Annotated in this window: 48 protein-coding genes (2 of these 48 cut by a window edge); 17 read left to right on the top strand and 31 right to left on the bottom strand. The window is 60.3% G+C overall.

The features are described from left to right. Positions 1-190: the end of a hypothetical protein gene (locus SIB72_RS03540; RefSeq protein ID WP_413744618.1), read on the top strand. 572 nt of this gene lie to the left of the window's left edge; only the last 190 of its 762 coding nucleotides appear in the window; its start codon lies off the left edge, out of view; its stop codon occupies positions 188-190. 33 nt (positions 191-223) lie between these two features. Here SIB72_RS03540 and SIB72_RS03535 read toward each other — a convergent pair whose 3' ends face one another. Further along, entirely contained in the window at positions 224-1,072 is an 849-nt protein-coding gene (locus SIB72_RS03535; RefSeq protein WP_413745031.1) for an acyl-CoA desaturase, read from the bottom strand. Positions 1,073-1,263: 191 nt separating this feature from the next. On the opposite strand from SIB72_RS03535, the gene SIB72_RS03530 reads away from it, so the two are divergent. The 4 genes from SIB72_RS03530 to SIB72_RS03515 all read left to right on the top strand — a co-directional run bounded on the left by SIB72_RS03530 (position 1,264) and on the right by SIB72_RS03515 (position 6,305). Further along, complete coding sequence (locus SIB72_RS03530; protein WP_413744617.1) at positions 1,264-2,568, top strand: aminotransferase class I/II-fold pyridoxal phosphate-dependent enzyme; 1,305 nt, start codon at positions 1,264-1,266, stop codon at positions 2,566-2,568. A gap of 23 nt (positions 2,569-2,591) precedes the next feature. Beyond that, complete coding sequence (gcvH, locus tag SIB72_RS03525) at positions 2,592-2,981, top strand: glycine cleavage system protein GcvH (RefSeq protein WP_115120179.1); 390 nt, start codon at positions 2,592-2,594, stop codon at positions 2,979-2,981. 46 nt (positions 2,982-3,027) lie between these two features. Continuing rightward, the gene (gene gcvP, locus SIB72_RS03520) at positions 3,028-5,991 is read left to right on the top strand and encodes an aminomethyl-transferring glycine dehydrogenase (RefSeq protein ID WP_413744616.1); all 2,964 of its coding nucleotides are present in this window, start codon (positions 3,028-3,030) and stop codon (positions 5,989-5,991) included. Between the two features lie 95 nt (positions 5,992-6,086). After that, the gene (locus tag SIB72_RS03515; RefSeq protein ID WP_115019798.1) at positions 6,087-6,305 is read left to right on the top strand and encodes a hypothetical protein; all 219 of its coding nucleotides are present in this window, start codon (positions 6,087-6,089) and stop codon (positions 6,303-6,305) included. A 27-nt stretch (positions 6,306-6,332) separates the two neighbouring features. Here SIB72_RS03515 and SIB72_RS03510 read toward each other — a convergent pair whose 3' ends face one another. The 15 genes from SIB72_RS03510 to SIB72_RS03440 all read right to left on the bottom strand — a co-directional run bounded on the left by SIB72_RS03510 (position 6,333) and on the right by SIB72_RS03440 (position 22,056). Next, positions 6,333-6,536: a hypothetical protein gene (locus SIB72_RS03510; RefSeq protein ID WP_115019799.1), complete on the bottom strand. Its 204-nt coding sequence runs from the start codon at positions 6,534-6,536 to the stop codon at positions 6,333-6,335. A 247-nt stretch (positions 6,537-6,783) separates the two neighbouring features. Then, positions 6,784-7,557: a pirin family protein gene (locus SIB72_RS03505; protein WP_413744615.1), complete on the bottom strand. Its 774-nt coding sequence runs from the start codon at positions 7,555-7,557 to the stop codon at positions 6,784-6,786. Between the two features lie 37 nt (positions 7,558-7,594). Then, entirely contained in the window at positions 7,595-8,119 is a 525-nt protein-coding gene (locus SIB72_RS03500; RefSeq protein WP_115120173.1) for an NADPH-dependent FMN reductase, read from the bottom strand. A 51-nt stretch (positions 8,120-8,170) separates the two neighbouring features. Next, positions 8,171-8,884: a rubrerythrin family protein gene (locus SIB72_RS03495; RefSeq protein ID WP_413744614.1), complete on the bottom strand. Its 714-nt coding sequence runs from the start codon at positions 8,882-8,884 to the stop codon at positions 8,171-8,173. Between the two features lie 100 nt (positions 8,885-8,984). Beyond that, positions 8,985-10,826, bottom strand: coding sequence for a diflavin flavoprotein (locus tag SIB72_RS03490; RefSeq protein WP_413744613.1), 1,842 nt, complete (start codon positions 10,824-10,826; stop codon positions 8,985-8,987). 3 nt (positions 10,827-10,829) lie between these two features. After that, positions 10,830-11,267: a hypothetical protein gene (locus SIB72_RS03485; RefSeq protein ID WP_115120169.1), complete on the bottom strand. Its 438-nt coding sequence runs from the start codon at positions 11,265-11,267 to the stop codon at positions 10,830-10,832. 66 nt (positions 11,268-11,333) lie between these two features. Beyond that, on the bottom strand, positions 11,334-13,106 hold the full coding sequence (locus SIB72_RS03480) for a diflavin flavoprotein (RefSeq protein ID WP_413744612.1): 1,773 nt from the start codon (positions 13,104-13,106) through the stop codon (positions 11,334-11,336). A gap of 37 nt (positions 13,107-13,143) precedes the next feature. Beyond that, positions 13,144-14,535, bottom strand: a complete 1,392-nt coding sequence (locus SIB72_RS03475; RefSeq protein ID WP_413744611.1) for a TRAP transporter large permease — start codon at positions 14,533-14,535, stop codon at positions 13,144-13,146. Beyond that, positions 14,532-15,104 carry a TRAP transporter small permease subunit gene (locus SIB72_RS03470; RefSeq protein ID WP_413744610.1) on the bottom strand — a complete coding sequence of 191 codons (573 nt, stop codon included), beginning with the start codon at positions 15,102-15,104 and terminating at the stop codon, positions 14,532-14,534. Before SIB72_RS03470 ends, SIB72_RS03475 begins: the two co-directional genes overlap by 4 nt. After that, on the bottom strand, positions 15,101-16,225 hold the full coding sequence (locus SIB72_RS03465; protein WP_413744609.1) for a TRAP transporter substrate-binding protein: 1,125 nt from the start codon (positions 16,223-16,225) through the stop codon (positions 15,101-15,103). Before SIB72_RS03465 ends, SIB72_RS03470 begins: the two co-directional genes overlap by 4 nt. 174 nt (positions 16,226-16,399) lie before the next feature. Next, positions 16,400-16,801, bottom strand: a complete 402-nt coding sequence (locus tag SIB72_RS03460) for an Hsp20/alpha crystallin family protein (RefSeq protein ID WP_413744608.1) — start codon at positions 16,799-16,801, stop codon at positions 16,400-16,402. A gap of 233 nt (positions 16,802-17,034) precedes the next feature. After that, positions 17,035-17,520, bottom strand: coding sequence for an MEKHLA domain-containing protein (locus SIB72_RS03455; protein WP_115120157.1), 486 nt, complete (start codon positions 17,518-17,520; stop codon positions 17,035-17,037). Continuing rightward, positions 17,513-18,427 carry an SWIM zinc finger family protein gene (locus SIB72_RS03450; RefSeq protein ID WP_115120155.1) on the bottom strand — a complete coding sequence of 305 codons (915 nt, stop codon included), beginning with the start codon at positions 18,425-18,427 and terminating at the stop codon, positions 17,513-17,515. The genes SIB72_RS03455 and SIB72_RS03450 overlap by 8 nt, the downstream gene beginning before the upstream one ends. Before the next feature lie 3 nt (positions 18,428-18,430). Then, on the bottom strand, positions 18,431-21,616 hold the full coding sequence (locus tag SIB72_RS03445) for an SNF2-related protein (RefSeq protein ID WP_413744607.1): 3,186 nt from the start codon (positions 21,614-21,616) through the stop codon (positions 18,431-18,433). Beyond that, on the bottom strand, positions 21,613-22,056 hold the full coding sequence (locus SIB72_RS03440) for a hypothetical protein (RefSeq protein WP_115019813.1): 444 nt from the start codon (positions 22,054-22,056) through the stop codon (positions 21,613-21,615). The genes SIB72_RS03445 and SIB72_RS03440 overlap by 4 nt, the downstream gene beginning before the upstream one ends. A 35-nt stretch (positions 22,057-22,091) precedes the next feature. Here SIB72_RS03440 and alaS point away from each other — a divergent pair, with 35 nt between their 5' ends. Continuing rightward, positions 22,092-24,770, top strand: a complete 2,679-nt coding sequence (gene alaS / locus SIB72_RS03435) for an alanine--tRNA ligase (protein WP_413744606.1) — start codon at positions 22,092-22,094, stop codon at positions 24,768-24,770. A gap of 68 nt (positions 24,771-24,838) precedes the next feature. Here alaS and SIB72_RS03430 read toward each other — a convergent pair whose 3' ends face one another. Continuing rightward, positions 24,839-25,417, bottom strand: a complete 579-nt coding sequence (locus tag SIB72_RS03430) for a cyclic nucleotide-binding domain-containing protein (RefSeq protein ID WP_115120146.1) — start codon at positions 25,415-25,417, stop codon at positions 24,839-24,841. Positions 25,418-25,517: 100 nt separating this feature from the next. Between SIB72_RS03430 and SIB72_RS03425 the strand changes: the two genes are divergently transcribed. Both SIB72_RS03425 and SIB72_RS03420 read left to right on the top strand, forming a co-directional pair. Continuing rightward, on the top strand, positions 25,518-25,847 hold the full coding sequence (locus SIB72_RS03425; RefSeq protein WP_115120144.1) for a DUF3307 domain-containing protein: 330 nt from the start codon (positions 25,518-25,520) through the stop codon (positions 25,845-25,847). A 5-nt stretch (positions 25,848-25,852) separates the two neighbouring features. Beyond that, a complete protein-coding gene (locus SIB72_RS03420) occupies positions 25,853-26,533 on the top strand; it encodes a Crp/Fnr family transcriptional regulator (RefSeq protein ID WP_413745030.1) in 681 nt (226 codons plus the stop codon). 7 nt (positions 26,534-26,540) lie between these two features. On the opposite strand, the gene SIB72_RS03415 is transcribed toward SIB72_RS03420, so the two are convergent. Next, positions 26,541-28,241: a ShlB/FhaC/HecB family hemolysin secretion/activation protein gene (locus SIB72_RS03415; RefSeq protein ID WP_413744605.1), complete on the bottom strand. Its 1,701-nt coding sequence runs from the start codon at positions 28,239-28,241 to the stop codon at positions 26,541-26,543. A gap of 110 nt (positions 28,242-28,351) precedes the next feature. On the opposite strand from SIB72_RS03415, the gene SIB72_RS03410 reads away from it, so the two are divergent. Both SIB72_RS03410 and SIB72_RS03405 read left to right on the top strand, forming a co-directional pair. Continuing rightward, positions 28,352-32,329 (top strand): CHAT domain-containing protein, encoded by a 3,978-nt coding sequence (locus tag SIB72_RS03410; RefSeq protein ID WP_413744604.1) that lies wholly within the window; start codon positions 28,352-28,354, stop codon positions 32,327-32,329. Positions 32,330-32,455: 126 nt separating this feature from the next. Next, positions 32,456-33,100: a hypothetical protein gene (locus SIB72_RS03405; RefSeq protein WP_413744603.1), complete on the top strand. Its 645-nt coding sequence runs from the start codon at positions 32,456-32,458 to the stop codon at positions 33,098-33,100. On the opposite strand, the gene SIB72_RS03400 is transcribed toward SIB72_RS03405, so the two are convergent. From SIB72_RS03400 to speA, 3 genes are read right to left on the bottom strand one after another with little or no spacing between them, the layout of a single operon-like run. Beyond that, positions 33,081-34,871: a CHASE2 domain-containing protein gene (locus tag SIB72_RS03400; RefSeq protein WP_413744602.1), complete on the bottom strand. Its 1,791-nt coding sequence runs from the start codon at positions 34,869-34,871 to the stop codon at positions 33,081-33,083. The two genes, SIB72_RS03405 and SIB72_RS03400, sit on opposite strands and share 20 nt — an antisense overlap. A 56-nt stretch (positions 34,872-34,927) precedes the next feature. Beyond that, positions 34,928-36,421, bottom strand: a complete 1,494-nt coding sequence (locus tag SIB72_RS03395) for a cyclic nucleotide-binding domain-containing protein (RefSeq protein WP_413744601.1) — start codon at positions 36,419-36,421, stop codon at positions 34,928-34,930. Between the two features lie 6 nt (positions 36,422-36,427). Continuing rightward, positions 36,428-38,350 carry a biosynthetic arginine decarboxylase gene (gene speA, locus SIB72_RS03390; protein WP_413745029.1) on the bottom strand — a complete coding sequence of 641 codons (1,923 nt, stop codon included), beginning with the start codon at positions 38,348-38,350 and terminating at the stop codon, positions 36,428-36,430. 197 nt (positions 38,351-38,547) lie between these two features. Here speA and ndk point away from each other — a divergent pair, with 197 nt between their 5' ends. After that, positions 38,548-39,006, top strand: a complete 459-nt coding sequence (ndk, locus tag SIB72_RS03385) for a nucleoside-diphosphate kinase (protein WP_413744600.1) — start codon at positions 38,548-38,550, stop codon at positions 39,004-39,006. Between the two features lie 60 nt (positions 39,007-39,066). Then, positions 39,067-40,500 carry a cyclic nucleotide-binding domain-containing protein gene (locus tag SIB72_RS03380; protein WP_413744599.1) on the top strand — a complete coding sequence of 478 codons (1,434 nt, stop codon included), beginning with the start codon at positions 39,067-39,069 and terminating at the stop codon, positions 40,498-40,500. A 62-nt stretch (positions 40,501-40,562) separates the two neighbouring features. On the opposite strand, the gene SIB72_RS03375 is transcribed toward SIB72_RS03380, so the two are convergent. From SIB72_RS03375 to thiO, 6 genes are read right to left on the bottom strand one after another with little or no spacing between them, the layout of a single operon-like run. Next, positions 40,563-42,710 (bottom strand): NHLP family bacteriocin export ABC transporter peptidase/permease/ATPase subunit, encoded by a 2,148-nt coding sequence (locus SIB72_RS03375; RefSeq protein WP_413744598.1) that lies wholly within the window; start codon positions 42,708-42,710, stop codon positions 40,563-40,565. Further along, the gene (locus SIB72_RS03370) at positions 42,710-43,831 is read right to left on the bottom strand and encodes an HlyD family efflux transporter periplasmic adaptor subunit (protein ID WP_413744597.1); all 1,122 of its coding nucleotides are present in this window, start codon (positions 43,829-43,831) and stop codon (positions 42,710-42,712) included. The genes SIB72_RS03375 and SIB72_RS03370 overlap by 1 nt, the downstream gene beginning before the upstream one ends. Further along, positions 43,828-46,581 carry an ATP-binding cassette domain-containing protein gene (locus SIB72_RS03365; protein ID WP_413744596.1) on the bottom strand — a complete coding sequence of 918 codons (2,754 nt, stop codon included), beginning with the start codon at positions 46,579-46,581 and terminating at the stop codon, positions 43,828-43,830. Before SIB72_RS03365 ends, SIB72_RS03370 begins: the two co-directional genes overlap by 4 nt. Continuing rightward, positions 46,578-46,913 (bottom strand): hypothetical protein, encoded by a 336-nt coding sequence (locus SIB72_RS03360; RefSeq protein ID WP_413744595.1) that lies wholly within the window; start codon positions 46,911-46,913, stop codon positions 46,578-46,580. The genes SIB72_RS03365 and SIB72_RS03360 overlap by 4 nt, the downstream gene beginning before the upstream one ends. After that, the gene (locus tag SIB72_RS03355) at positions 46,910-47,245 is read right to left on the bottom strand and encodes a hypothetical protein (protein WP_413744594.1); all 336 of its coding nucleotides are present in this window, start codon (positions 47,243-47,245) and stop codon (positions 46,910-46,912) included. Before SIB72_RS03355 ends, SIB72_RS03360 begins: the two co-directional genes overlap by 4 nt. A gap of 44 nt (positions 47,246-47,289) precedes the next feature. Continuing rightward, a complete protein-coding gene (gene thiO, locus SIB72_RS03350) occupies positions 47,290-48,414 on the bottom strand; it encodes a glycine oxidase ThiO (RefSeq protein WP_413744593.1) in 1,125 nt (374 codons plus the stop codon). Positions 48,415-48,513: 99 nt separating this feature from the next. Here thiO and gatB point away from each other — a divergent pair, with 99 nt between their 5' ends. Continuing rightward, complete coding sequence (gene gatB / locus SIB72_RS03345) at positions 48,514-49,998, top strand: Asp-tRNA(Asn)/Glu-tRNA(Gln) amidotransferase subunit GatB (protein ID WP_413744592.1); 1,485 nt, start codon at positions 48,514-48,516, stop codon at positions 49,996-49,998. Between the two features lie 27 nt (positions 49,999-50,025). On the opposite strand, the gene SIB72_RS03340 is transcribed toward gatB, so the two are convergent. From SIB72_RS03340 to coaE, 3 genes are all read right to left on the bottom strand, one after another. Next, positions 50,026-50,781, bottom strand: a complete 756-nt coding sequence (locus SIB72_RS03340; RefSeq protein WP_413744591.1) for a hypothetical protein — start codon at positions 50,779-50,781, stop codon at positions 50,026-50,028. A gap of 182 nt (positions 50,782-50,963) precedes the next feature. Continuing rightward, positions 50,964-51,596, bottom strand: a complete 633-nt coding sequence (locus SIB72_RS03335) for a hypothetical protein (protein ID WP_413744590.1) — start codon at positions 51,594-51,596, stop codon at positions 50,964-50,966. A 76-nt stretch (positions 51,597-51,672) separates the two neighbouring features. After that, positions 51,673-52,320, bottom strand: coding sequence for a dephospho-CoA kinase (coaE, locus tag SIB72_RS03330; RefSeq protein ID WP_413744589.1), 648 nt, complete (start codon positions 52,318-52,320; stop codon positions 51,673-51,675). A 107-nt stretch (positions 52,321-52,427) separates the two neighbouring features. Between coaE and argJ the strand changes: the two genes are divergently transcribed. The 4 genes from argJ to SIB72_RS03310 all read left to right on the top strand — a co-directional run bounded on the left by argJ (position 52,428) and on the right by SIB72_RS03310 (position 56,481). Continuing rightward, positions 52,428-53,663 carry a bifunctional glutamate N-acetyltransferase/amino-acid acetyltransferase ArgJ gene (argJ, locus tag SIB72_RS03325; protein ID WP_413744588.1) on the top strand — a complete coding sequence of 412 codons (1,236 nt, stop codon included), beginning with the start codon at positions 52,428-52,430 and terminating at the stop codon, positions 53,661-53,663. 136 nt (positions 53,664-53,799) lie between these two features. Continuing rightward, positions 53,800-54,423: a hypothetical protein gene (locus SIB72_RS03320; RefSeq protein ID WP_413744587.1), complete on the top strand. Its 624-nt coding sequence runs from the start codon at positions 53,800-53,802 to the stop codon at positions 54,421-54,423. Positions 54,424-54,493: 70 nt separating this feature from the next. Then, positions 54,494-54,802, top strand: a complete 309-nt coding sequence (locus tag SIB72_RS03315; protein ID WP_115121153.1) for a hypothetical protein — start codon at positions 54,494-54,496, stop codon at positions 54,800-54,802. After that, positions 54,802-56,481 (top strand): ABC1 kinase family protein, encoded by a 1,680-nt coding sequence (locus tag SIB72_RS03310; RefSeq protein ID WP_413744586.1) that lies wholly within the window; start codon positions 54,802-54,804, stop codon positions 56,479-56,481. Before SIB72_RS03315 ends, SIB72_RS03310 begins: the two co-directional genes overlap by 1 nt. Here the strand turns inward: SIB72_RS03310 and SIB72_RS03305 are convergent. Then, positions 56,470-56,931, bottom strand: partial view of a hypothetical protein gene (locus SIB72_RS03305; RefSeq protein WP_413744585.1) — the 3' portion only. 309 nt of this gene lie beyond the right edge of the window; the window shows 462 of its 771 coding nt (coding positions 310-771); the start codon falls outside the window, past its right edge; its stop codon occupies positions 56,470-56,472. The two genes, SIB72_RS03310 and SIB72_RS03305, sit on opposite strands and share 12 nt — an antisense overlap.

The raw sequence follows: 56,931 nt of genomic DNA, 5'->3' as shown, positions 1-56,931 counted from the left end.
TGCGGCAGTAATGGCTGGTATGCGGGATTACAGCTCCGATGAGCTCGATGGCGAATTACTGGATCTCTATGCCACTTATCAGGAGCTTGGCGGATCTGGCCGTCACGGCGCGGAGGGGTTTCTGGCCCAGCTGCGTTCGCGCGCCAAGCAGCTTGAACCAGAAAGTCAGGCTGCTGTTTCGAAGGATTGAAGTTGCGCTAAGGAGACGTCTTCGAGTTCTCCCTCAGGGGGCGTAGCGGGCCTGGCGTACTCGGCGGGTGAGGCCGAGGCGGCGCAATAGGCGAATGTGCATCCAGGTGATGTCAAATTCGAACCAGCGCAGGCCATGGCGCGCACTCGCCGGGTGGGCGTGATGGTTGTTATGCCATCCCTCACCGAAGGAGAGAATCGCCACCCACCAGCAGTTGCGTGACAGATCGGGGCAGTCGAAATTGCGGTAACCGAAGGCGTGGGTGGCCGAATTCACCAACCAGGTGACGTGGTATACGACCACGAGGCGCAAGGGAATCGCCCACAGCACCAGGCCAAGGCCACCGCCATGCACCTGGGCTGCTTCTCCGTACCAATAAAGGGCCAAACCCAGCGGTATCTGGGGCAGAAGGAACCAGCGATCGAGCCAGAAGTAAAAGGGATCGCTGAGCAGATCGCCAGCAAAGCGTTCCTTGTGTTCCAGGGCAGGAATCTCATGCAGCATCCACTCGCTGTGGCTCCACCAAAGCCCCCGACCGGCGTCGTGATGGTCGTTGGGCTGATCGGAAAATTTATGGTGATGGCGGTGCAAGGCCACCCAGTCGATCGGTCCGCTCTGGCAGGCCAAGGTGCCCATCAGCACAAGCACGCGTTCAAGCCAATGCGGCACCTCGAAGCTGCGATGCGCCACCAGACGGTGCAGCCCCAAGGTCACCCCTAACACCGTGGTCCAGTACAGAACTGCAAAGGCCACCAGGGCTTGCCAGCTCCAGAACCGTGGCAACAGCGCCACTGTGGCCAGCACGTGCATTACCAGCATGAAGGAGGTGGTGCCGCTCTTGAGCTTGCGCTGCTTGCGCGGCAGCGGTTCTCGGGGGGCCATCAGTGCCGCGCGAATGCGCAGCTCGCGTTCGGAGGGGGTAGACGCCGGAGAGGTTGTGACCAAGGAGATCTCCACGAACCGAATCCGTCTGTTGCTGCGGTAACCCGGAGCTCCAAGGCGGTCGGTAGGAGAAATGAATGTAGGAGAGCGCTGCATGATGTAACGACCAGCACGGATCCCAGGCGCTGTTCATGGTTTCTCAGCAGCTCGATCCCCAGGCGGTGCAGCAACGGGCCAGGGCTCTGGTGGCAGCGGCGAGGGAGCGCTTGGTGGCCCAGTCGGCACAGCGCACAGCCGCGGTGCTGCCCCGCTTGGAGCGGGTGCTTGCGGCCTTTGCTGCCGAACGCGTCGGCACCCAGCATTTCGCTTCGCTCACGGGCTATGGCCATGGTGATCAGGGCAGGCAGGTGCTGGATCGGGTGTTCGCTCGGGTGCTCGGTGCAGAGACCGCGGCTGTGCGACTGCAGTTTGTGAGCGGCACCCATGCCATCGCCGCTGCTCTGTTCGGTGTGCTTCGCCCCGGTGACCGGATGCTGGCAATTACCGGTCGGCCTTACGACACGCTGGAAGAGGTGATCGGCCTGCGTGGGTCCGGCCAGGGGTCACTGGCGGAATTTGGGGTGGCTTATGACCAGCTTGAGCTCACCTCTGCACCAGAGGCCGCTGGAGAGGTGGATGAACAGGCTCTGGATCGAGCGCTTGAGATCCCCCGGCGCTTGATCCTGATCCAACGCAGCTGCGGCTACAGCTGGCGCCCTTCGCTGTCGGTGGAGACGATCGGCCGCCTGTGCGAACGGATTCATCGCCGTCAGCCTGATTGCGTTTGTTTCGTCGACAACTGTTATGGCGAGCTGGTTGAAGATCAGGAGCCCCCAGCTGTGGGGGCGGATCTGGTGGCCGGTTCGCTGATTAAGAATCTGGGCGGCACCATCGCCCCAGGCGGTGGCTATGTAGCCGGCCGGGCCGATCTGGTTGAGCAGGCTTGTTGCCGTCTGACCGCTCCCGGGATCGGCAGTGAGGGTGGCACGGGCTTTGATCTACATCGTTTAATCCTGCAGGGACTGTTTCTTGCTCCGCAGATGGTGGCGGAGGCGCTCATCGGTGCCGATCTGGTGGCCGAGACCTTTTCTGAGCTTGGCTATGCGGTGCAACCCCAGGCCGGTGCTGCCCGCAGCGATCTCATCCAGGCCGTGCAGCTGGGTGATCCCGAGGCCCTGAAGGTGGTGTGCAGGGCCTTTCAAGCCTGTTCGCCGATCGGTTCGTATCTCGATCCTGTGCCGGCGGCGATGCCTGGCTACGCCAGTGATTTGGTGATGGCCGGTGGCACGTTCATCGATGGCAGTACCAGTGAGTTCTCCGCTGATGCTCCGCTGCGCGATCCTTTCAACCTTTACGTGCAAGGTGGTACCCATCGCACCCATGTGGAACTGGCCCTGGTGCGGGCGCTCACGGCCCTGCATACGGCAGGACTCGTCGATCTGTTCCACACTGGGTGAGGTTTTTGCCCGCTCCCGGCCCCATGGCCTTTGATTTTCCTGAGCAGTTTCGCTACGCCGATAGCCACGAATACGCCCATGCCGATGGCGATCTGGTGCGTATCGGGCTGAGTGCTTTCGCTGTGGATCAGTTGGGGGACATCGTCTTTGTGGATCTGCCCGAGGTGGGGTCCAGTCTCAGCCGCGGTAGCAGTTTTGGCACCGTGGAATCGGTGAAGGCGGTTGAGGAGATGTATGCCCCTGTCAGTGGTGAGGTTGTGGAGCGCAACGAATCAGTGCTCGCGAGCCCAGAAGAACTGCAGAACAACCCTCATGGCCAGGGCTGGTTGCTGGCGGTGCGTCCCTCAGATCTGGCCCAGCTGCAGGAGCTGATGGATTCGGTCACATATGCGTCCAAAGTGGCCGCTGCCTGAGCCGCTTTTTTTTAAAGTCGATCGTTCACGAATCGGCGAGAGCGATTTGACGCAGCTTGAACAGCGCCCGTCTTCTGCCGCAGAAACGGTTTCCTCGCTCTCGCCATTTGTGCAACGGCATGTCGGCCCGAGTGAGGCGGACCAGCAAACGATGCTCGAGTCGCTTGGCTTTGCCGATCTCGACGCCTTTGTTAGCGCAGTCGTTCCTGGGGCGATTCTTGATGCCGCTCCGCCTGTGGAGAGCATGCCGCTGGGCTGTGGTGAGGCCGAAGCCTTGGCTGAATTGCGGGTGATTGGATCCCGCAATCGGGTGCGGCGCTCATTGATTGGTCTTGGCTACCACGACACAGCCACGCCAGCACTGATCAAGCGCCATGTGCTGGAGAACCCCGCTTGGTACACCGCTTACACCCCTTATCAGGCGGAGATTGCTCAGGGACGGTTGGAGGCCCTGCTCAATTTTCAGACGCTGATCAGCGAACTGACCGGACTGCCGATTGCCAATGCTTCGCTGCTAGACGAGGCCACCGCATGCGCTGAGGCGATGGGCCTCAGCCTCGCTGTGTGCACAAGGCCTGAGGCCAAGCGATTCCTGGTGGATGCTGCCGTGCTCCCCCAAACCTTGGCGGTGTTGCAGACCCGGGCAGAACCGCTTGGGGTGGTGATCGACGTGGCGGAGCCCGAGGCCTTCCGCTGGGATCAAGATGTGTTCGGCATGTTGCTGCAGCTTCCCGGTCGTTGCGGCCGGCTGTGGGATCCAACCGCAGTCATCGCCCAGGCCCATGCCCATCAGGCTCTGGCGACGGTTGCGGTCGATCCCTTTGCCCAGGTGCTGCTGGCTCCGGTGGGTCAGCTGGGGGCCGACATCGCCGTGGGCAGTGCCCAGCGTTTCGGTGTTCCCATGGGGGGCGGTGGTCCCCATGCTGCTTTTTTCGCAACCCGTGAAGCCTTCAAGCGTCAGGTGCCGGGACGGATCGTCGGTCAGTCCCGCGATGCGGAAGGGCGGCCAGCGTTGCGGCTCGCCCTTCAGACCCGTGAGCAGCACATCCGACGGGACAAGGCCACGAGCAACATTTGCACCGCCCAGGTGTTGTTGGCGGTGATGGCGTCCTTCTATGCGGTTCACCATGGACCGGATGGCTTGGAGGCGATCGCTCGACAGCTTGTCGATCTCCGCCTCCGATTGGAAGCAGGGCTGCGCCAATTGGGTTATCCCTTGGCCGCGGGCTGTCGTTTTGACAGTGTGGATGTGCGGTGTGTGCAGGCTCCTGCCGTGCATCGTCTGGCGACGGAACAGGGATACAACCTGCGGGTCCTCCCCGATGGTGCTGCTCCAGATCAAGCCGAGGGCTTCGGGATCAGCCTGGATGAATGCAGCGATGCTGCCGAGGTTGATGCCCTGCTGGTGATTCTGGCCCAGGCGGCCGGCGCTGCCCCGCTGCCGCCGGCTGGCGATGCGCTGCCGGTGTTGCTTGGAGATGCGGCGCTTCAAGCGGCTCTCCCCGGTGTTCCCCTGCGCGAGGACACCTGGCTTCAGCAACCGGTTTTTCATCACCATCGCAGCGAAACGGAGCTGCTTCGCTACATCCAGAAGCTGGTGAGCAGGGATCTGTCGCTGGTGCACAGCATGATTCCCCTGGGCAGCTGCACGATGAAGCTCAATGCTGCTGCTGAGCTCGCTCCAGTTAGTTGGCATGGATTCGCTGCCCTGCATCCATTTGCTCCGCCGGAACAGCTGGCTGGTCTGAGCCAGATGGTGGCCGATCTGGAAACCTGGTTGGCTGCTCTTACTGGTTTTGCAGGAGTGTCGCTGCAGCCCAATGCCGGTTCTCAGGGGGAATACGCCGGCTTGTTGGTGATCCGAGCCTGGCATCTCTCCCGCGGTGACGTGGGCAGGGATGTTTGTTTGATTCCCACCAGCGCCCACGGCACCAACCCGGCCAGTGCCGTGATGGCAGGTTTGCGGGTGGTTCCGGTCGCTTGCGACCAGCACGGCAATATTGATCTCGTCGATCTGCAGGCCAAGGCCGAGCAGCACGGCGAGCGCCTGGCGGCCTTGATGGTCACCTACCCCTCCACCCACGGTGTATTCGAACCGGGGATCCGCGAGATCTGTGCCTGTGTGCATGCCCACGGTGGTCAGGTGTATCTCGACGGCGCCAATCTCAATGCCCAGGTGGGCTTGTGCCGGCCCGGAGCCTATGGAGCCGATGTCTGTCATCTGAACTTGCATAAGACCTTCTGCATTCCCCACGGCGGCGGCGGGCCCGGTGTTGGACCGATTGGTGTGGCGGAGCATCTGCTCCCCTTCCTGCCTGGTCACCCCCTGGCTGCATGTGGTGGCAACGAGGCGATCAGTGCGGTGTCGGCCGCGCCCTGGGGCAGTGCCGGCATCCTGCCGATTAGTTGGATGTACCTGCGTCTGATGGGTCCGCATGGCCTGCGCAAGGCCACCGCGATCGCTCTTCTTGCCGCGAATTACATGGCCCGGCGGCTTGATCCGCATTTCCCGGTGCTCTTCCGTGGTGAAGGCGGCTTAGTGGCGCATGAATGCATCCTTGATCTGCGCGAGCTCAAGCGCACAGCAGGCCTTGAGGTGGATGACATCGCCAAGCGCCTGATGGACTACGGCTTCCATGCCCCAACCGTGAGCTGGCCTGTGGCCGGCACCGTGATGGTGGAGCCGACTGAAAGTGAAAGCCTGCCTGAACTGGATCGGTTCTGTGAAGCGATGATCGCGATCCGGGCCGAAGCGGCGGCGATCGAAACCGGCGCCAGTGATCCAACCGATAACCCGCTGAAGCGGGCTCCCCATACTCTTGCGGCCGTGACTGCTGAGAGCTGGGATCGGCCTTACAGCCGAGCCCAGGCCGCCTTCCCCTTGGGGGATCAGCGTGAGTACAAATTCTGGCCCCATGTTGCCCGCATCGATAACGCTTACGGGGATCGCAACCTTGTCTGCACCTGTCCTTCAGTGGCAGATCTGGCGGATCAGCAGCTGTCAGGTTAAATTTTCATCGAAATCGAAAAAATACCTTTCGGTTTTCTCTGTAGAACGAAAAGTGTTTGCACACTGTTCGGCATCTGCTTCATCGCAGGGGGACCATGACCATCAAATCCACCACACCGGCGTTGCCTGATTGTTTGGAGTCGGCTCTTGAGCGGGGTCACACCCTGCAAATGGAAGGCACCAACGTCGTGCGCGTTCCTTTCGGCGTGCGTCAAGCGCGTCGTCAGCGTCCTGAACGGCCTGAGCGCTGGGCCACCCTGGTGCTTCCATTCCAGCTGCAGGATTCGCCAACCCCGCCTCCTCAGGCTGCCTGAACTGTTTGAAGGAGGAGCTGCAGGGTGTCAGGCGACCCCGATCAGCTGCTCCTCCTGAGACAGTTTCCAGTCGATGAGTGCTTTCACATCCTCCAGCGAGCAGGTGGGTGTCCGAAAAGGAAGAACAGTCATCGGGCTGCGTTCCGGCCTCACTTGCCATGAGTGGTTGGCCTGCTCCACCAGCACGAAGCCGCTGTACCGAATCGTTTTGAGAGCGATGTCAGATCTCATCGAGGTCCGCGGGGCTTGAGCACCTTGCTATTTCAGGGCACAAGATGTGGTGTGCAAGAGAATTTTTCAATCTCTTTGGGATCAACTGATTGATTGCAATCAGGCTGCAGCGAAAAGTCTGCTTTCCTGTTCGGGAGAGGGTATCTGGCTAGGAAATGTTGTTACTTACGCTACCTATGTCATCAACGTTGATGCTGGTCGGCTTGTTGCTGGGCGCTAGGGATGGTGTGTGCCCCTGTCGGCCCCATCAGCTCAGGAGAAACAGCAGGGCATCGCAACGATCATTGGTGCTGCCACTGCCACTGCCACTGCTGCTGCCACTGGTGCTGCGCAGGCTGCAGTGGGTGGTGCTTTTGAGCAGGCCGATGCCGTCGCCCCGCCCCAGCGGGATGGGTGCGTTTGCTGCTTCGCCTGTGAGCTCGGCGTTGCCGTCGATCATTTGGATCCAGGCGCTCTCGTCACCAAACGCAGGCAGTGCAAGCTCTGCGCCGACTGGGGGCTGGGCGCGCCAGATCTGCACGGGTCTGGCGATCGCCATCACCTCTGGCTGGTCCGGAGCGATCAGCGGTGTCCAGTCGGTGCCGATGGCGATTTGGCGTTGTTCGTAGCTCGGCGAGAGGCCAAGTTCGTGTGGTTCGATCCAAATCTGCAGCAGCCTGCAGGGCACGTCTCCTTCGTTCACTTCGCTGTGCACGATGCCCGTGCCGGCGCTCATGCGCTGCACATCGCCAGCGTGAATCACCCCGCTGTGACCCAGCGAGTCGCGATGGTTGAGTTGGCCTTCCACCATCACGGTGATGATTTCCATGTCGCGGTGGGGATGCATGCCAAAGCCCTGGCCTGCTGCGATCACGTCGTCGTTGATCACCCGCAGCGGCCCGAAGCCCATCCAATCGGGATGGTGATGACCTGCAAAGGAAAAGCTGTGCCATGAGTTGAGCCAGCCTCGCTCGCTGTGGAAGCGTTCTCCGGCAGGGCGGAGCATCAGGGCAGAATCACTGATCGATGCTGGTTCGGTCATGGCTTCGCCGGTGGGGAGGTGATGCCGCGTGATCGGCTCAGAGTTGGAGAGGTGTCATTTGCAGAAGACGCTGCAGCAGGTCGGCGATGCTGTCGTCTTTCGGCGGTTTGGCATGGTTGCTGAGCAACTGGCGGCCCACCACTTGGGCGCCGAGGTGGGTGAGCTGGATGCGCAGCGACAGCAGCAGTTCCATGCCGCCACCGCCGGAGAAGGTCGCCATCGCGATTGGCCGGCCATTGAATAGGGCCCTGAAGTCGTCCCCTTGCACCGATAACCAGGCGATCGCGTTGGTTAGGCAGGGCGGAATCGAGCCGTTGTATTCCGGAGCGCAGATCACCCATCGTGGTGCTGCCAACAGTTGTGCCTGGAGAGCTGCGATGGCGGCCGGTGTTTCTCCTTGTTGGGCCCGGGGGGTGAAGAGGGGAAGGTCGATCGTGGTGAGATCAAGCAGGTCTGCGGTGGTGTCGAGCTTTTGGGTGGCTTCAACGAATCGCTGTGCCAGCTTGAGGTTCTCACCGTTGCTGGCAGCGATCACCAGTAGGCCTGGGGCAGAAGAGAGCATCACTTCAAGGCAGGGCGCGCAGGTCTGAAGTCTGAACGCCCTAGCCCTTGTTCAGTTTGTTTTCAGCTCTGCTTCCCGGTAGGGCACAAAGCTGGCTTTGCGGGCGCCGCAGATCGGGCACTGCCAGTCGTCAGGAATGGCCTCGAAGGGAGTACCAGCTGCGATGCCGGAATCTGGGTCGCCTACGGCGGGGTCGTAAATCATCGAGCACAGCTTGCAGATCCATTGGCCTGGCACGGGCTCGGAGGCTTCGCCTGCAGTTCCTTTGCCCTGAAATGCCTGTAGGGCCACCCCATAGCGCTCGGCGTGGTGCTGCTCGATCGGAGCCAGTAGGCCGAAATTTTTGGCGGCGGTGTGGAAGATGCCGGCGTGCTCCTTGGATTCATCGATCTGCTCGTTGAATTCCGCTGCGGCGCCACCATCCCGATCGCTGCGAGCTTGGGCGGCGAACTCTGGATACATGGTGGTGAATTCATAGGTTTCACCTTCGATCGCCAACTCCAGGCAGCGGCTGAGTAGGGCCTGCTTGTCGACGTCGCTGAGCGTGGCGGGATTATTCACCACCAGCTCGGGGTGGAGCAGGCGGAAGTGGGCGAAGGCGTGTTCGGTTTCCTGGGCGGCGGTGTCGCGAAAGAGTTTGGCCAGTTCGCTGTGCCCCAGCTTCTTGGCCACATCGGCAAAGAAGAGGTATTTGCGGTTGGCCATGCTCTCGCCCCCGAAGGCGGCTTCGAGGTTGGCGTGGGTCGTGGGTTTGGAGAGGTCCATGGAGAGAGGGTGGGAGTCGATGCCCTCATCGTAGCTCTAAGTCATAATGACTATGAGTTAGCCCCCCCCCCCCCCTCGGGGTGCTCCGCGTCTTGATGTCTCAGTAGTTGGCACCGCTGCGTCGTTGGTGCACCGCCGTCGTCGCCTCGCTGTCGAGCAGGCCGCCGTGGCTAACCTCGGCGTAGATCAGCCAATGGTCACCACATTCCATCCGCTGTTTCACTTCGCCATCAAGCCAGGCAAGGGCTTCGGGGAGCAGTGGTTGGTCATAAGGACTGCTGGAGAGTTCCAGGCCTGCGAAGCGATCGGCCCCTGGGGAAAAGGGCTGCAGGAACTGTTTCATCGTGCTGGTTTCGCGACCCTCTGCCAGCACGTTCAGGGCAAAGCGATCCCCCTTGTGCAGCAGGGCTTCCACAGCACGGTCCTTGGCGACCGCAACGGTGATTCCAGGTGGTGTGAAGCTGGCCTGACTCACCCAGCTGGCCACCATGGCTCCCGTTAGGGCTGTGTTTTCCTGACCTTTTCTGGCGGTGAGCACGCAGAGTGAGCCGACCACCCGGCCCAGGGCAAGCACGGCGGGATCACTGCGGCTTTCGCTCAGGCCACCGGCGCTGCGGCGCTGTTGTTTGCGTTGCTCCTGCTGCAGGCCACGGGCGAAACGGGTGCCGGTTTCTTCCAGGGTGTGCACCGTGGCGGCATCGGGGCTGAATTTGATTCGGATCGGTTCGAAGCCGAAACTGAAGCCGCCATCGCGCAGCTTGCTCTCCAGCAGATCGAGGGCTTCACCGCTCCAGCCGAAGCTGCCGAACACCCCCACGGGTTTGCTGCGATCCCCCTCCGCCAGCACCGTCCCCAGCGCCGAAACGATGGGCGTCGGGGCGTGTCCGCCCAGTGTCGGCGAGCCGATCAGAATTGCATCGGCGGAACGGATGGTGGCCACCAGCTCATCAGCAGGCGTGAATTCGCAGTTGAGGCTGGTCACACGAACACCGGTGCGGCTGACGCCACGGGCCAGAGCATCGGCGATCGCAGCGGTGTTGCCGTAAGCGCTGGCGAACAGCAGGGCCACATTCAGGGCAGCCTTCTGCTGGCTTTCACCCCAACGTCGGTAGTCGCTGAGCAAACTGCGCCAGCTGTCTTCAATGGCGGGGCCATGGCCTGGCGCGATCGTGCGGATGTCGAGCTCCTCAAGCCGTTCGATCACCGCATCTACTTGGGTGGCCATCGGTGCCATTAGAGAGTCGTAGAAGTGCCGTCGCTCTTCTTCGGTGGCGTTGCGGCTGCTCTCTGCCCACTCCGACGTGCACACATGGGCTGACAAGAGCTTGTCGCTCATCAGCAGGCCTTCGCTCTCTTCAAAGGCGAGCAGGCCACCTGGCCAGCGAGGGGTGGGGGCTGGCAGCAGTTGCAGGCTGTGGCCGTGGCTGAGCGGAATGCGCTGTTCCTGACGGACGACCTGCAGCGTCGGCAGAGGCGGCAGAGGCGGCCGGTTGTCTGGTTCTCCTGGCGAGAGCGGTTTCCGTTGCTGCCAAAGCTCTTGCAGCAATTTGGCCCCCGGGTTGGAGCAGATCAGGGTCAGCTGGGCATAGGTGTCGGCCAGGGCACGCAGCAGGGCAACCCGGTTGGGGTTGACGTGACCAACCACCACCTGCAGCGTGTCGCAATCCTCAGGCAGTGCTTCGGCCAGGGCAGGTAGAAACACATCGGCATAGGCCCCACCTGGTGGGTGGACCAGCACCGCGGGCTTTTCCGTGCCGTGGCTGTCGACACCAGCGTCGAACAGGAAACTATTGGCGGTGCTCCCCCGCTCCAGGGCGTATTCCAGCTCGAAACGTAGACGCTGGGGGCTCAGCGCACGCAGGCTGATCAGTCCATTCGTGATCGGTAGGTTCAGCACCTGACACTGGTCTGAGGCCCGGTTCTCCATCGTTGCTGCCGTCATCGTTCACGATCCTCGTTCATGTTCTGGCAGTGGTCTGAGGCCCAGAGCTAATTCCATCTGTTTGATGTCCTTGTCGTGGTGCTGGGAGAGGCAGACATTGATCAGTCCGAGCTTGCGGAGGGTGCTGATCCGTGACTCGACAGCCTGGTTGATGGCTCTATCTTTTTTGCGTCTGCTGAGCAGCAACAGGATGACGATCAGGAACAGGCTGAGATAGACGAGCGCCATGCTTTTGCCCGAGAGGGCACCGAGCGTGAGCCCGATGCAATACACGGCCAGTGCCCTGATCTTGTTGCTGCGAATGATGCGCTGATTGGCTTTCAGCAGCAGACCAAACCGTTTGGATTCGCGCCCATCAATGGCGCGAGCGAGCGCGTGTGGGCTCTCACAGCTGTCGAGAAACAGCTCGGCTTCAGGTGAAAACTTGTCTGGTGTGCTCAAAGCTGTTTCAGATCCTGTCGGATGGTCTGAGGACTGGAGCTGGTCGAGGCCAATGCTGCATGGCTCTCAGTAGTGATTGCCAACTTTGCGGTGGTGCACTGCCGTGCTGGCGTCACTGTCGGACACATTGCCCTGCTCCACGACGGCATAGATGATCCAGTGGTCGGGACCTTCCATGCGCTGTTCCACGCGGCAACCCAGGTAGGCCAGGGCATCACTGAGCACCGGACCGCCATCGGCCGCACTGTCCAGCACATTCACGCCGGCGAAGCGATCGGCGCCGGGCGGAAAACGCTTGAGGAAATGACGCAGCAGTTGTTGGTGGTTGTCCTGACGCAGCACGTTGAGAACAAAGCGATCTCCCACTTGCATCAGGGCTTCGATGGCTCGGTCCTTGGCGACGGCGACCGTGAGGCCCGGTGGCTTGAAGCTGGCCTGGCTCACCCAACTGGCGACCATGGCGCTTCGGCGGCGTGATTCACCCTCTCCTTGGCTGGCAGTGACGACATAAAGCCCACCACTGATGCGGCCGAGGGCCTTGTCCAGCTCGCCGTCCAGGCTTTTCATCGCTGCGATCGTTTTGGCCTTGGTCAAGAGTTGGCCGAGGTCGGTTCCCGATTCCTCGCAGCGCTGGTAGTCATTGCCTTGGGGCAGCTGGCGAATCCGTAGCGGTGCAAACGCTTGCTTCTGGCCCTGACTGCGCAGCTGGTCGGCGACCGCATCGATCGGTTCGTCGTTACCGCCGAAGGCGTCATAGACCCCTACCAGCTGCTTGGGATGAAGGGCGGCCAGAAGAGTGCCGATCGATGCTTGCAGCTCGCTATCCGGTTGCGCCGGCCAGGTGGGTGCCACGACGGCTTTGGCATCGCCGATCAGTGCGGTTAATTCCTGTGGATCAGTGGCCCTTAGATCCACGAGCTGAACCTGGGCGTCTGCCTTGCCGATGCCATGCGCAATCGCCTGACTGATCCGGTCTGAAAAGCCGTATTGGCTGAGATAACAAACCGCCGCGTAGCTCTCCCCCTTGCTGCGCTGGCCGCTCCACTCGCGGTAGTCGCTCACCCAGTGGCTGAGGTGATGACGCAGCAGCGGTCCGTGACCGACGGCAATGGTGTTGATCTCAGGTAGACCATCCATCCGCTTCAGTGCCTGCAGCACGCTGCGGGCATTCGGCCCCATCAGGCAGTCGTAATAGAAGCGAAAGTCTGGGGCGATGGCGCCGGGATCACGATCGAAGACGTCGTCGGAGCAGTAATGCAGGCCGAAGGCGTCACAGGTGTAGAGGATTCCAGTGCCGTGGTCGAACGAGAAGATCGTGTCTGGCCAGTGCAGATTCGGGGCACTGAGGAACTCGATGCAGTGGTGCATGCCACTGTCGGCATTCGTGCCGAGATCAAGCGTCTCGCCACTCTTGACTGCGCGGGAGCTGAAGGGCCTGTGCACCTGATCTTTGAGGAACTGGAGCGCCACCTTTGAACCGACAATCTCGATGTCGGGATTGAGATCGATCAGATCACCGATCAGACCGGAGTGGTCCGGTTCGGTGTGGCTCACGATCAGGACATCAATGGCCTTGGGATCGATCTGCTCCTGAAGGAGGGGAATCCAGGTGTCGCGAAATTTGGCGTGGCTGGTGTCGATCAGGGCGGTGCGTTCACCGCGCACCAGAAAGCTGTTGTACGTGGTGCCGTTGCGCAGCCCGAATTCGATGTCGAAGCGACTGCGCTCCCAGTCGAGCGAGCGGATCGTGCTGGTGTCGGTTGCGATCGCTTCGCATTGCAGAGACAGTCGCGGAGCCACAGCAGAAGGGTCTGGACTGCTGAGGCTTGCCGTCACCATGGTCGAATCCTGTTCTGATCGAACTCTACGGATCTCCTTAGGTGAGCGGCGTTGGGGTCAGAGCAGCGGCAAGGCGGGGTAGCCAGTCGACCAGGCCCGGCACGGCGATGATGAACGCCAGTACGGCCACCTGCAGGCCAACGAAGGGAAGCGCCCCCCGATAAATGTCGCGTGTGCTCACTCCCTCGGGTGCCACGCCGCGCAGGTAGAACAAGGCGAAGCCGAATGGAGGTGTGAGGAAGGAGGTTTGCAGGTTGGCGCCGATCATGACGCCAAACCACACCAGGGCCTCCGGGCCCAGCAACTGTCGGGCTGCTGGTAGCAGGAGCGGTACGGCGATGAAGGCGATCTCGAAGAAATCGATAAAGAAGCCGAGCAGAAAGATGATCAGCATGCTGAACACCAGAAAGCCCACCCTGCCGCCAGGGAGGTTGAGCAGCAGATCGGAAATGAGTTGATCACCGCCGACGCCACGGAAGACCAGGCTGAAGGCGGTGGAGCCCATCAGGATCGCCATCACCATGGCGGTTGTGCGCATGGTGCTCTCACACACATTGGAGAGTTGCTGTCGGCTGAAGCCGCCATTGAGGGCGGCCAGCAGCATGGCGCCAACGGCGCCGATCACTCCCGCTTCGGTGGGGGTGGCGATGCCAAAGAAGATGCTGCCCAGAACGGCGAAGATCAGGGCAATGGGAGGAAACACCGACTGAATCAGTTGAAGCGGATGGCTAGGCCCGGCGGTGTTGGGGGGCAGTTGGGGTGCCAGTTCCGGTTTCAGGGCACTGATGACCAAGACATAGATGGCAAAGACAGCCGCCATCAGCAGACCGGGCAGTAGAGCGCCGATGAACAGATCGCCAACGGAGATTCCCAGTTGGTCTCCGAGCACCACCAACACGATGCTGGGCGGGATGATCTGACCGAGGGTGCCGGAGGCCACGATCACACCGGTAGCGAGGCTTTTGTCGTAACCGGCTCGCAGCATGGCGGGAAGGGAGATCAGGCCCATGGTTGTGACGGTGGCCGCCACAACGCCCGTGGTTGCTGCCAATAACGAGCCCACCAGCACCACGGCTAGGGCGAGGCCACCGCGCAGCCGTCCCAGCAGCCGACCCATGGTTTCCAGCAGCCGTTCGGCGATGCCCGAACTTTCGAGCATGGAGCCCATGAACACGAACGCAGGGATGGCGAGCAGCGTGAAGTTCGCCATGATCCCCAGGATTCGCTGAGGTAGGGCGGTGACGAACTGAGGCTCGATCTCGCCGCTCAGCATCCCCAGCAAGGCGAAGATCACCCCGATGCCCCCAAGGCAGAAGGCCACCGGGAAGCCACTCAGGAGGGCCACGATCAATGCCAGGAACATGCCGGGGGCGAGCACGGCGGAGGGGTCGAAGCTGATGACCCAGCCGAGAGCTTCGATCTCAATCACAGCGTTGTGCCTCCGTTTTGGTTCGTCTCGTCCGCTTGGGTGGTGGCGTTGGGGTTCCGTAGAGCCCAACGCAGGCGCAACGCTTCGGCAATGCCTTGAAGTCCCAGCAGCAGAAAGCCAATGGGAACAAGGGATTTCACCCAGGTGCGCGGCAGACCTCCTGGGTCAGGGGACATCTCGCCGATGCTCAAGGAACGGAGGGCCGGATCGATGGAGATCGCCATCACCCCAAAGGCGAAGGGCAGGAGCAACAGCAGGATTCCATTCAGTTCCTGGCGGTTACGGCGCCGTGTTGACCAGCGGCTTTGCAGCACATCCACGCGCACATGGCCCCCCTTCTGAAGGGTCCAGCCAAGGCCCAGCAGAAAGATCAGGTCGAAGAGATACCACTGGGCCTCGATCAGACCATTCGAGCTGAGATTGAGGCCGATGGCGGATCCCACATAGCGGCCAATTACATTCCAGATGCCAATGGCGAGCATCAGCAGAACGGCCCAGCGCGCCAGCCAAGCGGCCGCGGCATTGAGGCGATCGAAGCACCGCACCAAACCTGCTGAGAGGCCGCTCATGGGCTCACCTCGTCGGTGTTGGTGTTGAACTGCGCCAGCGGCAGTTCATTGATCCGGTTCCAGTTCAGAGTTTCGCGTCGGAAGAGACGCCAGCGTTCGAGCAGATCCCGAAAGCCAGGATCGTCTGCAGCCAGTTCCGCGAACATTTCACCAGTGGCTTCATGGGCCGCCTTGAGGATGTCATCGCTATACACCTCGAGCTTGATGCCCTGACGGCGGAGCCGCAGCAGCGCTTCGCTATTGCGTTGCTCATATTTGCTCAGCATGCCCAGATTCGCCTCGTAGCAGGCGGTGCTGAACATCGCTTTGTATTCCTCGGGAAGATCAGCCCAGGCTTTGCGGTTCACCAGAGCTGTGAGGCTGGGCCCCGGTTCCCACCAACCCGGGTAGTAGTAGTACTTCGCTGCTTTGGGCAGGCCCAGCTTCTCGTCGTCGTAGGGGCCGGTGAATTCGGCGGCATCAATGGCTCCCCGTTCCAGGGCCAGGTAAATCTCACCTCCTGGCAGCACCTGCACGTTCACCCCCAGGCGGGCCATCACTTTGCCCCCCAGGCCAGGGATGCGCATTTTCAACCCTTTGAGGGAGGCGAGGCCTTCAACCGGTCGTTTGAACCATCCGCCTAGCTGGCCGCCGGTGTTGCCGGCCGGAAAGCTCTTGGCCCCGAAATCGGCGAAGAGGGCGTCCATCGCTTCGTTGCCGCCCCCTTGATACAGCCAGGCATTTTGTTGCTGGGCTGAGAGGCCGAAGGGCACCGCTGTGCCGAAGGCGAAGGCAGGGTTCTTGCCTATGAAGTAGTAACTGGCGGTGTGGCCGCATTCCACTGAGCCGGCCTGCACCGCATCCAACACCTCCAGTCCTGGAACGATCTCGCCGGCTGCAAAGGGTTCAATCTGGAAGCCACCGCCACTCATCACCTCCACCCGTTTGCAGATGGTTTCGGCGCCTCCATAAATCGTGTCGAGGGACACGGGCCAGCTGGTGGCCATGCGCCAGCGCACCTGCGGCAGGCCGCTGCTGCGGTTGTGTTCGGCACGACGGATCGTGCAGGCACTCAAGGCTCCGGCTCCAGCTGCAGCGGCAAGCGCTTTTCCACTGGTCCGGAGCAGCTGCCGACGTTGCATGGCGTGCTCCTGCGTTGGTCGCCAGTGGCGGCGACGGTTGCTTGCTCAGAAGCTTATCGATCACCAACGAATCGGTTTTCTTTGTATCAAACAAAAACCCTCCGCCGAAGCGGAGGGCCGGATCGTTCTCCTGTCACCTGGGTGAGATCTCTTGGTGTTCTCATGCCTTGGCGTTCAGCTCTCTACCGTCACCGACACGGTGGTGCGGTTGTCGGCTTTGGCGGCCTGAATCTCGAGAATGCCATCGCGGTAGCTGGCCCGTAGTTGGTCTCGATCCAGTGGCTGACTGAACCGGAAGCTGCGGCTCCAGTTGCCTGGGCGGAACTCGCTCAAGAGTTGTTGAGGGTTGTTTTCGAGGGTGGGATCCACGCTGGCGTGGCGCTCGGCGCTAATCACAAGGCTGCGATCGGTGGCTTTCACGTCGATGGAGTCGCGATCGACACCGGGCAATTCGAGTCGCACGGTGTAACCGTCGGCATGCTCCAGCACTTCAGCTGCAGGCACACGTTCGGCCTGGGCCACCTGTTGCTCAAGACGCTCAAGTAGATCGAAAGGTGATTGACGAAGGGTGATCATGGATAGTCTCCAATGGTTGAAACAAACGGGGTGGTTCGTGTCACCCGCAACGTCAATCTGCGCAATTTGAATGAACCTGAGGAGTCGGAGAACCGTCCCTTTCGGTTCGGCCTAGACGACAGGGTTCGGTTGGTACGACAAGGTTGGTGTGAAAGCCGAAACTCATTTTTGATCAGGGCATTGGCTAATCACACTGCAATCACGAATGCAGTCAGGCTTCTTGTTGTTGTTGCTTAAAGCCAATGCCAGCTGGCAAAGGTTGCGGCTTGACCGCAGCGTTGTCCATTCAGATCCCAAAGGGTCCAGATACGGGCGTTGTTGATCACAAAGCGGTGCCCCTGGCTGTCGATGCGGATGCCGCTATAGCCCTGGTAGGCATCCTGCTGGCGGGCATTGCCCAGGGCTTGGGCCCGTTCGCGGCGTTCCTTCTCGGGTGCGGTGAGCCGCGAGGGCATCCCCACCATCTGCGCCCAGCGCCTTTGCCACAGCTTGAGGGCCGCAGCATTGGCATACACGAGGGCTGGGTCGCTGCTGTCGTTATGGGCTAGCACCGGCCACGGTGCAGCAAACAGCTCTTGGCAGCTCACCCTGGCGTTAGGGCTGCAGTTGTGCCGATTCGCCAGTAGCGGCCGCCTGAAGGCATGGCTGTGGGAGCGCCGAATCCGCGCAGCCCAGGCCCGACTGTCTGGGCTAAGCCAGGGTGCGTGCTGTTCAGCCACCGCCTGCAGTCATGGCGGCGATCAGCGCCTGTTGGCCGAGGGCCTGGCCCTGTGAGCGCAGATGGTTGAGGAACTGCTGTTTGGAGTTTGGGAAACGGGGTTCCTCTGCCAACGGCAGCTCACCGGCGGCATCGAGACCGGTGTCGCCTTCCATCGCCGGAGTGATCACCACCAAATCGGCATCGAGGCTGGCGTCGTATCGCCACCAGAGAGTGGGATCGAGCACCGCGGGGTGGGGTGGTGTGGGCTGCTCGTTGTCTGTGCTGACGGTGCTTTCGCTGGGATCAGAGGGGGCGTCTGCATGCTTTGCCGCTTCTGCGGCCAGGGTTTCCAGGGCCTTGCGGCGGTATTCAGCCAGGTCTTCCAGCAGTTTCGTGCGGGTACGACCTCGCAGTTGGAAGAGCACGAATGGGTCTTCGCTGAAGCGTTCCCCCATCAGGAAATAGACCGCACTGATGTGTTTGCAGGGATTGGCCTTGTCTGGACAGCTGCATTCGCTGCGTACTTCTTGCAACTTGAAGGGGAAGAGACGCCGGCCGCTGGCGGCGAAGGCTCGCTCAATGTCGGCTGGCATGATCCCCGCCAGCAGCTGGGCAGACCACCGCGCTTTTTGGGTGAGCGCTTCGAGCACATAGCGCCAGTCCTCATCGTTGAGAACGTCAAGCCAGAGTTTCACCTTGTAGGGATCTTCACCAGTGCCTTGCACCCGGGCATGCACGCGTCTGCCTTCGAATCGGATCGAGGTGACGTTGCCTTCGCGTGCATAGGTCCAGGCACGTTCCAACCGTTTCTTGTAGCGGTAGGAGTTGATCAGCTCCATCCACTGCTCCACCCACCAGGGCTGTTGCCCAAGCCCCTCATCGCCAAGGGAGGTGTTGATGCCGTGATTCGACGGTGTGATGGTCATGGGTCAGGAGTCCTCCAGGCTTACGAGTTCCTTCAGCTGGCCCATGTCCAGGCCGCCGAGCCAGTCTTCGCCGGAGCCGATGATGTCTTCGGCGAGCCGTGATTTCTCGCGGATCATGCGATCTATCTTCTCCTCCACTGAGCCGCTGGTGATGAATTTGTGCACCATCACCCGGTTGGTCTGGCCGATGCGGTAGGCCCTATCGGTGGCCTGATTTTCAACGGCTGGGTTCCACCAGCGGTCGATATGAAACACGTGACTAGCCCGGGTGAGGTTGAGGCCCACGCCTCCGGCCTTGAGCGAAAGCAGGAACAGTTGCGGTCCTCGGGGGTCTTCTTGGAAGCGATCCACCATCGCCTGCCGTTCGCTTTTGCTCGTACTGCCGCTCAGGAAGGGAACATCACTGCGCCAGCGCCGTTGCAGGTAGCCCTGGAGCAGATGGCCCCATTCGGCGAACTGGGTAAACAACAGGGCCCGATCCCCTGCTTCGATCACCTCTTCCAGGATCTCTTCCAGGCGTTGGAGCTTGGCTGAACGCTTGAGGAAATCGTCGTCGGGCTGCTTTTCCTTTAAAGCCAGGGCCGGGTGATTGCAGACCTGCTTCAGTTTGGTGAGCAGCCCCAGCACCTGGCCATGACGTTGACCGCGTGGTGCTCGTGCGATCGCGTCGAGCGTGTCTTCAACGGTTTTGGCATAGAGCGATTTCTGCTCCTTGCTGAGCCCCACCCATTCGCTCAGTTCCACTTTTTCGGGCAGGTCGGAAATGATCGCTTTGTCGGTCTTGAGTCGACGCAGGATGAAGGGTCCCACCCGGGATTTGAGATCGCGCAGTGATGACATGTCGCCATAGCGCTCGATCGGCATGCGATAGCGCTGGCGGAAGAAGTCTTCCTCCCCCAACACCCGTGGGTTGAGGAAATCCATCAGGGCCCAGAGTTCACTTACTCGGTTTTCCACTGGTGTGCCGGTGAGGGCGATGCGGAAACGGCTGCTGCGGCCGGGGCGGCCTAGATCCCTGGCAGCCATGCTCTGCTTCGCACTGGGATTCTTGATGGCCTGGGCTTCATCGATCACGACTCCTTGCCAGTCGATGCTTTCCAGCAGCTCGCTATCGCGTTGGAGCAGGCCGTAGCTGGTGAGCACCATGTCAATGTCCTTCAAGGATTTCTTGAGGGCCGCCGGGGAGGAAGGCCGGCGTGGCCCGTAGTGCTCCTTCACCATCAGTTCTGGTGTGAACGCGGCCGCTTCCCGTTTCCAGTTGGTTAGCACTGAGGTGGGGGCGACAAGCAGCACCGGTCGCTTCAGTTCCTGTTCGGCTTTGAGGTGTTGCAGAAACGCCAGCAGCTGGATCGTTTTGCCGAGGCCCATGTCGTCGGCCAGGCAGGCGCCTTGATCAAAGCGGTGTAGGAAGGCCAGCCAGCCCAGCCCGCGCTCTTGATAGGGCCTTAGCTGGCCACAGAACCCTTCTGGAGCCGGGAGCGGGTCTGGCGCTTTTTGCTGGTGGTATTGCTCGAGAACTGCCTGCAGACGAGGGCCGGCTTCAAGGCGATGCACCGGCAGCCGCATCAGAGTGTCGCCTTCTGTCGCCGTTAGGCGCAGGGCGTCATCGAGGCTGAGTTCTGGGTTGGCTGCACAGAACCGCTCGGCATTTTTGAGGTCGTTGGGACGCAGCTCGATCCATGCGCCTTTGTGCCGCACCAAGGGGCTGCGTTTACCCGCTAACCGCTCGAGTTCCCGCAGCGTCAGGGTGACGCCACCGATCATCAGCTCCCACTGCCAATCGAGGGTTTCTCCGAGCGTGAAGCCTCGGGATCGTTCGGGAAGTTCGGCTTTGATCGCCAAGCCAAGGCGGCTGGCTAGGCCACCGGAGAGGCTTGGAGGCAGCTCCACTCCCACACCCACATCGCGCAATTGGCGGGCAGCGGTGCGCACCAGCACAAAGGCTTCCGCTGGCGTGAGTTGCATGGCCTCGGGGGTGGCACTGTCGAGCCCTCGCTCGATCGGCGCGAACACGGTGAGGGCACGGCCCATGCCCTCCAGTAGCAACTCGCCGGGATGTTCCACCGCAATTTCACCCAGTTGCAGGCCCTGGGGTCCTGCCGCCCAGGCCACCCCTGCCGGCAGCTTCAGGGTTGGATCAGCTTCGGCCTGCAGAGCAAAGCGCAGTGTCCAAAGGTCCTCCCCGTCTTCAGGGGTTTCGAGTTCAAGACATGCCCTGGCGGCTGCCACATTGCCGGCCACGCCTTCGCGCCAATGGTTGCTGGCGGTGGCGAGTCGTTCGGCTTCTTCATCGTCCAGATGAATCACGCCCGTCTCAGAACCCAGGGCGTCCTGCCAGGCGCTGAGTAGAGGATCCAGTCCTTCTGTGTCAGGAGTGAATCCTGTACGCAGTTGGGCATCCACCAGGTCTTCCAGCAGGGTGGCGACCCGTAGGCGACCACTGCGGGGCCGGCAGCTGGCAACCGGGTTGGCGGCGCGCATGGCCTCCGGTCTTAAGCGTGTGGTGCGGTTGCTGCGTCGACCTGTGGGTTCTCGCCAGGGCAGGGCACAGGTGGCGACCAGAGGTAGACGGGCGGCAAGATCCTCCAGCCGGCGGCGGTCGTCTTCGCGGTTGAGCAGGGGCACCCAACGCGCCCTGTGGGGGTAGCCCTCACCTCTGCTTAATTCGACCTGGGGAATCCAGCGCCCCCTAGCGATCAGGCTGAGGGCCCAGCGCTGCATGTGGCTCCACCAGCGCAGTTCGTCGGCGAGGTCCGGGTGTCGACCCGAGAGGGGTAGGCGCGCGAGCCAGGCCGTGGCTGCTCCGGGTTCAATCGCCAAACCCTGCACCTGCCACGGCCACCATTCGGTTTGTTTGGGGATTGGCTCACCAGCCTGAAGAGGAAGTCCGGTCCAACCGTTGTCGTCTGACGCCGCTGCTTCGCCGCGCTTTCTGCGCGGCTTCACCGTGCGGCTCGGCAGGGTGAGGCAGGCCGTGGCATCAATGATGCCGTCGGGTAGGAGGTCGCGTTCGCTCAGCCAGGCCCGTAGGTCGTCGGGGCTGAGGCTGAAGGGATGGATCGCCGGCGTCGCCCCTGGGCCTGCTGGCTCGGCCACGCGCCAGGTATCCGCCCACACGAGGAGTGCAGGCCTCCCAGAGCTGGAGGGGGTTCGAATGGCGGGAAGCCAGGTGGCGTGCAGCAGGCTCATGGCCGCGACGCGGACAGCATGCGTTGGGTTCCGTGAAGCAGGAGTGCGCTACCGATCAACGGCAACCACGCCAATAGGAGTTCCACTACTAATGATGCCAGGGCATCTGCCCCGGCGAAAGGAGAGGGCAGGGTCATTCCCAGACTTCGGACGCCGCAGATCGCTCCCACAAGCCCTGCCTGGAGATGGGAGTCCTCGGGATCGACCCGTTCAAGATGAAAGGCCAACAACCCATAAAAGAGGCCGCAGCCGCTGGATCGCACAGCCATCTCGAGGCCAAAGGGCAGACCGATCAGTCCTGCTGCTAGGCCTGCGGTCAGGGCCCAACTGATCGACCGCCAGCGCAGGGCGGCACGGTTCAAACCCTGCGCGTCGGAGGGGCTCGGAGTGGTGTCAGGAAGCGGGGCGGCCAACGTCTGCGGCGGCTCAGGGGTGATCATGGCTGCTGGACCCGACTTTCCTGCCTGAATTCGCCATGGCTGTTGCACGATCGTCGCGCTCTGGTGCAGCGCGTCCCCGCAGCGGTGCCGAGATTCGAGCGGCGTTTCTCGATTTCTTCGAGCAGCGGGGTCACAAGCGGATGCCCAGTGCCTCTTTGGTGCCTGAGGACCCAACGGTGCTGCTCACCATTGCGGGCATGCTGCCGTTCAAGCCGATTTTTCTCGGCCAGCAGGAGCGACCTGCCCCTTGTGCCACGAGCAGTCAGAAGTGCATCCGCACCAATGACATTGAAAACGTGGGGCGAACCGCACGCCATCACACGTTTTTCGAGATGCTCGGGAACTTCTCCTTTGGCGATTATTTCAAGGAGCAGGCGATCCAGTGGGCGTGGGAGCTGAGTACCGGTGTCTTCGGTCTTGATCCGAGCAATCTGGTGGTCAGTGTCTTCCGTGAAGACGATGAGGCAGAGGTGATCTGGCGGGATGTGGTCGGTGTCAGTCCGAAGCGGATCATCCGCATGGATGAAGCCGACAACTTCTGGGCTTCCGGTCCAACCGGGCCCTGTGGACCATGTTCGGAGATGTATTACGACTTCAAGCCCGAATTGGGAGATGACGGCATCGACCTGGAGGACGACGACCGTTTCATCGAGTTCTACAACCTCGTGTTTATGCAATACAACCGCGACGCTGAGGGAACGCTCACGCCGCTGGCGAATCGCAATATCGACACTGGCATGGGCCTGGAGCGCATGGCCCAGATCCTTCAGGGCGTGCCGAACAACTACGAAACGGATCTGATCTATCCCCTGATTGAAACGGCTGCAGATTTAGCCGGGGTTGATTACACGACGCTTGATGGGAAGGGGCAAACCTCTCTGAAGGTGATCGGTGACCACAGCCGTTCTGTGGTGCAGTTGATCTGTGATGGAGTCACCGCCAGTAATCTCGGCCGCGGCTACATCCTGCGGCGGCTGCTCCGTCGGGTGGTGCGCCATGGCCGCTTGGTCGGCATTGGCAAGCCTTTCCTGACCACGATGGGGGAAGCCTCGATCGCCTTGATGCAGGAGGCCTATCCCCAGCTCGTGGAGCGTCGGGATGTGATCCTTGCCGAGTTGCAGAGAGAAGAGGCTCGTTTCCTTGAAACCTTGGAGCGAGGGGAGAAGCTGCTGGCGGAGCTGATCGCTGCTCATCCCAGCCAGATCACAGGGGCACAGGCCTTTGAGCTCTACGACACCTACGGCTTTCCGCTCGAGCTCACGCAGGAGATCGCCGAGGAGCAAGGGCTGGAGGTTGATCTGGCCGGATTTGAAACGGCGATGGAGGAGCAGCGCCAGCGTGCAAAATCCGCCGCGGTGAGTATTGACCTCACCTTGCAGGACGCCATTGATCAGGTGGCCGCCGAGCTGGAGGCCACGACGTTCCAGGGCTATGAGCTACTGGAGCAGAGCAGCAGCGTGCAGGCGCTGGTGGTGAACGGAGCTCCGGCTCAGAAGGCCGCTGCTGGTGATGCTGTGCAGCTGGTGCTTGATACCACCCCCTTTTATGGCGAGGGCGGCGGTCAAGTTGGTGATCGCGGTGTGCTGGTGGGCGATGGCCCAGATGGCAATGGCCTGATTGTTGAGATCGATGGCGTCAGTCGCAATCGCAGTGTGTTTGTCCACAGCGGACGGGTGGCCAGGGGCACCCTTGCGATTGGTGACGTGGTGCATGGTCAGGTGGATCGTGCCTGTCGTCGCCGTGCGCAGGCCAATCACACCGCCACCCATCTGCTTCAAGCGGCTCTCAAGCAAGTCGTCGACCCCGGCATCGGTCAAGCCGGTTCGCTGGTGGATTTTGAGCGTCTTCGCTTTGATTTCCACTGTCCTCGAGCAGTGAAGCCAGCGGAGCTGGAGCAGATTGAAGCCCTAATCAATGGCTGGATCAGCGAGGCCCATGCGTTGCAGGTAGAGGAGATGGCCATTGAGCGGGCCAAGGCGGCTGGGGCCGTGGCCATGTTTGGTGAGAAGTACGCCGATGTGGTTCGCGTGGTGGATGTTCCCGGAGTCTCGATGGAGCTCTGCGGCGGCACCCATGTGGCGAATACCGCAGAAATCGGTCTGTTCAAGATCGTGGCCGAGAGCGGTGTGGCTGCAGGGATCCGCCGGATTGAAGCAGTGGCCGGAGCTGCCGTACTCGCTTACCTGAACGAGCGGGATGCGGTGGTGAAGCAGCTAGGGGATCGGTTCAAGGCGCAGCCCGGCGAGATCGTTGAGCGGGTGACAGCGCTTCAGGAGGAGCTCAAAACCACCGGTAAAGCGCTCGCCTCTGTTCAGGCAGAGCTTGCGGTGGCCAAATCCGCTGCTCTAGCTGCGCAAGCGGTGGCTGTTGGAGATGCCCAGCTCCTCGTGGAGCGGCTGGATGGGGTCGATGGCACCGGCCTCCAAGGGGCAGCCCAAAGCTTGGCGGATCATTTGGGGGATGGTGCTGCGGTGGTGATCGGTGGCCTCCCCGATCCGGATGATCTTGGCAAGGTCATTTTGGTGGCTGCCTTCGGCAAGGTGGTGATCGCGAAGGGGCAGCAGGCCGGCAAGTTCATTGGAGCGATTGCCAAGCAATGCGGCGGTGGTGGCGGCGGTCGCCCGAACCTGGCCCAGGCCGGTGGTCGCGACGGGGCGGCCTTGGATGGGGCCCTTGAGGCAGCCCGGGAGCAACTGACCACGGCGTTGACTTGAATCTGGATGGCAACAGACGACCCATCGGACACCGTCTGTTCGCCGCTGGTCTGCTGCAGGCCTTGTCATCAGGGCTGCGGTGTCATCGTCCTTTGCTGGATCAGCTCCAACTGCTTGGCGGCGCTGGCCAGGCTGCCGGAGCTTTCGCCCAGGATGCAGCAGCAGCGTTGCAGTTCGGCACTGTCGTTGGTGCTCAGGGCCTGAATGGCATCGAGTAGCAGGGCCTGGTTGTGGTTGGCCTGGCGACAGCGCGCCCCGCTGAGGGCCAGCATTTCCAGCACCAATTCCGTATCGAACAACAGAGCCTGGAGCAGGTCGTCACTGCGGGCTGCCAGCAGGCTGGCGGGACCCTCCTCAACCCGGACCTGAGCGCTGTAACGGTTGTCGCCGAATAATCCCATTTCTCCAAGGATGTCGCCCTCTCGAACCAGAGCGAGCACGCGCGCTGGCTTGCCTGCTTCGATGTGCTCCACCGCCAGCACGCCACTGCTCACAAGAAACACCCGTTCGGCGGGTGCTCCTTGTTTGATCACAATGTCGTCTGTTGCGTGGGTGTGAGTTTCCGGTTGCAGCTGGCTGTGGTGCGTGCTCAGCAGTTGCCTCAGCCGGGCGCGGATCTCTTCGAGTTGTGGCTCAATGCCCCCCATGGTTGGGTGTGCGGTCCCTTCCCATGCTGGGCGACATTGCTGATCCAGGCCGCAAGAACTGACCTAGCGTCATTGAAGTCGAGGTGTTGAGGCGAACGTCATCGCAGCACTCAACCTGCTGATCCTTCTGGGTATGGGCCACTTCGTCTGCGACTTTGTGCTGCAGACCGATCGCATGGCTCGCGAAAAGATTGCCGGTGGTGACGTCACCCTGAACTGGCGTTGGTGGCTCACTGCCCATGCCGCAACCCATGGGCTAGCGGTTGCACTACTCACAGGAGTTGCGGTTCTTGGGTTGGCGGAAATGGTTCTGCACGCGATCATCGATTGGTGCAAGGGGAGATTTCGTTTTTCCCTCGCTCTTGATCAGGGTCTTCACCTCGCCTGCAAGCTGCTCTGGGTGGTCCTGATGGTTTCGATCCAAACATGACGACCATGCTTAGCCGCGACGATCTGCAGGCCATCTCCCTGTTTGAAAGCTTGGAGCCTGATCAGCTTGACCAGATCCTTGATCGACACAGGGAATCCTCCCATCAGGCCGATCAGGTGATCGTGATGGAACAGGACTGGGGAGAGTCGCTGTTTCTGCTTTGTGATGGCTTGGCGAAAGTGCGCACCTACACCTCCGATGGTGATGAAGTGGTGATGTCGCTCCTGGGTGCCGGAGATGTGTTTGGCGAGATGGCAGCGCTCGATGGTGATGCCCGTTCGGCTGATGTGGTGGCGCTCACCCCGCTTCGTCTGGTGAAGTTGAGAGTTCCCCCTTTTGCAGCCTTGCTTGATAAGCAGGCTGGCTTTGCGCTGGCTCTCGCCAAGCTGGAAGCCTCCAGGCTGCGGGATCTCAACCGACGTTTTGCTCTCCAGACAGCCGATGCGACCACTCGGCTGCTCGATGCGCTGGCCTATCTGGCACGCAAGAGTTCTGCGGATAACGATCCTCAAGCGCCGATTCCTGCGCTGGCGCAGCTGGAAATTGCTCTGATTGCCGGCCTGGCTCGGGAAACCGCCTCTCGCACCCTGAGCAAGCTGCGCAGCCGCGGAACCGTGAGTGAGGAGTCCGGTCGCCTACGCCTGGCCGACCTTCAGCCCTTGGAGAAGCGCGGTTTGCTGCTTTGACTCAGGCTCAGAAGCGGTAGCGGACCTTGCCATAGGCGCCACTGCCAAGCAGCCAGTCGTTCCAGAAGCCTGCGTTGTTGTCGGCGTGGAACTGGTCGTTCCATCCAAGCTCCACAGACCAGTGCTGCCCATGCAGCCAACGCAGCAGGATGCCCCCTGTCCCGATTGTGTCGTGGATGCTCACCTTGGCCCGGGTGGTCTGGATCCCCCCCACACCGATGAATGGCACCAGCTGCAGGGCATTGTCGTTTTGCTGCCAGAAGGTCCAGTTCAGCTCGCCGGTGCTGAGCCAGCCATTGTCTCCGCTGATCAGTGTTCCGGGTAAGCCTTTCAGGCCCACATCACTGCCGAGGGCAAAACCCATGTCGCTGGTGAGTTCGTTGAAGGCCACCTGGCCAGCGGCGCGCACATTGAGCTGCAGCTTGGGATCAATCCGCCAGCCAGCGGAGACGATTCCTCCCAGTGCGCGTGATTCACCCGGGGCGACGCCATAAAAGGAGAGCTCATGCAGCTCTTCCGAACTGCTGAAGCCGGCGATGCCCTGTAGCCCATAGATCTGACCTGACCAACCGAGGTTGGCGTTGCTGCCCGCATGGCCGAGGCCGATGCGTAGATAGCCCGTGCTCAGGTCACCGTCCGGGCCGCCACCGATGATTAGGGGAAAGGACTGGCCATCGAGGTAGCTGTCGTTGCGGTTGGCACTGAGTCCGGCCAGGGCATACCAGGTTTGATTCCCGGAATCGGCGAAGGTCCATTGCAGTTGTGCCAGACCCTGGTATTGACGGAAGCTGAGCCCGTGGGCAGGTTGACGGGCCTCCACGAGATTGCGGCGACTGGCTCCGAAGGATCCGGTGAGACTGACGGACTCCCCCAAAGGGATGGTGTAGCTGAGGGAGCCGATGCTCGCCCCTAGTTCTGGATCACCATCTGCATTCAGTTCGCCGTAAATCTGCAGCAGGTCTCCTTCCCCGAGTAGTTCCGGCTTCTGGAGCACGGCCAGTGCTCGCCATTCACCGCTGCCGGCGTTGCCATCGTTGCGCAGGCTCAGATCGCCACGCCAGGGATGGCTGGCGGGGGTGACGGTGAGGGTGAGCACCGCCTGGGTGGGGTCGCTACCCAGTTTGCCGAGGCTGCCTGAGACACTGCTGACAACAGAGCGTTGCTTCAACTGACGCAGCTGGCGTTGAAGGCTGGGCAGGTGGAGGGTTTGGCCTAACAAGTTGCTGAGACGCCGACGCACTCTCTGCTCGAGGCGTTGGTCGTCGCTGTTGATCTGCAATTCGACCAGGCGGCCCATCACCACCGTCAGTTGTCCGGGGGCAGGTTCGCGCTCGATGTACACCCGCGAATTCACATAGCCGTCTTGTTGCAGCCGTCCAGTCAGGCTTTCTGCGCAGCGTTTGAGCTGGTCGTTGACACTGGCCGATTGACTGCACTCCCGCAGCAGTTGATTTAGTTCAGTGGAGCTGTAGGGAGTCTCGCCATTGATCAGAGGTAAGGGAGAGTTCAGTGCACCCGAGCTTGCTTCTGGCGGAACCACCTCCTCTTGGCCCTGCGGCATCGCATCTGGGCTGATGCTGATCCCTTCGTCATCAGTGCTGCTGTCTGTTGTGCTCTCGCGTGGTCGTTCGTTGGGGGCCGGATCGGGCACTCTGGCGGGACCTGGTTGCAGTGGAGGGGCCACCAGTTGCGCCAGCAGAAGCAGCATTGATTCGGCGCTTGTTACTCGCGCAAACTTTAAAGTTGTCTGAGAAAAATTCATCTAGCGTTCTCACGCAGCAACACAAGCGCTGCCTGTAGGTGCTGAGGGCGAATCAAATGAGACGACTGGCGCTGTTGCCGCTGTTGATCGCTTTAGGTGGCTTTGTACCGGCTGATGCTGATGTGGCGTCGTCGCGATCAGGGGGGCTAGGCACCCGCGTCAATGGAGCGCTGGGTGGTCGATGTAGCAGTGGTGTCTGCCGGATTGATGGGGGCACTGCTGGCGGCAGCAACCGCTTTCATCGGCTCAGTGAGTTCGATACCCGCGGAGCGATTCAAGGAGTCTCGATCGATAGCGATGGCGTGCGCAATCTGGTGCTGGGGGTGACGGCAGCGGATGGGAGTTTCATCGACAAGAGCGTGTCGCTGACATCCCCGGCCCATTTGTTTGTGCTCTCTCCCGGAGGCATTCAATTGATGCCAGGGGCTTCGTTTCAGCAGATTCCCCAGCTGACATTGAGCACTGCCTCGCAATTGCGTTTCAGCGGAGGGGTGTTCGACGTGTTCAGTACGCCGGCAACCGGCGTGGCTGGGTTGGCTGGTGATCCCTTGCCTGGTGCGTTGGGCTTGCTTCCTGGGGCCTTGGGCGAGAAACGTCCCTGGATCCGCATGGATGGGATCTCGATTGATGTGGATGAAGCCTTGTTGGTGGATGCGCCCGGGGGCCGTATCGATGTGGAGGGAAGCCGGCTGTCGGTGAGCAATGCCGCTGGTGATGGCGGCACGCTGACGCTCACGGGTGAGCTGATCCGCGTTGGCGAGGGAACTGAGCTTTTGGCCACCGGTTCTGGCAAGGGCGGTTTGGTGCAGGTGGGCGGTAGTTGGCAGAACAGTGACGCCTCGGTGCGCCAGGCCAGTCAGACCTGGATGCAGCCGGGTTCGCTGGTGGATGCCTCCTCAACAGGACACGGAGCCGGCGGCACCGTGGTGATCTGGAGTGATCTCAACAACCTCGATGGCGGCACGGTGGTGGAAGGATCGCTGTTGGCGAGAGGAGGCCCCTTGGGCGGGGATGGTGGACGGATTGAAACGTCTGGCCCTTTCTTGTTGGCGAATCCCGAGAAGATTGATGTGTCGTCGATCGATGGTCTAGGCGGGGAATGGTTACTTGACCCTTACAACATCACGATTGGTGGGTCTGGTTCAATCACTGATACCACTGACCCGAATGGTAATGGTCGGTTATTCGAATCTTCCCAAAGTGCGTCAACTGTAGATGTTGATGATATTGCCAAAAATTTGAGAAGTGGCGATGTTCGCATCTTGACGGGCTCTGGAAATGCAAGCGAGGGCGGAAATATTGTTTGGCAGTCTGGTTATGATCTTGATTACTCGTCCTCCGCCTATAAGTTGACTTTGGATGCAGTTGGGTATATTCAGCTGAATTCCAGCATCACGACTGGTAGCGGTGGACTTTCTCTGAAAGCAGGCTCCGGTTATGTGCAGGGTGCGGAAGCAATCACTCTCAGTCTCTCGGGACCGCTCGACATTGCGACGGGTGACAACACAATTGGAACGGCTGGATTTACATCACCAGCTCTCGCCTCCACGTTGAAAGGTACTGGTGGGCTGACCAAAAGTGGCTCTGGTCGTCTCATTCTCTCTGGTAATAACGTCGATTGGACGGGCACCACTATTGTCCAGACTGGTTCGTTGCGTGCTGTCGGTGCCAATGCGCTTGGTGGCGCGAGTGCAGGCACAGAGGTGCAATCCGGTGGCACTCTCGAGATCAGTGGCGGTCTGACGATCCCTGAGCCAATCACTTTGGCTGGCGGTAAGTTAATGAATCTTTCGGGTCAGAATATTCTCACGAATAAAATTCTTCTGAATGGTAGTTCGACTATCGATCTGCTTCAGGGGAGCACTCTTGAGCTCAAGCCATCAAGTGGTCATGCTTTGGCTGTTGATTCGTCTAGCACGGCATTCAATTCGAATCTGACGGTCTCCGGTGACGGTGATCTTGTCGTACACGCTCCAATCACCCTGAAGGATGGACAGACTGCTGCTACATATGGTGATTTTGTTCAGACTGGGGAAGGAATTCTTCGTTTCCTCGATGCCATCTATGTGGAAGAAGTGGCGTCCACTGGTGGAGGAACGCTTTGGATGGATCAGGCTGCTGGAGCCGATACAATTGAGGGCCCCGATAAATCATCAATTTTTCTTGATAATGGCGCTCTGTTGCGTCGAGATGCCAACGAAACTGTGAAATCTGCCACTCTCAAGCTTGGCTCCGGTGGTGGTGGAATCAGCGTTGGTGATGGCTTTACTTTGATTTGGGATGCGGAGATTAAAGGAAGCGGAAACTTCAGTAAAGAGGGTGCTGGAACGCTTCGCTTTCCTGTCACATCAGAGATCTCGTATACCGGAGAGACGCTGGTGAAAGCTGGCACTTTGGATGTGTTGTCCAACTCGCCTGCGACGGCCACATGTAGTGGCACAGGTACATCGAACCGTTGTAAGACGACCGACACCGACACCGACGGAGTTGTTCAGTCGACCAAAAAGAAGTCCACGCTCAAGGCGGTGTTGACCGAAGCCGTTGCAGAGGTGCCGATCTTGCCTCCTTCTCAGCAGAACGCGAATCCGTCAGCAGATCTGAATTCCGCCGAGACAGACTTGGGTGGTTCGCCTAGTGCCCAGCCCCAGAGCAGCGATCCCACCCTGGTCGTTGAGCTCGATAGCAGTCGTGACAGTGGCGATACCAGCGTTGCAACGAGCCCGACGACATCGACCTCAGCAAGCGTTCAAACCGTGACGCCTGACCAGGCGGCTGATCAGCTTCGCAGTTCCGATCAAGTCGCCACTCTGCGAACGGCATCAGCACTTGGCCTTGACCAGGCCGAACAGGCCCTGATTCCCCCCACGCCAACGGTTGAAGAACTGCAGACGGTGTTGGAGCAGGTGGAAAGCCAGCGCTTGGCCGAGAGGCCTGCCGTGTTGCAGGTGCGATTCACCAAGGCGACGGATGACCAGGAGGGGCAAAAGGATGGCTTCCTTGATCTCACCCTCATCAGTGCCAAGGCACCTGTTGAAGCACGACGGGTGGAGGTGGATCGCAAACGCTTCGCCGGCTTACTCAAGGCTCTCTATCGCCAATTGTCACGGCAGGAGCCGATGGCGGTGGATAATCCCTCATCCCCTACCCGCCAGCTGCATTCTCTGTTGGTGGCCCCTCTGACTGAGGCCCTACAAGCCCAGGGAATTCAGACCCTTTTGATCGCTGCTGACCAAGGTCTGCAGGCGGTCCCCTTTGCTGCCCTCAACGATGGCTCAGGTTATTTCGGTGATCGCTATGCCTTTGCTCTGACGCCGTCACTGGCACTGACGCCCTTGTCTCCCTCAGTGGATGCTCCTCAGGGTCAGCTCGCTCTCGGTGCTTCACAGTTCGAAGGTTTGGCGCCGTTGCCGCTGGTGCCCCAGGAGTTGGAACGCATTGATGCCTCAACCGGCGCCGATCGCTATCTCAACAGCGACTTCTCTCCCCAGGCGCTGCTTGATCGTGCCGCCGATCAGCGCTATTCCCGCGTGCATGTGGCCACCCATGCCGATTTCCGCCCCGGTGGTCCAGATCGGTCGGTGTTGCACACCGGTACGGGGCCGATGTCGATGGCCCAGTTCGCTCGCTTGCGCAAAGACCGCAGCGATCAGCCTCTTGATCTCGTGGTGCTCAGCGCTTGCCGCACGCTGCTTGGTGACAAGGACAGTGAGCTTGGCTTCGCAGGGCTGGCCCTGCAGGCTGGTGCACGCAGTGCCATCGGCACTCTTTGGTATGTCGATGACGTGGTGACTTCGGCGTTCTTTGTGCAGTTTTATCGGTTACTCGATCAGGGAGTGCCCAAGGCCCAAGCGCTTCAGCGCACCCGTCAATTGTTCTCGTCGGGTCTGGTTCGACTTTCAGGTGATGAAGTGATCGGTGGGGGCGGAACCCCTTTGCTGAATGAGCTCAGTGCTTCTCAGCGCCGCCGCATTGTCTCAGGTGTGAGCAATCCCTTCTTTTGGGCAGGGATTGAGCTGATTGGTTCACCTTGGTGAATTGGGCTGACGGCCTGATTGCTGTGATCGAGATCACAGCAATCAGTGACCTACCTCAAGCGTTTTGTTGATTGAGGGCGTCAAGCTGGAGCCATTCAACCCCCCCGTGCAGGAGCACAGTCTTCGATGGCACGCTTTGTTTCCTCCTCTCTGCTGGCCACATCGCTGCTGAGCCTTGTGATGGTTGCCGCTGCGATGCCGGCGCTGCAAGCTGCGTCCCGTAACTCCTTTCCGGGGCGGCGCATCGGCGGAGGTACCCGTGGTGAGTGTGCAGCTCGGCCGCTTGTGCATGTGGTGCCTGCTTCCAGCGTGTTTGCTCCTGGCGATCCGTCTCTGATCGCTTTGCTGGAGGGTCCGTCGCCCGATCCCCAGCCCCTGGAGGTGACCCTGCGTACCGCTCTTGCAGACGGCAGCGTCGATGCCGCTGCGCCTCCGGTGCTTGAACGGGAACTGCCTGCTGCTGTCAACCGCTTAGTTCTGATCAGTGTCCCGGCTTCCTCGAGGCCATTGCTGTGGGAGTCGTCCTATCGCTGCGGTGCCGATAGTGGTGATGATGAATTCGGTTTTATCACTGCATCTGCCCCACCGGCCTTGAGTTTGCTGGTGCAGGAGGGGGAACCGCAGGATCAGAGCATTCGCCGATATCTAACCGCTCTCCAATCCGCTTGTGGAGGTTCCACAACGTTGTCTCGCTTGCAGGCAGCTCTCAATCTTGGCGCTGAGGTGATTGATGCCTCCTGGCCCCAAACCGTTACGGTGCAGTGCTTTTGAGTTCAACCACTTCGAGTGCTTCTTGCCGGCCCTTGACGCTGATGGCTCCCCAGGGCTCAGCTTTGGTCTGATCTGGCAGACCATGCAGAAGCGAGTGTGTTTCGGCCGAGAGCAACACCCGCACAACGCCGTCTTGCCGCTCTTTTTGAAGGCTTTCCAGGCGCGAAGCGCAGTTCACCGTGTCGCCGATCACGGCATATTCCAGCCGCTCACTGCTGCCGAGCGAGCCTGTCAGCACTGGGCCTGAATGGATGCCGATCCGCATCCGCAGGCATGGGCAACCTTCCTTTTTCAGCGCTGTGTTGAGGGCGGTGATCCGCTGCTGGATGTCGATGGCTGCGGCAACGGCGTGGTCAGCATCGATCGCCATGCCGTTTGAAACGGGTGCGCCGAACACTGCAAGCATGCCGTCACCGGTGAATTTATTCACCATGCCGCTGCGACTGGTGACCGCATTCACGCTGATGCCGATGCCTCGGTTGAGCCATTGCATCAGCGCTGATGGACTGAGCTGTTCGCTCACACCGGTGAAGTTGCAGGTATCGGTGAAGAGAACCGTGACGTATTGCTCACGTCCTTCAAAGCGTCCGTCTTTGATCAGATCTTCACGGTGATCCCACAGTTGTTCTGCCACTGCAGGTGAACTGGTCTGGCCGAGTAAGCGTCGCATTTCCTGTTGATGGCGTTGACTCTGTACACCGCGTCCAAGGATGCCGCTGCCGCCGATCAGGACCAGGCCAGAGAGGGGCATGGTCAGTCCGATCCAGATGCCCTCAAGTGTCAAGACAAACACGCCTGCGCTGAGCAGGGCTGCTGTCGCTGACAGCAGCAAGACGCTGCGGCGGATCCGTGTCGGTCGTTCGGCGATCAGAATTCCCACAACCCCCATCGCCAGCATCAGCATCAGCCTTTGCCAGCTTGTGGCGGCAGTGATCTGTGGGGCTTGGTTCTGCAGTAGACGCTGCAGCGCCTCTAAGCGTTGGCCATGGAGCTCAACGCCAGGCACCTCAAAGAACTGCGAGCTGTGGTCGAAGCGGCTGTGGGGGATTCCGAACAGATCGCGCAGCGAACGAGCCACGTGGCCGATCAGCACGACTCTGCCGCGGATCATGTCTTCTTCAACGGTGTTCTCCATTACGTCCCGCAGCGCCAGGCTGGGATACCGGCCGGGGGGATAGACCGGAAGCATGGTCTGGTAGCCGTCTGTGTCGGTGTTCTGATAGCCGCCTGACTGCTCAGTCAGCCAGTGGTGGTCAGCCATTTGCTCGAGTCGTTGATCCAGACCGGGCATCTGCTGCGCCGTTTCCAGGAGGCGGAGGGGAAGAGAGCGGATCGCCTCCTCTTGCTCGCCGACATGCATCAGATCGCGGCGGACCACCCGACCCGAATCCATGATGAGATCGTTGAAGGCTTGTTGCTGCGCAGGGGCTCCCGGGATTGCGGCGATGTTGGCGGCCTCATTGCGAATCGAGATCAGACGGGGATTGCGTTTGATCTCCTCCTGGAGGCAAGGTTTGGCCTGATCCCGATAGAGATCCAGGCCGATGGCCGCCGCCCCAAGACCATCAAGGCGTTGCAACGCGGTGCAGAGGAGGTTGTCATCGAGGGGCCAGCCGTAGTGCTTGAGGTCGTCTTCGTTGATCCCAACGACGGTGATTGGCCATGGCAGGTCTTCGGCTGCTTGTTCGTTGTTTTGATGCCGCCAGCTGATGGCCAGGTCATAGATCAGCAGGTTGGCCGTTTCCACCACCGGTGACTGTTGCAGTGCCATCAGGAGAGCTGAGGCCAACAAGTAGGGAAATCCACGGCGCAATGATCGCTGCCAGTTCATTTCGGCCACAGATCCTGTCCGGAGAGCCTGAAGAGGCGTTGCATGCGGGAGATCAGAGCCAGACGCCTGCTCTCGGCACGGTTTTCTTTGATGGCTTTGAGTTGCTCACGGCGGCCAGCGATGATCGTGCCCATCCTTTCGAGAATTTCTGGATGTTCCTCCAGCAGCGGCAGGAGGTGTTTGCGTTCGATTTCGAGCAGCACACATTCGTCTTTGCAGATCACGCTCGCGGATCGGGCTTCACCCGTGCACAGCGCCATCTCGCCGAAGATATCTGCCGCTTCCAGGCTGGCGACGCGTTGTCCAGGTAAACCACTTGAGGGGTTGGTTCCCGTGGCCTGGAACACCTCCAGCATTCCACTGACGACGATGTACAGGGTGTCGCCGCGTTCTTTCTGGCGCACGACCGTTTCCCCCGGCGCGAAGCTTTGGCAAGTGGCGCTCTGGGCAAGCGTGATGAGTTGATTCTCATTCAAATGGCCGAAGATTTCCGTGGAGGCGAGCAGTCGCTGTTTTTGTTTGAGATTGACATCGCGTGAAGGTAGTCGTGCTGGGCTGGGTTGGGTGCGGATGTCGCGAATTGGGTAGGGGATCGACTGATCGATGCGGTGGAGGGCATACCAGATCTGCTCAAGTAGATCGCTTTTGAGGGGTTGCAGCTCAAGGGCAGAGCGTTGCCAGGTGAGCAACCTGTAGGTGATTGAGCTATCCGCGAAGGCTGACACCCATACTTTTGGAGTCGGATGCCGCAGCACCTTCCGGTTGTGTTGCAGCGTGCGCTGCAGGAGTTGGATGGCTTGACGCGGTGGCAGGCCGTAGTCGAGTCCCAGATCGATCATCTGCCCCACTGGCTCATCCGGTTTGAAGCGGCGTAGTCCTTCCATCGTGATTCGGCTATTGGGCACCACCGTGATGGAGCCGTCGAGCACTCGAATTCGCGTGGTCATCAACCGCAGGGAGGTGACGACCCCTCGGGTGAAGCCCAGATCGATCCAGTCGCCTTCCTCAAATGGCGAGTCGACTTGAAGGGAGATGCCTGCGAACAGATTCTTGAGGGTCTCCTGGGCTGCAAGACCGAGCACAGCGGTGACGACTGCGGATGTGGCTGCAAGACCTACAAGATTGACCTGAAAATCGCGGTGAATCACCACCAGGGTGACGGTGGTGATGATTGCCAGGGTGATCAGATCGCGCAGGATCTTCGCCGTTGGCTTCCACCAGCCCAGCTCTGCAGGCAGTTGCAAGATCGCCCAGCTCAGGAGGCGAATGATGCTGAAAGCCCACAGCAGCGTGATGGCGGTGGTCAGTGATCCCACCAAGACTGGTAAGCCGCCGTAGCTCACGATCTTTCCTAAGAGCGTCAGCAACGGGATGGTGACGGCCGCAATGAACGGCATTCGCAATGGCGGAGGCGAGAGCTGTTGGAGCTTGCAGATTCGATGCAGCCCGAGCAGCGCCAGGATTGCCAGAAGACTGAGAACCAGGGTCATCGTGGATCAGCTCTGCAGGTAGGTGCTCTGGCGGAGGCTGCTTTCAAGGTGATCCATCAGTCGTCGTGCCTCGGAGATCTTGAGCTGATTGGCGCGGATCGATTGCTCACTGGCGACTCTCAGGCGCTCTAGTAACGACTCCGGGTTGTGTTCCATGGCAGTCAGCACCTCAGCATTCGTGTCGCCGCGCACGACGTGGTCAACCTGGTAGTTCCCGCCGGGTGCCAGGCGGATGTGCACGGCATCGGTGGTGCCAAACAGGTTGTGAAGGTTGCCCATCACCTCTTGATAGGCACCGCCTAAGAACATGCCGATGAGATAGGGCTCATCGGGTTGCAGGGGATGGAGCTCCAGCAGGGGTTTGCTGGTGCCATCGGCGATGAAGCGGTTAAGACGTCCGTCGGAATCGCATGTGAGGTCGGCGAAGTGTCCGAGCTCTGTGGGCTTCTCTCCCAGACGATGCAGCGGCATTAGCGGGAAGAGCTGCTGGATGGCCCAGGTGTCTGGAGCAGAGCGGAAGATCGAGAGGTTGGCGTAATAGGTGCGGGCCAGCACCGCCGCCAATGCCTGCAGTTCTTCCGGCAGGTTCGAGTGCTCTGGAAGGCGCTCCAGCAGAGCCTTGGCACAGGCCCAGGTGAGTTGTTCCGACAGGCTGCGATCGGTGAGGCTGAGGTAGCCGAGCCGGAAGGCGGCAAGGGCATCGTCCTTAAACTTGCGCGCGTCATTCCAGGCTTCCTGCAGGCGCGAGACATCAGCGTTGCCGTCGTCGGCGAGGCCGTTGATGCCATCGAGTGTGTCGCGCAGATTGCGCACGATGAGTGGTTCCTCCTCCCTCTCAGCAGGGGTCTCCTGAGGCAGGCCACCGGTGCCGAGCACGTTGAACACCAGCACTGAAAAATGACTAGCGATTGCTCGGCCGCTTTCGCTTACCAGGGTCGGTACGGCCACTCCATGGGGCTCGCAACCCTCTTGCACCGTGGCCACGACATCGTTGGCGTAGTTCTGTAGTGAGTAATTGGTTGAGGCCGCAGTGGCTGTGCGGCTGCCGTCGTAGTCAATCCCTAGGCCGCCTCCCACATCGAGATAGCCCATCGGTGCCCCGAGCTTGTGCAGCTCCACATAGATACGAGAGGCTTCTTGCAGAGCGTCTTTGACGACGGCAATGTCGTTGATCTGACTGCCAACGTGGAAGTGCAGCAGACGCAGTTCGTTCAGCAGCCCTGCGTCCCGTAGTGCTTCCACGGTGGAAAGGATCTCTGGCACGGGTAGCCCGAACTTCGCCTTTTCGCCCACGGAGTTCCCCCAGCGACCCGTGCTGCGGCTGGAGAGCCGGGCGCGGATGCCGATCAGGGGTGCGGCTCCGAGCTCTTGGCTGGCATCGATGATCCGCTGCACTTCATCAGCTTGTTCGATCACCACCACTGGTCGTCTGCCTAGCCGCCTGGCCAGAATTGCCGTTTCGATATATCGCTGATCCTTGTAGCCGTTGCAAATCAGCAGGGCTTCTGGGTCGTCGATCAGGGAGAGCGCGATGAGCAGCTCTGCCTTGCTGCCGGCCTCAAGGCCGAAGTGCCAGCGTTTGCCGCAGCTCACCAGCTCCTCCACCACGTGGCGTTGCTGGTTGCATTTCACTGGGAATACACCCTGATAACGGCCGCTGTAGCCGTAGCGAGTGATCGCCCGTTCGAAAGCGGCATGAAGGCTTTCAATCCGGTCTTCAAGGATGTCGTCGAAACGAATCAGCAACGGCAGGTTCAGGTTGCGTCCCTGCAGACCCTGAACCAACTCCATTAAGTCGAGGCTGCCGCCCCGTTCGCCTCGAGGCTGCACACTCACATGGCCGCGCAGATTGATCGAAAAGTAGGGATCTCCCCAGCGCTCTAGGCCATAGAGCTCGGCACTGTCCTGCACGGTCCAGGCTGTGCTCATTGGCCCGTCGCTGGAGCTCGACTCACTGCCCGGTGGGTTGGGGTCGGCGAGCACCATGCGATTCGAGAGCACTGGGGATGTTGAGGCAAATCTAAGGAGGGTGATTCCGTCAGGCAGAAATGCGCCGGTGCAGCAGTTGCTTGCCAAGGGGCAGCTTCAGAACGGAACATGGGCGGTTCTGTCTGACTGGTTTCTTCATGGCCACCGAACGCACGTTCATCGCCATCAAGCCCGATGGTGTCCAGCGCGGGCTGGTGGGCGAGATCCTCGGCCGCTTTGAGCGCAAGGGTTTCAAGCTGGTGGGCTTGAAGCAGATCACCCCCAGCCGGGCATTGGCTGAGCAGCATTACGGCGTGCATAAGGAGCGTCCTTTCTTCGCTGGTTTGGTCGACTTCATCACTTCGGGCCCTGTGGTGGCCATGGTGTGGGAAGGCGACGGAGTGATCGCCAGCGCCCGCAAGCTGATCGGTGCCACCAAGCCCCTGGAAGCTGAACCCGGCACCATTCGCGGTGACCTGGCAGTCAATATCGGACGCAACGTCATTCACGGGTCTGATGCTGCCGAAACCGCCCAGTTTGAAATCGGCCTCTGGTTTCAAGCTTCCGAGCTGAACGACTGGACCCCTTCCGACCAGGGCTGGCGCGTCGAAGGCTGATCGCCTGACGGTTCGTTCTGCTCTGCATACCCTCGGGACGAAGTCCCGGGGGTTTTTGTTTTGAATGCTGAATCGCTGCTGTTGTTGCAGGCCCTAGAGGGGGCGGTGGATCAGGCATTCGCGGATGTTCAGCCCTGTACCTTTGCTCCCGGAGAATGCCTGGTGCAGGAAGGCGAGGCAGTCGATGGCTTGCTCCTGATTTCGTCGGGTGTGGTGCAGGCCCAATGGGCCGATTTGGTTGATGCTCAGGGGCCGCTGTTGGGTCCAGGCAGCGTGCTCGGTGACATCTCTTATCTGCTCGGCGGTGTGGCGAGGGCCAGTGTGATTGCCCTGGAGTCTGTCGATGCTCTGCGGTTGTCTCGCCAGGGTCTTGATACCTTGATGGACGGTGATCCTGCCCAGGGGCAGAGGCTGTTTCGAGCTCTGGCAGCCATCAATGCCCAGCGCTTGTTGCTCCAGACCCATGCTCAAATGGGCGACGGCGTGGCCGGGCACGGGGCTGCTTCATTGATGCCCGAACCTTTGGCTGCGGCCGTGCAGCGCTTTAAGCAATGTGCGGCTGCGGTGGAGGTGGATCTACGCCGCAGTAGCCCCGATCCAGTGCTGAGAAGCAATTTGATGACTGCCTTCGACACCTTGGTGCGTCTGACAGGCAGCCTGTTTCCGCCACTATCGGGCGAGACTCCGGCGCCTGACACTGCTGCCCTCCAGGCGTTGCGCCTTGAACTGCTGCCCTATTTGCTGCTGACCCGCTCCGCAGAACGGATGTACCGCAAGCCGAGGGGCTATGCGGGGGATTTCCTCACGATTGCCTGGATGTATGCCGATCAGCCTGGTGGAGCAGGGGAACTGGGCATCCTGCTGGACCGATGCTTTCTGAATCAGCCGGCAGCGCGGGCTGTGCGCAACCGGCGAGGGCTGTTGCGTGAGGAGTTGCAGCGGGCTCTCATCCTCACGGATCAGAGGCCCTTACGGGTGACAAGCTTGGCTTGCGGCCCGGCTGCGGAGGTGTTCGACATCCTTTTGCAGGACCTTGATTTGGCTGCTCAGGTGCGCTTCACCCTGGTGGATGTGGATCAGCAGGCCCTTGAGTTCGTCCGTGAGCGGTTGATTCGCGAGGGGCTGGAGTCGGTGGTGCGCTTGGAACGCCGCAACCTGCTGCATCTCAGTATCGGCCGTCAGCAGCTGGAGCTGGAACCCCAGCACCTGATCTATTCCATCGGCTTGATTGATTACTTCGATGATCGAATTGTCACGCGTTTGCAGACCTGGATGCGTGGCTGCCTCACCCCAGGAGGGCGCTCCATCCTGGGCAATTTTCACATCAGCAACCCCACGCGCGGATTGATGGATCATCTGCTCGATTGGCGACTCATCCATCGGGATGAAGGCGACATGGTGAGGCTGGCGGAGGCTGCGGGCTTCGCTCCTGGCACAACGCAGTGCCGTTTGGAGGAGGCCGGCGTCAACCTATTTGCGGTGTCAACGCGTTGAGCAGCTTGGCATTGGCCCCATCCATGGTTTGCGGGCTGAGAAGCGCGACCGGCTCTGAAGGTTCAGCTCACCTCGCTGAGGAGCAGGGCATAGGCCCCATCGGCCTCTTGCAGGAGTTGCTCGTGTTTCCCCTGCTGAATCACTTGGCCTTTCTCCATGACTAGGATCAGATCGGCATCGCGAATTGTGCTCAGCCGGTGAGCCACAATCACTTGTGTACATCCACGGCGGGCGAGGTTTGCAATCACCTTTTGCTCAGTATCGGCGTCTAGAGCGGACGTTGCTTCATCCATGATCAGGATGCTGGGGTTGGTGACTAAGGCTCGGGCCAGTTCAAGTCGTTGACGTTGCCCTCCTGAGAGGTTGCGGCCGCCTTCGCTGAGCACAGTGTCGAGTCCATTGGGCAGGCCGCGAACTACGTCGAGAATCTCCGCATCCCCGCATGCCGTCAGCAGTTCGCGCTCATTGATCTCTGGATTCCAGAGCCTGAGGTTGTCGCGCACGCTGCATCCGAAGAGCTGGATGTCCTGTTGCACCATTGCCAGTGAGCTGACGGCCACCGCACGCGGGATGGAGAGCAACGTATGGCCGTCGAAGAGCAGCTCTCCTGTACTGGGCTGATGCAGGCCTCCCAGTATTTTGGCCAGCGTACTTTTACCGCTGCCGCTACTGCCGACAAGGGCAACCCTCATCCCTGCCTCAATCGTGAGAGAAAGGTTGTTGATCAGCGGGGCTTGGATTGTGGTGAAGGCGAAGCTCAGTTGCTGGAGCTCGATGCGTCCACTTAAGCGAGTTGGTGCGTTTGCTTGATCCTGGCCTGAAGCATTCGTAATTAACGGATCACGTGGTTGTTCGAGAACATCCTCGAGTCGGAGAACACCTGCTTCAAATTCAGGTAGATCCTGCACGAACCCGATCAAACTCTCGATTTGCCCTTTCAGGCTGAAGGCAATGGTTTGGGCGGCCAGAAGCATGCCCAAAGTCAGGTCTCCCCGGATGACGAGAAGAAAGCCCAGCAGGAGAACGGCAACCTCATTGAATGTGGTTAGACCGTTGGGAACCAGTCGCAATTTTGCATTGCGAAGTTGGATGGCCTGAAGGGTGTTGAGCAGTCGACTCTGGTATCCCGCAAAGCGGCGGAATACATCGTGTTCGATTGCAGCAGCCTTGATCGTTTCGATGTCGCGCATGGCACTCACCACCACGGCACCGCTTTTGGCTGCATCTTTCTCCAGCGTGAGGCTGGCATCCTTTTGGGTGCGAAGGTTGAGTTGCACCACGAGCGCGTTGATGGAGGTTGTGCTGATGATCAGCACACCTAGCCATGGGCTGTAGAGAAAGGTGAGGATGAGATAGAACACCAGCAGCAACAAGCCAGTGACCATCGGGATGAGACGTCCTCCGATGAACTCGGCGATGCTGGCGTTGATCTCCATCCGACCAGCGATATCCGATGCATGGCGCTGGCTGTAGAAGCGTTCAGGTAGGGCGAGGATTTGATGCTCGAAGCCAATGGCGAAACGCCGGGTCAGGCGCTTTTCCAGCCGGCGGGTCCCCACCAGTTGCAAGTGCTGGAGCACGACTTGCACCCCAATGCTCAGGGCCATCGCCCACAGCATTGGTTTGAGCCATTGGTTCATGTTGTTGCCGATCACCTCGTCCAGATAGATCTGTGCGAAGACCGGCATCACCAGCTGCGGCAGAATCAGCAGAAGCCCGGCGATCAGGATGAACAGAGCCGCGCTCGGTTCGCTACCGAGGCGCCGCAGCACGATCGGCCAGACCGACGGAGCCTTTCCGCCGCGTTTGAAATCGGGCCCAGGTTCCATCGTCAGGACGATGCCCGTATAGCTGCGGTCGAAGTCCTCTCGACTAACGCTGCGGCGGCCAAGGGCGGGGTCGTTGAGGGCGACGCGATCGCCACGAAATCCCTCGAACACCAGAAAATGATTGAACTCCCAGAAGAGGATCGCCGGCGGCTTCAACTCTTCCAGAGCCGTTAGTCCTTTTTTGAATCCCTTGGCCTCCATCCCAAGGCGGCGGGCCGCACGGATGAGATTGGCGGCATCGCTTCCGTCTCGCGAGACGCCACACATCTCGCGCAGTTGGGTAAGGGGAACGTAGCGCCCGTGGTGCTGCAACATGATGCTCAGGGAGGCAGCACCGCACTCGGTGTTCTCCATTTGCAGAACCGTGGGCGTTCGCACCATCAGTAGATCCCCGTGAGATCCCGCAGGATCGGGATCACGTAGCTGATCGGGCGCCGTTCTTCCACGAGAACCCGAACCTCTGTCGGTGTTCCTGTGGTGAGTTGCATGGCTGGTCCTGGGCCACCACCCCAGTCGTAGCCGCTGATGGTGGCTGGATCTCTCTGTAGAGAGGTTTGGACTTCAATCAGCGGTCCCTTTGGATCGATCCTTATCGCGTCGAGCAGGGACTCGAGCCCTAGACGTTTGGTCAGGGCATTGTCACTCACTGGTAGTCGTCGGATGCTGAGGACCTTGCCTTCGATTCCACCGTGGCGTTGTTGTTTGGTGCTGGTCGGGCTGATGCGTACCCTTTGGCCCACGCTCAGGCGTTTGCCATCTCCGGCAGGGAAGAAAGCCAGACTCTCCAGCGGGGCTTGCCCTGGATTGGCCTCGATGGTGAACAGAGTGGTGCCCGGTTGCAGCACCTCGCCTCTGTGAACGTTGCGATCAATCACACAGCCGTCGATTGGAGCGCGGATCTGGGCGATTCGTGCGATTTCCTCATTGCGCGCTTCGATCTTGGCTCGTTGTTGCAGGATCTGTTGCTCCCGCTGACCATTGCGGGCTTCGAGGGAATCCACCAGGCTGCTGAGTTCCTTTTGGCGTTCGCTGAGTTTATCGATTGACATCGCTCCTAATTCGGCCAGGTGTTTGATGCGCGCGATATCTGACTCTTGTTGTCGGATTCGGATCGCTCCCAATTGGTCTTCGTGTTGGTCTTGATTGATGAGTTGTTCCAGTTGCCGTTCGGCTTCCTGTTTGGTGACCTCCTGGTTGACGGGGTCAACCCTTGCCATCAATTGGCCGCGCTGCACACAATCTCCGATCGCCTGATTCAGTTCAAGAATTCGGCCAGCTAATTCGCTCTGAACCACCGTGAGACTGTTGGTGCGGATCAGCACTCCCTTGCCGCTGATCCGCACGGGCAGTCGGCCGAAAATGGACCAGATTGCGATCGCGAGACAGAATCCACCCAGGGAAAGGAGAAGCAACCACTGACCTGGACGAAGCAGTCGCAGCGGTTGATCGAGTTGTTCAGGACTGGACAGTGCATCCAGTGCTTTTTTGCGGAAGAGGCTCATGTGATCTGACGTTCCATCATCCGGGAAAACAGCCCCTTGGCTTGCATCAGGGTGTCGCAGCTGCCCTGCTCCTGCACCTGGCCCTGCGCGAGGACAACGATCTGATCAGCCTGTCGGATCGTGCTAAGGCGATGGGCGATCACAATCCGGGAGATTGAGAGTGATGCAAGGCTGCGCGTGACGATCGCCTGAGTGCGGTTGTCGAGGGCGCTGGTGGCTTCATCAAAAATCAGGATTCTGGGCTGACGTACGAGGGCCCGCGCGATTGCGACCCGTTGTCGCTGGCCGCCCGAAAGAGTGCCGCCTCCTTCCGGAACCATGGTTTGCATGCCCATTGGCATGGCCCTGATTTCATCGGCCAGGCCTGCTAGCTCGGCCGCGTGCCATGCCTCCTTTTCATCGATCACGCTGCCGCCTGCGATCGCTTCCATCAGGGTGCCGTTGAACAGGGTGTTCGTTTGGAGCACCGTTCCGATCTGTCGCCGCACGCTGTCGATCCTTAGACCGTTGAGCGGTTGGCCATCGAAACGGATTTCACCGTCTTCCGGGGCTGCGAAGCCCAGTAGCAGACGAACCAAAGTGGATTTACCTGACCCCGAGGGGCCAACAATGGCGAGTTGCTCCCCCGCTTTGACCTCGAGACTCACGCCATCCAGCACGAGCGGTAGCTCTGGTGCATAGCGATAGCTCACGCGATCAAGCTGTACGTGGCCTTGCAGAACACCTGCTTCCTCAAGCAATTCGGCAGTTTCTGGTTCGGTTTGGAGGATCGGTCGGGCCCGTTCGTAGATCACAGGCATGTCGAAGGCGCCAATCAACAGTCCGGCGAAGCCGGCGGCCGCACCGATGAAGGTGCCAAATGCCGAGAAGAAGCCGAGGAGTTGTCCCACGTTCGGCGCATTCAGGGTCGGAGCATTGGCTGCCTCAGCGATTAATCGCGTGACAACGATGTATACGAGCAAGGTGCCGAGGTTGGGCATGACCGCCTTCAGCAGGGAGGCACTGGCTTCCTTGGCATCAAGTGCATTTTCAAGATTGACGATCTTCTGGAATTCCTGACCCCACCATCGGGCCGCAGCCTGTTCAGCGCCGGCCAGGCGCAGCTTGGCTACAGCACCGAGCAGTTCCAGATTTCGGCTTTGTGCCTGACCTTCCGCTTCTTCCTGTTGTCGTTGCAAAGGCCTCGACTGCAGACCAATCAGCGCAGTGGGAAGGAGGATCAACGCGGCTACCACCAGCGCTAAGGCTGTCAGCTTCACGCTGATGCGCAGCATGAACAGGATGTAGATGCTGGTGAGCACCAGCCGCAGTAGCCCTCCCTCCAGAAGTTGTTGGATCTCAGCGCGTAGTTCGTCGAGAGCACCAAAGCGCAGCTGTAAGTCACCAACATTTCGCGTTCGGAAAAAGTCGGTTGGCAGGCGCAGCAGGCGGTGCATGCCGGCCAGTTGCGAGCGGGCGGCACCCCTTTGCTGGCTGAGTTGAACGGCCCTGGTTTGCACCCATTCGAAGCAGACGCGGGCAATGCCTGCTGCCACCAGGATCAGGCTGATCTGGAGCAGCAGGCCCAGGTCTCGATCGGGAAGAGCCTGGTTGGTGATCACCGTGTTGAACGTTGGGGTGAGAAGGGAAAGCAGGGTGGAGAGCAGCATCACGCCAACTCCCAAGCGGAACCCCCCACTGAGGAATCCCAGAGTGGTGCCGGTGAGCAGTCCGGCAATCCCCATGCCGAAAATCCAACGGGCGGCTCCAACGTCTCTGCCGATTGCCAGAAGGAAGCCGATGATCACTCCAAGCAGGAGTCCGCCGATCACGAACGCTGTGGTGTGGCGTGGCTTGCCATAGGCAAACCGCAGCAATCCAAGAGTGCTCAGATCATTTGAGCCGAAGGCTGGGCTGACCGACAGCATGCGGGGAGAAAGATTCTCGAGCCATGGGCTGCACTGATGTAGCGGTAATGGCCTGGACATCTGTCCAGGCAGCCAGGCGCGATACCCCTTGGCAGTGGATTTGAGCACCACGATGCTGCCGGGTGTTTCGGATTGGTCGTCTTGTTCGTCGACAAAACCGATCAGGTCTCCACAGTCGTGATTCAGATCGCTCGCATTGATCACCACCTCCCGAGCGAACAGATCTGTGCGATTGAGCAGTTGTTGCAGCCGACGTCTCAGGTTCGGATCGGCCAGGTGAGAGGGAAGCGGTAGCAGCGTGCCTTGATCCCTGCAGACCAGGGAGAGTGCACTGAAGACCGGATCGCTCAGGTGCTTCCCCTGTTGCATTGCAGCGTCGGGGGATTCAAGATTGTCTGCGCCGCTGATCTCCATTTCCACGAACAGCTCCTGTTCGCTTCCATGGCTCAGAGGTTGATAGCTCTGCAGCAAGGTCTGATGACGCTGGTCAGAGACGCCATGCCGCGCGATCAGTTTCTCGATTAACTCCTGCTTGCTTGGGGGGAGCGAGACGTCCTCACCTTGTTCTTCACCAAGCTCTTCGCTCAGGCGTTGTCCTAACCACTGACGACCCTCTGTGTCGTCGCCATCGGCCAGCAACTCCACCCGGCTTGTTTGGATGGCCTGTAGTTTCAGTTTGATTTCGCTTGATATCGGCTCTGGCAGGCCTGGATAGATGCGTTCAGCTTCCAGACGCAGCAGTGCGAAGTCGCGCTCGCCAGAGGAGACGAGCAGCATCTCCCCTTCCATGATCCGAAAGGGCAAGGCAGGCCATGGCTCCTGTCTGCCTGCATTCCAGTTCATGGCTCTGTGGCCTCCTTGGTCTGAAAGTGATTGCAGAGCCAGTCGACGTGGCGAGCGGCTCGACTGATGCCTGTGAGCTGAGCGAGATCGAGACGATCGATCTCGCTCAGCTCAGCTTGTTGGCTGTGGGTTACGCCTCGATAGCGTTGGAGTTGATCCCGACTGTGTTGGGAGAGCAGGCAGGCCAAGCCTCGATCAAAACGGCAGGCGAGGGAGAGGTCGCTCTCCAGTTCGGCCAAAAGGAGTGTGCCATTGATCGTCAACAGAGCCATGCCATCGGGGCAATGCACGCCTGCTGAGGCCCCATGTTGCTCCTCCAGTAACAAACTCATTCCCCCCTCAACAACTCTCCACGGCGGGTGCTCCCGACGACTTGGGTGACCTCAGAGAGGGTGACCAGGATGTCCGCGCTTCCGCTCAGGATGGGATAGAGAGCTGGTACGGGCTCTCTATCCAGGAGCATCAAGAGCCTTAGCTGCTGCTCTCTTTCCTGAATCAGTCGCGTGGAGCCTTGGATCGTCCCAGTCACTCCTGTGGACTTCAGCCAGTTCAGAAGTTTCGGACTGCTGCGCTCGAAGACGCTGAAGGGCGGCATGGCTTGGAGTGATGGCTGCCTTGGGCGGTTCAGTGCCAGGTTCTTTTCAGGATGGCTGTGGGATGGCATTCATGCAGCCCTTGCGGCGGAAAGAAAAACTCAATCAATGCTTCTTAGGGTTCAGAGCGCCAGCGATCCCAGCGGAAACTGGGCAACAGAGCCGCGAGATCCTTGCGGGGTGCACTACCACTGGCCAGATCGGCGATCAACTCCGCGGTTGCTCCTGCCATCAGCACACCATTGCGGTGGTGGCCGCAGGCCAGCCACAGTCCAGCGATCGGACTCTCACCCAGTAAGGGGCCTTCGTCGGGTGTGCAGGGACGAAAGCCCCACCAGCGTTCCATCGGCGGCCAGTTGATGGCTTCTGGCAGCAACGCGGCAATGCCCTGTTGGAGGGTGGTTTGCCCCTGGGGTGTGAGTCCTTCGTTGAAGCCTGCGTTCCGTTCCGATGTGGCTCCCACCACCACCAGGCCATCTTCTCGCGGCACGAAATAAGTCCCCGGACCGAAGATCACCCGCCGCAGAGCACCGCGAGGAGTCTGCAATGACAACATCTGCCCCTTCACCGGAAACACCTGAAGCTCCGGTAGCAGTTGGGCACTCCAGGCGCCGCTACAAAGCATGGCTTGGCTGCAAGAGAGGGTGGACAAGGTTCCTTCCAAGTCCCTCGTCCGGACACCTTTCAGTTGGCCGTGGTTTTGCAGTAGCTCCTGCACCTCCACTCCTTCTTGGAACTGCACACCTCGGTCGACACAGGCGCTCTCCAGCGCTCGCATGAGCTGGCGTCGGTTGTCGATTTGTCCGTCTTGGGAGAAGAGAAGCCCAGCGGACCACTCAGGGGCCAGCCCAGGGAGTTCCTGTTCCAGCTGCTCGCGATCCAGTGGTTCGCCAAAAGCGGCTGTGGGGTAAAGGTCTCGCTCTTTGTCACTGCGGAACGGCACGACGATGCCCGTCGAGCGCAGACCGCAAGGCAGGCCACTGTCAGCCTCGATCTGGGCCACCCAGCTCGGCACTCGTCCGAGGCTGAGTTGCCCCAGTTGCAGTAGAGGGCCGCTGAGACCTTCGGCATGGGGGGCGAGCATGCCTGCAGCGACAAACCCCGCGGCTTCACTGCGTCGGCGGCTGAGCACGGTGACTGCAATCCCTTTGCGCGCTAGTTGATGGGCGATCGCCAGGCCCATGAGGCCACCGCCGAGCACTAGCACCGGTTCAGAAGAAGAGCTGCAAGCGGCGGTCATGGCGGGATCGAGGCCGGTGGATGCGTCTTGGCAGCCTCTCAGCTTGCCGTTTAGTCCTCTTCCATAGGATTGCGGTGCTCTGACAGACCCTCACAGCGGATGCCGGCACCTGCAGCAAAAGACCAAGCCTGGGAAGCCGTGATCGGTCTCGAGACCCACGTGCAGCTGGGAACCGACAGCAAGATCTTCACGGCTGCCTCCACCACCTTCGGTGATGAACCCAACACCCATATCGATCCAGTGGTGTGCGGTTTGCCTGGCACGCTGCCGGTGCTGAATCAGAAGGTGCTCGAGTACGCCGTGAAGGCAGCGATGGCGCTGAATCTGAACATCGCTGAACACAGCAAGTTCGACCGCAAGCAATATTTCTATCCCGATCTGCCCAAGAACTACCAGATCTCTCAGTACGACGAACCGATCGCTGAAGAGGGATGGATCGAGGTGGAAGTGGCCGAAAAGGGCAAGGACACCTATTTGAAAACGATCGGCATCGAGCGCCTGCATATGGAGGAGGACGCCGGCAAACTTGTGCATGCCGGCAGTGACCGTTTGGCTGGATCCACCCACTCCCTGGTGGACTACAACCGCGCCGGTGTGGCTCTGGCAGAGATTGTCAGCAAACCGGATCTGCGTACTGGTCGTGAAGCGGCGGAATATGCCTCAGAGATCCGCAGGATTATGCGTTACCTCGCCGTTAGCGACGGAAACATGCAAGAGGGTTCTCTTCGTTGCGATGTGAATATCTCCGTGCGACGGGGCCCTGATGCACCCTTTGGCACGAAGGTTGAGATCAAGAATATGAACTCCTTCTCGGCCATTCAGAAGGCGTGCGACTACGAGATTCAGCGCCAGATCAAGGCTTACGAGAGCGGTGAAGCCATCATTCAAGAGACCCGTCTTTGGGACGAAGGCAAGCAGCTCACCAAGAGCATGCGTAGCAAGGAGGGCGCAAGCGATTACCGCTATTTCCCTGACCCTGATTTGGGGCCGATTGAGGTGAGCGTTGATCAGCGGGAAGCGTGGCGGGCTGAATTGCCGGAACTGCCTGCTGCCAAGAGGCATCGTTATGCCGAAGATCTGGGTTTGTCTCAGTACGACGCTCGCGTGCTCACCGATGAGCGGCCGATGGCGGACTACTACGAGGCGGTGGTGAATGCCGGTGCTGACGCCAAGCTTGCTGCCAACTGGATCTCTGGTGACATCGCTGCTCATGTGAACAGCAATCGGTTGAGTTATGCGGAATTGCCATTCCGCCCTGAGCAGTTGGCTGAGATGGTGCAGCTGATCGATGGCGGCAAGATCAGCGGCAAGATCGCCAAGGAGATTCTGCCCGAACTGCTGGAGAAGGGAGGTTCCCCGAAGGCGATCGTGGATGAGCGCGGGCTCGGAATGATTAGTGATCCAGCAGCGATCAGCGCCATTGTTGAAGAGCTGCTTGCAGCTCATCCCGACGAGGTTGAGGCTTTCCGTGGCGGCAAGACCAAGCTGCAGGGCTTCTTTGTCGGTCAGCTGATGAAGAAGACCGGTGGCAAGGCTGATCCCAAGCTGGCCAATCAGATCCTCAGCCAGAAGCTCAAGGGGTGAGCTTCTGGCGGTTTTGCTTCAAGGGGCTCAGATCGCTGGCCGTTGCTGAGGTGGGTACATGCCGGGCTGCTGCTGAGGTGGGTACATGCCGGGCTGCTGCTGAGGTGGGTACATGCCGGGCTGCTGCTGAGGTGGGTACATGCCGGGCTGCTGCTGAGGTGGGTACAGGCCGGGCTGCTGCTGAGGTGGGTACATGCCGGGCTGCTGCTGAGGTGGGTACATGCCGGGCTGCTGCTGAGGTGGGTACATGCCTGGCTGCTGCTGAGGTTGTGCCTGCAGCGCACCGTTGGAGATTGTCTGCAACAGAGATCGTCCATCCGGCGAGACCAGAAGCACGGTCATCAAGCTGGGGGGCTGGCCCGCTTCCTCCCAGCCTGGAGGGCCACCGGGGATCTGAAAAACGATCCCTTGAGCATTCAGCTGCACGATGCATGGGTTGCGTTCGCTGCCCTTGAACATGCAGCGGGCCGGACGGTATTTGCTGAGACCTCCGTTCATCTTCACCGCTGCATTGCGTGCCAAGTTGACGCTGCGCTGGATCGAACGGGCATCGATCACTGCCGCCCCAGGCTGAGGTCTTCCTGGTTGAACTCCTTGTGGTCCCGGACCTCCGCCCTGCTGCATTTGCATCTGCTGCTTGAGGCGGTTGATCTCTTGCTGGTTCTGTTGCAGTTGCAGTTCAGCAGCGCTTTGCGCCTGAGCGGCCGGTCCGCCCCCGCTGATCAGGGTGATGCCCAGGGCGACTGTTGTTGTGGCGCAGGTCAGGTCTTTGAGTGAGGTCATTGGAGCAGATGGGTTCCTGTCGGGTTTGATCACAAGATCGCCTGAATCGGCAGGCCTCCTCATGATGGTGATGACTGCCAATGGTGAGCTTGATCAACTGGCGCAGAAGTCAAGACAAAACCCTGCCATTGGCAGGGTTAGCAGCGTGTTGTGTTGGATGTCGTGGTTCAGAGCCTGGGTGATCAGTAGCCGTAACGGGGCTGCTGCACGTAACCGGAGTGCTGCTGGTAGCTGCTCTGCTGCTGATAGCCATAAGCAGGCTGGTGATACATAGGAGCCTGAGGAGCAGGGGCGTAGTTCACCGTCTGGTAGCCGTAGCCAGGCTGTTGCTGCATCTGCAGTTGCATCTTGAGCAGCTCGATCTCTTGCTGCTGCCTGAGCAGAGCCAGTTCAGAGGACGACACAGAAGCAGCTTGCTGACGCTGCTGGCTGCCGTTGATGATTTGGCCCAGCAGGCCACCACCCAGACCAATCAGTTGGGTTTGGGTGTCGTGCTGGCGATTGCGGCGTGCTTCCCGTGAGGCCCAGTCGCGGTGGTCTCCGCAGTCACGGCCAGCGATGAATCCACCACCATTAGGTCCACGACCACCAAGGGCGACTGAATCACAGCCGCCGGCACGGCCAAAGGTGTTGTAGGGATTGGCTTGTGCTGCAGGGCCTGCAACGGTCATCAAGGTGGCACCAGCGGCGAGGGAGGCAGCAGCGGCGGCGATGGTTTTGATCGTGGTCATTGGTGGAAGGGAGGTGTGCTCCCGGTTGCGGATGAACTCAAGATCGCCGCAATCACCTTCGGAGCTGATGACCTGCGTTGGCATGCGCTGTGAGCTTGATCACCACTGGTGTCGAGGTGCTTGAGATCGAGATGATCACAGTTAGCTGAGTGTTGAAGATTCAGCTGCTCCAGTGCAGTTGTTCGGCGATCTGTGCTTTCCAGCGCTCTGGCGCTCCGCTGTTGTCGAGCACCAGGTCAGCGTGCTGGCACTTCTCTCGCATGGGCCATTGCGCCCTGACCCTGGCCAGGGCTGCCTCTTGATCCAATCCATCTCTCTGACACAGGCGCGTCAGTTGTTGTGTTGGCGTGCACTGCACCACCCAGATTTCCGAGCACAGGGCTTCGAGTCCCGCCTCGAAAAGCAATGGAATCATCAGCACAATCGCTGATGCCTGAGGCTCTCGGTCGATCTCCTGGTTGAACCGAGCCCGCACCATTGGGTGAATCAGTTGCTCTAGCCACTGACGTTCTGCGGGGTTGTTGAACACGATCTGGCCGAGTGCTCGTCGGTCAATCCGGTGCATCTCGCTGGCGGCCGCCTCATCACTGGTATGCAGCGATGCTTCCACTTGGGGGCCATAGCGCTGGATCACGGCTTCAGCTCCTGGGCTGCCTGGGGCTAGTGCCTCGTGGGCGTAGATGTCGGCATCCAGGACAGGCAGGCCCTGCTGCTCTAGGTAATGGCCCACGCTGCTTTTGCCGCTGGCGATTCCACCCGTCAGGCCGATACGACGTTGCAGACCTTGCCAGCGGTGAGCGGAGCTCAAGAATTGGATCGGAGTCGTCACGACCAGTTTGTCGCTGGGTTGGGCACCTGGGTTGGGCCTCTGGCGGCTTAGATAGACGAACGTGGTTCGCCTTGCCGTTGGTTTCGATGGCGCAATCTGTCCGCTGGTCTCCCATCCCAGGAGGGATCACAGCACCCGATGGGTTTCAGGCTGCAGGGATCCGGGCGGGGTTGAAGGCCTCCGGTAGACGCGACCTTTCGCTTTTACTGGCGCCCGAGAATGCTGTTTGTGCCGGCACTTTCACAACTTCCGTTGTCAGGGCTGCCTGCGTCGACCTCTGTGCGGCACGTCTCCAAGAGGGCGCCCCCAGGGTTCGTGCAGTGGTGACGAATTCCGGCCAGGCCAATGCCTGTACCGGCGATCGTGGGCTGATCGACAGCCTGCGAGCCACCCAGGCCGTGGCGGATCGTCTAGGGCTGATGGCTGACCAGGTGCTGATCTGCTCCACCGGTGTGATCGGTGTGCCGATCCCGATGGACACGTTGTTGGCGGCCATGGATCCCTTGGTCTCCGCTCTTGCGGATGATGGGGGGGGCGCTGCTGCTGCAGCCATTCTCACCACCGATCTGGTGGACAAGCAGATCGCCCTTGAGGTGGAGTTGGGTGGGCGCCGGGTCCGCATCGGTGGGATGGCCAAAGGCTCGGGAATGATTCATCCCGATATGGCCACGATGCTGGGCTACCTCACCTGTGATGCCGGTGTTCCTGCTGATCGGTGGCAGGGGATGGTGCGTCATGCAGTGGATCGCTCCTTCAATGCGATCACCGTGGATGGTGACACCAGCACCAACGACACGTTTCTGGCCTTTGCGGCTGGTGAACCGCTTGCAGCGGAACAGTTCGACGCGTTGGAGGAAGGTGTGACGCTGGTGGCGCAGCATCTGGCCAAGGCCATCGCTCGGGATGGGGAGGGTGCCACCTGCCTCATCGAGGTTCACGTCGAAGGTGCCACCAGCGAGGCAGATGCACTACGGATGGCACGCACGGTGTGCTCGTCTTCACTCGTGAAAACAGCGGTGCATGGTCGTGATCCCAACTGGGGTCGGATCATTGCGGCCGCCGGTCGTTCCGGGGTCTCCTTTGATCCAGGAGCTGTCACTCTCTGGCTGGGGCCTCATCAATTGATGAGGGATGGTGCTCCGATTGGCTTTGATCAACAGGCAGCGTCTGCTTATCTTCAGTCGTGTGTGCAGGGGGCTTATCTCCAGGACGACTGTGTGCAGATCCGTCTTGGTCTTGGAGATGGTGTGAGTGAGGCAAGGTCCTGGGGCTGCGACCTGTCTGCTCAGTACGTGCGCATTAACGCCGATTACACCACCTAGGGGTGCCTCCGCAGACAGGAGCAAAAAGGGCTGGCAGGATGACAGCGCTATTCGTGCCTGAGTTGTGCCTGCGGAGAATCAGCCAAAACAGGAGAAGAAGCCACGGCGTCGCCCACGTTTCTGGGTCGGACCACTGGTGGCAGGTTCCTGTTTTGCCTTGGGCTATGGCATCACCCAGCGTGTTGTGCTCTTGCAGGCAGGCAACTCCAACGTCAAGCATCAGACCTTCACGGCGCAACGTTTTCCTGGCGAAAGCCTCGCGTCACTGCGGGGCCGCAATGAGGGAGACTCCAGGCCCCTCAGCGCTGATGTGGCGGCTCGCGAGGCTGAGCTCGCTAAAACCCGACCGCCAAAACCGAAAAAGGACGACAAAGCCTTATTGGCTGCTGAGCGCATCGCCGCTGAAGCCCGTCTGCGTCAGCAGCAGGCTGCGGCCACACCAGCTCCTGTGCTGCCTGCAGCAGTCGTGACGGTGGAGGATGGATTTGACTTGATTCCTGCTCCGGAGCTCCCGGCTGATCCTGATGCTCAGCCACGGTCTGAGTTGAAGGCTGTTGATGGATTGACGCCGGATCCTGACGTTGTTGATTTGCTCGAGTTGCCGAATCCGGAACCCTCGGCTCCTTTGGCCGTGGAGCCCGCTGTGATCCCTGTGGGAGCTCCTGCAGTCCCGACAGCGTCGCCAGTCGTGCCCTCATCGACCCCACTGCTTCAGCCAGTGCTGGAGATGCCGGTGCCGGTGTCTCCCCCAGATCCCTAAGCGGAGCTTGTGAGTCTGCGGCAATCGTCTCTATAAATTTGCCACAGTCTTCTCATAGTGGTGATACCTCATGCCTTCTCCCGATGCCCTCATGAAGGCCACTGTCAGTCGTCTGACGGCGAGGTTGGGACATGGTCTGGCTGAAGCTGCTGCTGAAGTAGCTGTTTTGGCGCAGGATGCGCCAGAGCGAATTCGACGCGAGTGGGATCTTTTTCAGGAGGAGGTTCAGGCTGAGGCTGAGCGGTTGGAGCGGGATGGCCAAGGTCCAGAGGAGTCCGTCACGCCGCCCCCGGCCGAGTCTGGAAATTCGCAGGATCAGATCGACCGTTTGCGCGCAAAAGTGGCCGACCTGAATACCCGCATGGAAGGCAGCCTCTGATGGGTTTGAAACGGTTGCGATCGCCTCTGCGTGGTGCTTTCCGTGCCCTGCGCATCTGGCGCTCCGTTCTCACCCTGATCGCCTACCTCTGGTGGGATGCACGTGAGTGGACCTATTCAGGTGGTTGCACCCCCGAGCGGCGAGCGAGGCGACAGCAGACCCGCGCCCGTTGGTTGACGGCTGAATTGCTGTCTTTGGGTTCTGCGTTTATCAAGCTTGGGCAGCTGTTGTCTGCCAGGCCGGATGTGTTGCCAGCCGGTTGGGTGGCTGAACTCGCCGACCTTCAGGACAAGGTGCCTCCCTTCTCCTTTGATCGGGCTCAGTCGGTGTTGGAGCAAGAGCTTGGCCAGCGCTGCGCCGAGATCATTGACCTGGACCAGATGCCATTAGGGGCGGCCTCCCTCGCCCAGGTGCATCGCGCCAGCCTGCGCAGTGGTCGGCAGGTGGTGCTGAAGATTCAGCGCCCTGGTCTTGAGACTTTGTTCCGCCTCGATCTGGAGGTGATGCAGCAGGTGGCTGCCGTCCTGCAGCGCCATCCGAGCTGGGGACGAGGGCGTGACTGGGTGGCGATCGCCCAGGAATGTCGCCGGGTGCTCCTGCGCGAACTGGATTTCCGCATGGAAGCCCAATACGCCGCCCGCTTCCGTCAGCAGTTTCTGGATGATCCTCGGATTCGCGTTCCTGGTGTGATCTGGGAACTCAGCACTCGCAGGGTGCTCTGTCTCGACTACCTACCTGGCATCAAGGTGAATGACCGTCCGGCTTTGCTCGAGGCCGGGATCGATCCTTCTGCCGTGGCGGAGATCGGTGCCGCCAGCTATTTGCAACAGCTGGTGCGTTTCGGGTTTTTCCACGCCGATCCCCATCCCGGCAATCTTGCTGTCGCCACTGATGGCGCCCTGATTTATTACGACTTCGGGATGATGGGTCTGCTCTCTGAAGCATTACGCCGTCGCTTGGGGTCGATGGTGCGGGCTGCGGCCTCCAGGGATGCTTCTGCACTCGTCGAGGAGATGCAGGCCGCTGGAGTGATCGCTGCTGACATTGACGCCGGTCCGGTGCGCCGCCTGGTGCGAGTGATGCTCAAGGAGGCCTTGACTCCCCCCTTCAGTGCCAACGTGATCGACCAGTTGTCTGGAGATCTCTACGAGTTGGTGTATGGCCAGCCGTTCCGGCTTCCGGTGGAGCTGATTTTTGTGATGCGGGCGCTGTCAACGTTTGAGGGAGTGGGGCGCAGCCTCGATCCCAGCTTTAGCCTTGTGGCGATTGCCAAGCCTTACCTGCTGCCCCTCATGACTGCCAGTGGATCCGGCTCCAATGATTTGTTTAATGAGTTGGGCCGCCAGGTAGGCGCCCTCAGTAGCAAGGCTGTTGCCTTCCCCAGGCGGCTCGATGAAAGTCTTGAGCGGCTTGAACAAGGGGATCTGCAGTTGCAGATTCGTATGGGCGAATCCGATCGTCAGTTCCGCCGCATGGTGACGGCGCAACATGCGATTGGCCAGTCCCTGCTGCTCGGCGCCCTGGCGCTCTCGGCGGCTTTATTAGGAGCGAGCCCGCGCCCTCTCTGGGCCCTACTGCCGCTGGCTGCTGGGGTGCCTGTCGCGATGGGATGGTTGAAGTTGCAGCTCAAATTGCGCCGTGACGCCCGCGTCGAGGGGCTATCGGGCTCAGGGCGCTGACGCAGGCATGGCTAATAGTTTGCTGCGCAGATCCTGCTGAAAAGCACGATTCCGTTCTGGTGAGATCCCAAGACTGGGCATGGCAGGAATCAGCCTGTTAAAGCTCTGCTCGAATCCTTTTGAAAAGTGGCTGCGGTTGGCGTTGGTGGGGATCACTCCGTTGTGGTCAGTTATCAGGATTGATCGGCTGTGGGCAATGCCAATGTCCATGTGGATCGCAATCCAGCGCTGATACACAAGCCAAACCGGCATCCAGAACCTCACCATGCTCCTGAGACTGTTCAGTGACTGGGGCATCACCGCCTGCAGTTCCGGGTCGCTTTGATGGACAAACAGGCGATAGCTGCTGTCCCATGCATGACGCAATGGGTTGCTGGCGTTCTGATAGCTCCAATTGCTGATGCTGCGTAACCAGGGCCGTAGCGAGCGATTGAGCAGGAATCGTTGATG

Source organism: Synechococcus sp. MIT S9451 (assembly GCF_047304725.1).
Taxonomy (GTDB): Bacteria; Cyanobacteriota; Cyanobacteriia; order PCC-6307; family Cyanobiaceae; genus Synechococcus_C.
This window is presented reverse-complemented; position numbering and strand designations above follow the sequence as displayed.

What these genes read in the sequence shown, in the direction of transcription:
- SIB72_RS03535 (WP_413745031.1), bottom strand. Translation starts at nt 1,072, where the DNA reads ATGGCCCCCCGAGAACCGCTGCCGCGCAAGCAGCGCAAGCTCAAGAGC.
- SIB72_RS03530 (WP_413744617.1), top strand. Translation starts at nt 1,264, where the DNA reads ATGGTTTCTCAGCAGCTCGATCCCCAGGCGGTGCAGCAACGGGCCAGG.
- gcvH (WP_115120179.1), top strand. Translation starts at nt 2,592, where the DNA reads ATGGCCTTTGATTTTCCTGAGCAGTTTCGCTACGCCGATAGCCACGAA.
- SIB72_RS03515 (WP_115019798.1), top strand. Translation starts at nt 6,087, where the DNA reads ATGACCATCAAATCCACCACACCGGCGTTGCCTGATTGTTTGGAGTCG.
- SIB72_RS03510 (WP_115019799.1), bottom strand. Translation starts at nt 6,536, where the DNA reads ATGAGATCTGACATCGCTCTCAAAACGATTCGGTACAGCGGCTTCGTG.
- SIB72_RS03505 (WP_413744615.1), bottom strand. Translation starts at nt 7,557, where the DNA reads ATGACCGAACCAGCATCGATCAGTGATTCTGCCCTGATGCTCCGCCCT.
- SIB72_RS03500 (WP_115120173.1), bottom strand. Translation starts at nt 8,119, where the DNA reads ATGCTCTCTTCTGCCCCAGGCCTACTGGTGATCGCTGCCAGCAACGGT.
- SIB72_RS03495 (WP_413744614.1), bottom strand. Translation starts at nt 8,884, where the DNA reads ATGGACCTCTCCAAACCCACGACCCACGCCAACCTCGAAGCCGCCTTC.
- SIB72_RS03490 (WP_413744613.1), bottom strand. Translation starts at nt 10,826, where the DNA reads ATGACGGCAGCAACGATGGAGAACCGGGCCTCAGACCAGTGTCAGGTG.
- SIB72_RS03480 (WP_413744612.1), bottom strand. Translation starts at nt 13,106, where the DNA reads ATGGTGACGGCAAGCCTCAGCAGTCCAGACCCTTCTGCTGTGGCTCCG.
- SIB72_RS03470 (WP_413744610.1), bottom strand. Translation starts at nt 15,104, where the DNA reads ATGAGCGGCCTCTCAGCAGGTTTGGTGCGGTGCTTCGATCGCCTCAAT.
- SIB72_RS03465 (WP_413744609.1), bottom strand. Translation starts at nt 16,225, where the DNA reads ATGCAACGTCGGCAGCTGCTCCGGACCAGTGGAAAAGCGCTTGCCGCT.
- SIB72_RS03460 (WP_413744608.1), bottom strand. Translation starts at nt 16,801, where the DNA reads ATGATCACCCTTCGTCAATCACCTTTCGATCTACTTGAGCGTCTTGAG.
- SIB72_RS03450 (WP_115120155.1), bottom strand. Translation starts at nt 18,427, where the DNA reads ATGACCATCACACCGTCGAATCACGGCATCAACACCTCCCTTGGCGAT.
- SIB72_RS03445 (WP_413744607.1), bottom strand. Translation starts at nt 21,616, where the DNA reads ATGAGCCTGCTGCACGCCACCTGGCTTCCCGCCATTCGAACCCCCTCC.
- SIB72_RS03440 (WP_115019813.1), bottom strand. Translation starts at nt 22,056, where the DNA reads ATGATCACCCCTGAGCCGCCGCAGACGTTGGCCGCCCCGCTTCCTGAC.
- alaS (WP_413744606.1), top strand. Translation starts at nt 22,092, where the DNA reads ATGGCTGTTGCACGATCGTCGCGCTCTGGTGCAGCGCGTCCCCGCAGC.
- SIB72_RS03430 (WP_115120146.1), bottom strand. Translation starts at nt 25,417, where the DNA reads ATGGGGGGCATTGAGCCACAACTCGAAGAGATCCGCGCCCGGCTGAGG.
- SIB72_RS03420 (WP_413745030.1), top strand. Translation starts at nt 25,853, where the DNA reads ATGCTTAGCCGCGACGATCTGCAGGCCATCTCCCTGTTTGAAAGCTTG.
- SIB72_RS03415 (WP_413744605.1), bottom strand. Translation starts at nt 28,241, where the DNA reads ATGCTGCTTCTGCTGGCGCAACTGGTGGCCCCTCCACTGCAACCAGGT.
- SIB72_RS03410 (WP_413744604.1), top strand. Translation starts at nt 28,352, where the DNA reads ATGAGACGACTGGCGCTGTTGCCGCTGTTGATCGCTTTAGGTGGCTTT.
- SIB72_RS03405 (WP_413744603.1), top strand. Translation starts at nt 32,456, where the DNA reads ATGGCACGCTTTGTTTCCTCCTCTCTGCTGGCCACATCGCTGCTGAGC.
- SIB72_RS03400 (WP_413744602.1), bottom strand. Translation starts at nt 34,871, where the DNA reads ATGGCACTGCAACAGTCACCGGTGGTGGAAACGGCCAACCTGCTGATC.
- SIB72_RS03395 (WP_413744601.1), bottom strand. Translation starts at nt 36,421, where the DNA reads ATGACCCTGGTTCTCAGTCTTCTGGCAATCCTGGCGCTGCTCGGGCTG.
- speA (WP_413745029.1), bottom strand. Translation starts at nt 38,350, where the DNA reads ATGAGCACAGCCTGGACCGTGCAGGACAGTGCCGAGCTCTATGGCCTA.
- ndk (WP_413744600.1), top strand. Translation starts at nt 38,548, where the DNA reads ATGGCCACCGAACGCACGTTCATCGCCATCAAGCCCGATGGTGTCCAG.
- SIB72_RS03375 (WP_413744598.1), bottom strand. Translation starts at nt 42,710, where the DNA reads ATGGTGCGAACGCCCACGGTTCTGCAAATGGAGAACACCGAGTGCGGT.
- SIB72_RS03370 (WP_413744597.1), bottom strand. Translation starts at nt 43,831, where the DNA reads ATGAGCCTCTTCCGCAAAAAAGCACTGGATGCACTGTCCAGTCCTGAA.
- SIB72_RS03365 (WP_413744596.1), bottom strand. Translation starts at nt 46,581, where the DNA reads ATGAACTGGAATGCAGGCAGACAGGAGCCATGGCCTGCCTTGCCCTTT.
- SIB72_RS03360 (WP_413744595.1), bottom strand. Translation starts at nt 46,913, where the DNA reads ATGAGTTTGTTACTGGAGGAGCAACATGGGGCCTCAGCAGGCGTGCAT.
- SIB72_RS03355 (WP_413744594.1), bottom strand. Translation starts at nt 47,245, where the DNA reads ATGCCATCCCACAGCCATCCTGAAAAGAACCTGGCACTGAACCGCCCA.
- thiO (WP_413744593.1), bottom strand. Translation starts at nt 48,414, where the DNA reads ATGACCGCCGCTTGCAGCTCTTCTTCTGAACCGGTGCTAGTGCTCGGC.
- gatB (WP_413744592.1), top strand. Translation starts at nt 48,514, where the DNA reads ATGCCGGCACCTGCAGCAAAAGACCAAGCCTGGGAAGCCGTGATCGGT.
- SIB72_RS03340 (WP_413744591.1), bottom strand. Translation starts at nt 50,781, where the DNA reads ATGACCTCACTCAAAGACCTGACCTGCGCCACAACAACAGTCGCCCTG.
- SIB72_RS03335 (WP_413744590.1), bottom strand. Translation starts at nt 51,596, where the DNA reads ATGCCAACGCAGGTCATCAGCTCCGAAGGTGATTGCGGCGATCTTGAG.
- argJ (WP_413744588.1), top strand. Translation starts at nt 52,428, where the DNA reads ATGGCGCAATCTGTCCGCTGGTCTCCCATCCCAGGAGGGATCACAGCA.
- SIB72_RS03315 (WP_115121153.1), top strand. Translation starts at nt 54,494, where the DNA reads ATGCCTTCTCCCGATGCCCTCATGAAGGCCACTGTCAGTCGTCTGACG.
- SIB72_RS03310 (WP_413744586.1), top strand. Translation starts at nt 54,802, where the DNA reads ATGGGTTTGAAACGGTTGCGATCGCCTCTGCGTGGTGCTTTCCGTGCC.